This window comes from Embleya sp. NPDC059213, from assembly GCF_042754445.1.
In the GTDB taxonomy this organism is placed as follows: domain Bacteria; phylum Actinomycetota; class Actinomycetes; order Streptomycetales; family Streptomycetaceae; genus Embleya.
The window spans coordinates 1-57,671 of sequence record NZ_JBHZAV010000046.1; the positions used below are offsets into that span (position 1 = coordinate 1).

Sequence of the window (57,671 nt, forward strand, 5' to 3'; positions counted from 1 at the left end):
TGGCTGCTCGGGGCGAAGGCGCCGTATCCGAGGGGGATACCCGGGCCCTGACGGCACGTCACCTACCGTCGGGCCGGTCCGACGGCACCCTTCAGCCCGCGACCAGCGTCTCCAGGAGCGCCAGCAGCCGTTCCGCCTGTTGCTCCGGGTCGCCGTCCGCCGGGGTCAGTCGCAGTTCCGGCTTCTCCGGGGCCTCGTACGGGGCCGAGATGCCGGTGAAGTCGCCGATCTCGCCGCGCCGGGCCTTGGCGTACAGGCCCTTGGGGTCGCGGCGTTCGCACTCCTCGATCGGGGTGTCCACGAACACCTCCAGGAACGGCAGACCGTCCCGGGCGTGCAGGGCGCGGACCCGGTCTCGATCCGCGCGGTACGGGCTGATCACCGGGACGATCGCGATCACGCCCGCGTCGGCGAACAGCCGGGCCACCTCGCCGACCCGACGGATGTTCTCGGTGCGGTCCTCGGCACCGAAGCCCAGGTCGCCGTTCAGCCCGAGCCGCACGTTGTCGCCGTCCAGCCGGTACGCGGTGATCCCGCGCTCGACCAGAAGCCGCTCGGCGATCACCGCGACCGTCGACTTGCCCGAGCCGGACAGGCCGGTGAACCAGATCGTCGCTCCGGGCGCCGGACGCTGCTCGCGCGTCACTCCGCCCTCGTGCCAGACCACGTTGCGCTCGCTCACGACTCTCCATCCACATCGATCCACAGGATTCGTACCGTACGGGGCGCCGTCCCGCGCCCCGGATCCGGGCCGCCGCCCGGCCACGATCGTCGGGTCCCGTGACGGACCTCGTCGACCGTCCGCGCGACGACCTGCGGACAAGTATCTGACGGCTCTTCAGATTTACCTTCACAAAGAGCTAATCTGCGGCGAGGTCGCGCCGACTCGGCGTCCGACCGTGAACCGAGGATGAGGGAGACGCCCAGTCATGCCCTGGACACCACCGCAGCGCGCCGCCTGGACCGAGACCCTCGCCGCCGGCGACATCCCGCCGCTCACCGACGACCTGGATCGGCCGTTCACCGCCGACGTGTTGCTCGGCGAGGCGCGGGCCAGGACCGGCCTGAGCGGACCGGATCAGGACGACCCGGGCTTTCGCGAGGGGCTGGACCGGCTGCTGTACGCGCTGGAGCACGAGGCGAACCTGGACCGGGTCGGCCGCTGGTGGGCCCACACCTGGGTGTCCCGGCTGCTGGAGGTGCGACTGCAGATCGCCCGTTACGTACGGGAGGACCCCGGCGTGCTCGACGAGCCGATCCACCGGCCGATCTTCGTCACCGGCGGCCCGCGTACCGGCACCTCGATCCTGCACGCGCTGCTGGCCCGGGATCCGGCGAACCGGGTGCCGACCACCTGGGAGTTCCTGCGCCCGGTGCCGCCGCCGGAGCCGGCGACCCGGGACACCGACCCGCGGATCGGGCTCGCCGAGCGCGAGATCCGCTTCATCACCGGCGCGGTGCCGGCCATGGACGCGATCCACGAGAAGAGCGGCACGCTGCCCAAGGAGTGCATCAGCGCCCACGCGCTCGCGTTCCGGTCCGAGGACTTCACCGGGCAGTTCGCGATTCCCTCCTACGCCGCGTGGTTGGCCGAGTGCGACATGCGGCCCGCGTACGCCTACCACCGGCTGGTGCTGCAGATCCTCCAGCGGCGCACGCCGGGGCGGACCCGCTGGGTGCTCAAGTCGCCCGCGCACCTGCTCACGCTGGACGCGCTGGTCGACGTCTACCCCGACGCGCGGCTGGCGGTGACCCATCGCGACCCGCTCACCGTGCTCGCGTCGCTGAGCAGCCTGATCGCCACGATTCACCACGCGTACGGCAATCCGTCCGACATCCGCGACGTCGCCCGCACCCAGAGCGACCTGTGGTGCACCGCCTACGACCGACTGACCGCGTTCCGCGATGCGGGCCGCGTCGCGGAGGGCGACTGGCACGACTCGGCCTACGCCGACTTCATGCGCGATCCGCTCGCGGTGGTACGCGAGTTGTACACCACCTTCGGTCTCGACCTCACCGGCGAGGCCGAGGACGCGATGCGTGCGCACCTGGCCGAGCGCCCGCAGGGCAGGCACGGTCGGCACAACTACGCGTTCGAGGACCTCGGATTGCGTCGGGAGGACGTACGATCTCGGCTGACGGACTATCAGAAGCGGTTCCTGGTCCCGACGGAAGAGATCTGACGTGCAGTCGAACGAACTCCGCGTGAACGAACCCGGCCGGTCCGACCCGGCGCACGACGTCGTCGACGGCACCGCGTGGCGTGCCTATTGCGAGCGCATGGCCGCGCTCGGCGATCGCATCCTGGAGGCCGACTTCCCCGGCGCCACCGACGCCGACCGGGCCGAGGGCATCCGGCATCTGGCCAACCAGGTCGCCTGCTGGCTGACCTACCAACTCGCCGCGACCGATCCGCAGAACCCGGCTTTCTTCACCCACAACGACCTGGCGTACCGCTGGGGCGGGCCCAACGTGGACCAGAACGCCCGCCGTGCGCCGATCGCCGGGGACGGCGTGTACCGGCTCACCGTGACCATGAACGCGTGCGAGAAGTTCGTCCTCCAGGTCAAGCCGGGGGACATGCACTCCGGCCGGACCGACATCGTCGCGGAGACCTCCTCGACCGCGCTGGGCGTCGGCCCCGGCGACACCGTCGAGATCATCCTCAGCGCCGTCGAGCAACCCGGGAACTGGGTCCGGCTGACGCCGGAGGCCAGGGTCCTGCACGTACGCGACTACTACTTCGACTGGAAGCCGGAACAACCGGCCATGCTGGCCCTGGAACGCCTGGACACCCAGGGACGACCGGCCGCGCGGGTGACCCCGGAGCGGGTCGCGGGCATGCTGGAGGGCGCCGCGACATCGGTGGAGAACTCGATCGAGGTGTGGAACGACTGGGTGCGCACCACCGGCGACCGGCAGCCGGTGAACACGTTCAGCACCCCGGCCACGGTGGCCGGCGGGGTCAAGGAGGTCGTCTACGGCTTCGCCCGGGTGCGGCTGAGGGACGATCAGGTGCTGATCGTGGAGACCGACCCCCGCGTCTCCGCGCAGTGGGATCTCCAGCTGTACAGCCCCGGTTGGTTCGAGTCGCTCGACTTCGCCAACCGGCAGACCTCGCTCAACCACGTGCAGGCCGAGGCCGACCCGGACGGGCTGATCCGGGTGGTGATCGGCGCGCTGGACCCGGGGGTGCCGAACTGGCTGGACACCGAGGGCCGCACCGAGGTCTTCGCCACGCACCGCTGGCTCGACCCGCGCGAACAGCCCGCCGTGCGGGCGCTGGTGGTCCCGCGCGGCGAGGTCCGCGAGCACCTCGTGCCGAGCACGCGCACGGTGGACGAGCCCGAGCGCCGCGATTCGATGCGGCGGCGCTCCGCCCACGTCTCGTGGCGCTTTCGGGCCTGACCCGGGTACAGCCCGGCCGGTCCGGCCGTGCGTCCACGCGGACGCGCGGACGCGCGGCCGGCCGCCGGCCCACGATCGGCCGGGTCAGACCGTCGCCTTCTCGACGGCCGGCGTCCTGGCGGGAACGATCTCGGTCTTCTTGCGCAGGGTGGACGCGGCGTCCCCGTCGCGGATGGTCAGGGCGGCGATCGCGCCGAGGACCGCCAGGCCCGCGGCGACCAGGAAGGCCACGTGGTACGCGTGCAGGTTCGGGCTCGGCGCGCCGCCGGAGTGCGTCGTCATGGTGCCGATTCCGGCGAGCACACTGGCCAGGAGCGCGACGCCCAGGGCCGAGCCGAGCTGGCGCTGCACGTTGAAGATGGTCGAGGCGCGACCGTTGTCGGCCGGCGCGGTCCGGGCGAACGCCGCCGCCTGCATCGGGATCATCACGTGCGCCATCGACGCACCCGTGCAGAACATCAGCACCACGATCAGCGCGGCCGAGGTGTCGCCGTCGACCAGGGCGAGCAGCGCCGCACACGCGCCGATGCCGAGCAGGCCGCCCGCCATCAGCCGACGCGGTCCGACCACCGGGTACAGCCGGGAGACCCACTGCGTGGCGATCACCACACCGAACGCCTCCGGGAAGGTGAGCAGACCGGTCTCCAGGGCGGACTTGCCGAACGCCTGCTGTTGCATCAGCGGGAAGACGTACAGCACACCCAGGAACGCGGCGGAGTTGACCATCGACACCACGTTGGTGCTGACGAACAGCCGGTCGCGCAGCAGCCGCAGGTGCAACATCGGCTCCTTGACCCGCAGTTCGACGAAGACCATGGTGATGCACAGGATCAGGCCGACGATCCCGGTGGACAGGATGATCGGCGAGCCCCAACCCTTGGTCGCGCCCTCGCTCAGCGCGTACATCAGCAGTGCGAAGCCGGCCCCGGAGAGCACGAAGCCGGGCAGGTCGAAGCGACCGGCCTTGGGGTTTCGGTACTCCTCCAGGAAGGTCAGGCCGAACACGAACGCGGCCACACCCACCGGCAGGTTGATGTAGAAGACCCAGTGCCAGGACGCCCTGTCCACGAGCAGGCCGCCGAGCACCGGACCGAGCGCGGGGGCCAGCGCGGTGGGGACCATCAGGATGCGGGACGCGCGCACCCGCTCCTCGGGCGGGAAGACCCGGAACATCATCGCCATGCCGACCGGGGTCAGCATGCCGCCGCCCGCGCCCTGGAGGATCCGGAACAGCACCAGTTGGTCGATGCTCTGGGCCAGTCCGCACAGTGCGGAGGCGCCGGTGAACAGGGCCAGGGCGATCAGGAAGATCCGCTTGGTGCCGAAGCGGTCGCCCAGCCAGCCGGACGCGGGGATGAACACCGCGAGGCTGACCAGGTAGCCCACCGCGACCGTGGCCAGGCTCGCCTGGGAGGCGCCGAGGTCGCGACCGATCGCGGGGAGCGCGACGTTGATGATGGTGATGTCGAGGATGTTGACGAACATCGCGGCGACGAAGACGGCGCCGACCACGACCTTCTGACTGAGGCGGGATGCGGATATGGGCGGCATACGGCAGACGGCCTTCGTTTTGGGGGAAGCGGGCGGAGCCTGATACTGAGCGAAGCTCACTATATCTTTTTGTACAAGTGCAGCCCGCAGGTTATTTTTCCCGGCCCCCACGCTGCCGCACACACCGGATGCACAACGCCGACGGCCCGGGAGGAAGTCCTCCCGGGCCGTCGGCGTGACGCTTGTTACAAACGATCGGGCCGACCTGTAGGTGGTCGGGCCGGCCGGCGCCTCGGTTCCCCGCGCGTCGGGGCTCGCCGAGACTCGCGGCTCAGTGCTCGCCCTCGCCGCGGGCCGGCAGGCCCAGCGCCTTGCAGGCGTCGTTGTACTGCGTGACGACCTCGATCCGCACGTCCCGCCGTTCGGTGATCGAGCGACTCCACGGCACCCGTACCGCGATCGGCTCGCCGGCCACGATCGCCGAGTAGTACGCCGCGTCGCCGTCCAGGCCGGTCATGGTGGCCGAGGTGGCCTGCGGCTGCCCGCCCAGACCGCGCGAGATCAGCAGGCAGTCCTCGGGGTGGTCGTCGTTCATGTGCTTGCAGACGGCGGTGATCGCGTCCGCTCCGAACGGGTTGACGGTCGCCTCGCTCATGCGGGTCGCCTCCGGCGATAGGGGTGGGATGGCCGAGGTGATCAGGCGCGCGCGTCGTCGCGGCGCCGACGGGACGCGGCGACCGCGCCCACGCCGATCACCAGCATGCCCGCACCCACATACCCGAGCTGCGTGGTCGAGGAGCCGGTCTTCGGCAACTTCGGCTCGCCGGCCTCGGTGGTGGCACCGGTCTGCGGGGTCGCGGCGGCCGGTGCGGCGGCGCCGAAGGCCACCGGGACCCACACGTCCTGGTCGCGGTTGGCGATGTCGGTGTGGTCGTTGAAGGTGGCCACGAAGCACGCGGTGGTGGCGCAGTCGACCTTCTTCTTGTCCTTGCCCTCGAAGCTCTGGGTGGGCTTGATCTTGACCGAGAAGGTGCCGTCCGGGCCGACCTGCGGGACGTAGCCGGCGTTGCCGTACTGGGTCGGCACGCCGCCGGGCTTGGCCACGGTCTGCGCGATGTACACGCCCTTGCCCGGCTTGAAGCCCTTGCCGGTGACGGTGATCTCCTCGCCGCCGGCGGCCAGGCCGGTCGACTTGGACAGGGCGATCGTCGGCGCGTCGGCGGCCGAGGCGGGGGCGGCGGCGAGGGCGGTGAGGCCGAGGCCGGCGATGGCCGTGGCGGCGAGCGCCGCGGCGGTACGGGACTTGTGCATGTGGGGACTCCGGAAGCTGGAAGGAGCTCGGTGGATCGGGGGAGGCCGCGGGTCAGGCGCTCGGGCGGCGGCGCTTGACCAGCACGCCGCCGACGATCACCAGGAGCACCACGACCGCGGCGACCAGCCCGATGATCAGGCCGGTGTTGTCGTCGTCGTCGGTCTTCTCGGCCATTGCGCCGTCGTTGCTCGGCGCGGCGGGCGCGGCGGCCGAGGTCTTCGGCGCCGCGGCGGGCGGCGCGCCGGCGCCGGGCGCGCCGGCCTGCGGTGCGGCGGTGGCCGGCGGCGGGCTCGCGGGCAGACCCGGGGCCTCGCCGGTGAAGCCGATCGGCAGGTAGACCTCCTGCGTCCGGTCCTTGCCGTTGGCCGAGTTGGAGGTGGCGATGGCGCACCGGGTCTTGAGGCAGTCGACCGCGCCGAACTTGGCGGCGACCTTGACGTCCGCGCTGAACGAGCCGGTCGCGTCCGCCTCGGTGGGGCCGGAGAACGAGCCCATGTCGCACGCGCGGCCCGCGCCCTGGGCGGGGTCGCACGGCAGGATGAACAGCCGCACGCCCGGCGCGAAGCCCTTGCCGACCAGCTTGACCACGTCGCCCGCCGGGTCCAGTCCGGTGGTCTTGGCCGCGGTCAGGGTGGCTTGGCCCGCCGCCGGGGTACCGGTCGCGTGCGCGGGACCCGCCGGGCCGGCGAGCGTCCAGGCGAGCAGGAGCGACGCGACGGCGGTGACGCCGAGGCGTCCGGTGCGGGCTGGGCTCACGTTGTTTCCCCTGGGCCGACCGTACGACTGCGTACGGAATGATTGGAGGTGAGGCTATCCTAAGACCGGGGCGAACCGGCGAAGCAGTCGGGGGGTGCCCGAAAGGCGGCCCCGATCGAGCGGTCGGCCCGCTTTGCGAGGCCGGCCGGTGCCGGCCGCCGACGCCGAGTCGGCCGGAGCGTGACCCTGCCGACAACGTGCCGACAAGTTGTCGGTAACTTATTGACGGCACCGCATGGCGCCACACAGACTGCGAGGACCAGCGGAAACGGGCGGCGACCCGAATCGCTGCCGACGCTGCGCCCTGGGCGAAGTGTCGAATCCGCACGGGCGATGCCGCCTGACCCATCACAGTTCGCACCGTCCGCACCATTCGTGCGTGTTCGGTAGATCTTGTCGCACCTAGGGGAAACCTCATGACCACGACCGAGACCGCCGAAACCGCCGGTGCCACCCCGACCTTCGCCGAGTCGCTGCGCAAGCGCTCGTGGGCTTTCCACCAGGAAGCCGAGGGCTCGGGCTTCCTGGAGGCGCTGATGAAGGGCGAACTGACCCGGGACGCGTACACCGCGATGGTGGCCCAGCACTACTGGGCCTACGTCGTGCTCGACGACGCCGCCGACACCATGCGCAACGACCCGATCGGCGCCCCGTTCGCCGACGCGCGACTGGACCGCCGGGCCGTGCTCGAAGCCGACCTGCTCTTCCTGGCGGGCGAGAACTGGAAGCAGGAGTGGCCCGCGAACGAGGCCACCGTGCGCTACGCGGACCGGATGCGGGAGAAGTGCTACGACTGGGCCGGCGGCTTCGTGGCCCACCACTACACCCGCTACCTCGGCGACATGTCCGGCGGCCAGTTCATCGCCAAGCAGATGCGCAAGCACTACGACCTGCCCGGCACCCAGGGCAGCGACTTCTACGTCTTCGACGGGCTCGGCGACCTGACCGTGTGGAAGGACGCCTACCGCGCGGCGATGAACAACGCGCCGTGGGACGCCCAGGAGCAGGAACTGGTGATCCAGGAGGTGCTGTTCGCGTACGACATCAACAGCGCCGTACTGCGTGAGCTGGGCAACGACCTGGAGCGGTTCCGCAAGACCGCCTGATCGGGGGCGGAACAGCGGGTTCCGCCACCGTCGCATGCCCCGGGGGCCCACCGTCCGATGCGCCGTCCGACAATGGATGGCGCATCGGATCGGCGGGAGAGTGATGACGAACTACCTGGTGCGGCGCGTCCTGGGCGTCGTCGTGGTGATGTTTGCCGTCGTGACCGGCCTGTTCCTGCTGCTGCACGCGTCCCCGGTGAGTCCGGTCAACCAGCTCGCGCCGCAGGTCGCGGCCGATCCGGTGGCCCGCGCCGCGGTCGAGCACCGGATGGGCCTGGACCGGCCGCTGGTGACGCAGTACCTCGACTACGTCGGCGACGCGCTGCGTGGCGACTTCGGCACCTCGCTCTACGACGGCACCTCGGTCGCCGAGCAGATCGGCCGAGCGCTGCCGATCTCGCTCGAACTGGGGCTGCTCGCCTTCGTGTTCGCGGTGTTCCCAGCCGTGCTGCTGGGCACCTGGTCGGTGCTGCGCCGAGGTGGCGTGCTCGACCACGGCACCCGGGTGCTCGGCGTGCTGGCGATGTCCCTGCCGGGTTACTGGCTGGCCGTCGTCGCGCTCGTGGTGGTCGGCGACAGCCATCCGGACCTGCTGCCGAACGCGGGCGGCTTCGTCACCTTCACCGAGGACCCGGCGACCAACCTCAAGGTGCTCGTATTGCCCGCGATCGTGCTCGGACTGGCCACCTTCGCGATGCTCACCCGCTCGCTGCGCGGCGGGCTCGCCGACGCGATGGCCTCCGACCACGTGCTGTTCGCCCGGGCGATGGGCGGCTCACGGTTGCTCACGCTGCGCCGGGTGGCGCTGCGCGGCGCGCTCGTGCCGACGCTGACCGTGGCCGGCGTACTGATCGGTGGGCTGCTGTCGGGCACCGTGTTGATCGAGAACGTGTTCCAGATACCGGGGATCGGCCAACTGATGGTCACCGCGTTCCAGCGCCAGGACTACCCGCTCGCGCTCGGCGCCTGTGTGGCGACATCGGCGATCTTCCTGCTGCTGAACCTGGTGGTCGACCTGCTCTACCCACTCGTGGACCCGCGCACCGCGGCCGACGTCACCCGGGACAAGCTCGGACGGGCCGCGTGAGGGCCCGCCCGCGCCCGGGCGTGGCCGGCTGGGTCGGTCTGACCTGCGTCGTGCTCTACCTCTTGGTGGCCACCGTCGGCCGACTGCACGGCGACCCCGTCGCGCTGGTCACCCCCGGCCCGGAGGCGCCCTCGCTCGCGCACCCCTTCGGCACCGACCACCTCGGCCGCGACCTGTTGGCCCGAACCGCCGAGGGCGCCTGGACCTCGCTGTGGATCTGCCTGACCTCGATCGGCTTCGCGGTCGCCATCGGCATGCCGCTGGGTGTGCTCGCCGGATACCGGCACGGCGGTCGCCTCGACGGCGTGCTGATGCGCTCGGTGGAGACCCTGCAGGCGCTGCCGCAGTTCGTCTTCGTGATGTTCCTGATCGGCCTGATGGGCACCGCGGACATGCACTTCGGTCCGGTCACCGTCGGCAACGGGCCGCGCGTCGCGTTCGCCATCGCGCTGGGCTTCGTGCCCTACTTCGCCCGGGTCGCGCGCGGCGCCACGGTGGTGGAGATGCGCGAGGACTACGTCGCCAACCTGCGCGGTCTGGGGGTGCCCACCCGGGAGATCCTCTTTCGCGAGGTGCTCGTCAACGTCTGGCCGCCGGTGCTGGGCCAGGCCCTGCTGGCGATGGCCATCGCGGTCTTCGCCGAGGGGGGCCTGAGCTTCCTCGGCCTGGGCGTCGCGCCCCCGCAGGCCACGCTGGGCAACCTGATCGCCGACGCCGGCGGGCAACTCATCGGCGGCGACTGGTGGTACGCGACGCTGCCCGGCACCGTGCTGGTGCTCGGCATCCTCGGCTTCAACCTGCTCGGCGAGACGGCCGGCGCCGGCCGATCGCGCACCGCCGCGACCGGCTCCGCCGCCGGGCACGCTCGCGGGCACCTTCACCCGCCAACCCCCACTCCCAAGGAGACCCAGTGACCCCGGTGCGCACAGTCGGCCCGAACCGCCGAGGCTTCCTCGGCTTCGCCGCGCTCGCGGCGGCCGGCGGCGTGGGCGTGCTCACCGCGTGTTCGAGCTCCTCCGGGACCAAGCGGGCGGCCGATCGGCACAAGGACGCCGTCCTGCGGATCGGCATCGCGTCCGCGCCGAGCAGCCTGAACCCGCTGGACTCCGGCTCGGAGATCACCCGGTGGATCGCCGAGCCGATCATGGAAAGCCTGTACGGCTACGACGCCGAGCTCGCCTCGGTGCCGCTGCTCGCCGACGGCGAACCGCAGATCAGCGAGGACAAGCTGGCCTGGACGATCCGGCTGCGCAGGGGCGTGCTGTGGCACGACGGCAGCCCGTTCACCGCCGACGACGTGGTGGCCACCCTGGCGCACATGCTCGACCTCGCGGCCGGCAGCGAGTGGATCACCTACATGCTCGGCTACCTCTCCCGGTTCGAGAAGGTCGACGAGCACACCGTGCGGATCGTGTTGAGCAAGCCGTACGGCCTGCTGCGCTCGCATCTGACCAACCTGCCGATCACCCACCGCGACTTCGTGGCCCGCAAGGACACCATGATGGGCACCGGGCCGTACCGGCTGGACAAGTTCGTGGCCGGCCAGAGCTTCACCCTCTCCCGCTTCGACCGCTACCACGGCGGCCAGTACTCCGGCGGCGCCGGCCCCGCGTTCGCCGGCATGCAGTACACCGTGTTCGCCGACGCCAACACGCGCGTGCTGAGCCTGCGGCAGGGCAAGGTCGACCTGATCACCGCGCCGTCCTTCGCCACCTTCGACACGATCCGCAAGGACAAGTCGCTCGCGCTTGTGCTCACCGAGGCGCCGTTGGACGTGCTCAGCTACGTGATGATGAAGAAGGAGCCGTTCGCCGACCCCGACTTCCGCAAGGCGGTCGCGCTGTCGATGGACCGCCAGGGCGTGCTGCAACGGGTCTACGGCGGCGAGGGCACCATCGGCCAGGGCCCGATCGGACCCGCCGAACTCGGTTGGGACGCCGGCCTCAAGCCGTTCGCGCCCACTCCGGACCTGGAGCAGGCCCGCGCGTTGTTGGCCCGGGCCAGGACGACCAAGCGCTCGTTCACCGTGACCATCGGCACCAACCAGGGGATCCGCGACATCGCCCAGGTGCTCGTGGCGGGCTGGAAGCAGATCGGCCTCGACGTCACCATCGAGCAACTCGCGGGCGGGCCGTGGTCGAACAAGTGGCTCTCGCGCGACTACGACATGCTGATGAACACGTTCTCCTCCGGCTTCACCTCGGGCCCGGCGAACTACCTGACGCTCGCGCCCGCCGGCTCCACCAACGTGCTCTCCTGCGGCTACGCCAATCCCGAGGTGGACAAGCTGATCGACACCATCTGGCAGACCTCGGACCAGGCCGAACGGGCGGCCGCGCTCGGCCGGGTGGACCGACTGCTCGCCGAGGACGCGGTGATCACCCCGCCGGTCTACCCCAAGCTCGCGTTGGCCCAGCGCACCGAACTGTCCCCGCTGGACCCGAGGAAGTTGCGGATCAGCCGGCTCGACCCGCAACACCTGCGGTTCGTGTGATGGCGCAGGCGAGCGAGGTGCCGCTGCTGCGGGTGCGCGATCTCGACGTCGACTATCGCGGCCCGGCCGGGCCGGTGCCCGCGGTGCGTGGGGTCTCCTTCGACGTGGCGCCCGGCGAGATCCTGGGCCTGGTCGGCGAATCCGGCAGCGGCAAGAGCAGCGTGTGCACCGCCCTGATGGGTCTGCTGCCGGACGGCGCGACGCGCACGGGCGGCATCGAGTTCCAGGGCGCGAACCTGGCCGCGATGCGCGAACGGGAACTGCGCCGGGTGCGCGGGCGCAGGCTGGCCCTGGTACCGCAGCAGCCGATGACCTCGCTGGCCCCGACCACCCCCGTGCTGCGCCAACTGCGCTGGTACCTGGGCGATCGGCTGGACGACGTCGAGGTGCGCGAGACGCTGACCGGGATCGGCCTGGGCCCGGTGCTGGACCGCCCGCGCGACCTGCCCGGCAGTTTCTCCGGCGGCCAGCTCCAGCGGGTGGTGATCGCGATCGCGGTGCTTGCGCACGAGCCCGCGCTGCTGCTCGCCGACGAGCCGACCACGACCCTGGACGCGACCGTGCAGGCGCAGGTGTTGCGCCTGTTGTTGACCCTGCGGGACAAGCTCGGCCTGGCCGTCGTCTACGTCTCGCACGACCTCGCGGTGGTGTCCACCATCTGTGATCGGGTCGGGGTGATGTACGGCGGACGGCTGGTGGAGACGGCGCCGGTGCGCGAACTCTTCGCCGCGCCGCGGCACCCCTACACCCGGGCGCTGATCGCCGCGATGCCCGCGACCACGCCCGCGGACCGGCCGCTGCGGGCGGTGGAGGGCAGCGCGGACGGCGCGAACCTGTTGCCCGGTTGCCCGTTCGCGCCGCGTTGCCCGCACGTGCTGGAGGTGTGCGGCGAGCGGATGCCCGGTTCGGCCCGGCACGGCGCGAGCGACGTGCGCTGCCACTGGGTGGATCGGGAGGCGGACCGGTGAGCGGGTTGTTGACGGTGGACGGCCTGACCCGTCGGTTCGTGCTGCCCGCCCCGTTCGGCCGGCGCCGGGCCGAGCCGCGCGTGGTGCCCGCCGCCGAGGACGTCTCGTTCACGGTCGCGGCCGGCGAGGTGCTCGCCGTCGTCGGCGAGTCGGGCTCCGGCAAGACCACCGTGGCCCGGGTGCTCGCGGGCCTGGACACCGCGACCTCGGGCACGGTCGCGGTGGCCGGCCGGGTGTTGTCCGCCGACCGCACGCCCGCCGACCGGCGGCTGATCCAACTCGTCACGCAGAACCCGCGCGCCGCGTTCAACCGGCGTCGTACGTTGCGGCACGCGCTGCACCAGCCGCTGCGCGTGCACGGCTTGGGCGCCGACCGGGCCGAGCGGGACGAGCTGGTGCTCGCGATGGTGGCGCGGGTCGGCCTGAGCCCGGATCACCTGGACCGGTTGCCCGGCGAGGTCAGCGGCGGCGAACTGGCCCGCCTGGTGCTGGCCCGGGCCCTGCTGGTGCGCCCGCGGGTGCTGGTCCTGGACGAGCCGACCGCCAGTCTGGACGCGAGCGTCAAGGCGACGGTGGTCAACCTGCTGTTGCGGCTGCGCACCGAACTCGACCTGGCGATCGTGGTGATCACCCACGAGATCGACATCGCCCGACGGCTCGCCGACCGGGCGGCGGTGATGTACCTGGGGCGGATCGTCGAGTCGGGTCCGGCCGAGCGGGTGTTGTCGAGCCCTCGGCACCCCTATCCGGAGCTGCTGCTCGCGAGCGTGCCGGTGCCCGACCCGGAGCGGACCGGCCGGGCGAGCGCGGCGGCGCTGGGCGCGGGCATCGTCGGCGAGGTGCCCTCGGCCTCGGCGCCGCCGCCCGGCTGCGGGTACCACCCGCGCTGCCCGTTCGCGACCGAGGTGTGTGCCGAGCGTCGCCCGGTGCCCGAGCTGCTCGGCGCGGTCGAGGTGGCCTGCCACCACCCTCGGTGAAGCGCGGTGCGGCCCGGGCGGCGGCTCAGACCGGCAGCGGTCGCCCGGTGTCGTGGAGCAGGCGCCCGACGACCACCTCCGGGGTGATTCGGAAGAAGTGTCGCGGCTCGCCCGAGTCCCTCCCCCGGGGCGGCACCCGGGCCGGGCGACCGGCCTCGTCCGGGTCCGGCACGCAGTGCGCCCGGCCGGTGACGGTGACCGTCCAGCCGCTGCGCTCGCGCCGGTCGTAGGCGTCGGCCTCGAACGCGCACACACAGTCGTGCAGCGCCGCGCGCACCCGTTCGTCGCCGACCAGCCGGAAGACGAGCGTGCCGCGGTCGAAGCGGAAGTGCACCGGCACGATCGCGGGCAGCGCGGCCAGGCTGAACACGACCCGACCGATCGGCACCGAGGCCATCAGGGCCAGCGCGTCCGCGGGCGCGAGCTGCTGCGACGCCCGGGCATCTCGGTTCGTGTCGTGCGGCATGCCCCCCAGGGTGCCCGCGCGCGGCCGGCCCGAGCAGGGGCCAAAGTCCCGGATGTGTGGACCGTTAGACGACCGGGGTCGACCGGGCCCGCGCATTCGGGTATCGATTCGGTGTACGGCGGCGTGTCGGCGCGCACCGCTATCCTCCGGGTATTCCGCAAATCCGGAAAGTTGATCAACATTTCGCCGGCCACTCGCTTTATCGACCCCACTTGGTCCATTGCGCACGGATAATCGCCGTACTCCTCATGCGGAAGGCGGAACTCCGTACTACTCCGCAGGGAGGGGATCGGGAGACGAAACCTCCTCAGGTGCCCGGAAACCGCCCGGGCATGCCGGACGTCCTGAGTGGTACGGGGATCGGCGGGGGTCCGCGAGAGGCGCGCGGTGATAACAAAAGTGTTTCGCGAAGGAAAAGTCCGGGTGAGCTATGACACGCGTGTTCTCGGTGCTTGATCGATCCGACTTCGATCGGGCAAGCTGAACCGTCAGACCGACCGGGACGGCACGAATTCCTGGCCAACTGTAATGTTGGGAATGTTTTCGGGGGCCCAGGGAGAGATATGGGGAGTGATTCCCGCGGTCCAGAGCGCACAACCGGCGCCGGCGACGAGGACACGGCGGGCATCGACGCCTCGGTCATCGACCCGGACGTGGTCATGCGCCAGGCCGGCCACGAGAACTTTCCCGTGGCGATGGGGATCCTGCGTCCCGACCACCGGCGCCACCTGCTCGCCGTCTACGGCTTCGCCCGCCTGGTGGACGACATCGGCGACGAGGCGGAGGGGGACCGGGTCGCCCAGCTCGACGCCTTCGAGGGCGACCTGCGCCGCGTGTTCACCGGCACCCCCGAGCTGGAGGTGCTGCGCCGGCTGCAACCGAGCGTGCGCGAACTCGACCTGCCGATCGAACCGTTCCTGGGCCTGATCGAGGCCAACCGGCAGGACCAGGTGGTGCGCCGCTACGCGACGTACGACGAACTCGCCGCCTACTGCGCGCTGTCCGCGAACCCCGTCGGCCGGCTCGTGCTGCACGTCTTCGGGCGCGCCACCGAGGAACGCGTGGCCCGCTCCGACGAGATCTGCACCGCGCTGCAGATCGTCGAGCACCTCCAGGACGTCGCCGAGGATCTCGAACGCGACCGGATCTACCTCCCCAAGGAGGACCTGGACCGGTTCGGCGTCACCGAGGCGGACCTGGCGGCACCGACCGCCACCCCCGCGGTGCGGCGACTGATCGCCTACGAGACACACCGCGCGACGCGGTTGTTGCGCTGCGGCGCACCGCTCGCACGGACACTGCGAGGGCGCGAGCGCCTCGCGATCGCCGGGTTCGTGGCCGGTGGACGAGCGGCCGTGGCCGCGATCAAGGACGCCGGTTTCGACGTCCTGGCCCACCGGGCGAAGCCCCGGAAGGCCACCCTGCTGCGTGAGCTGTCCGGCGTACTGGTACGAAAGAGGTAAAAGGGGAACCATGGACGTCGACGCTTCGTATGCGTACTGCGAGCGCCTGACCCGCAATCAGGCCCGCAACTTCTACTACGGCATCAGGCTGCTGCCCGAGCCCAAGCGCCTCGCGCTCAGCGCCGTGTACGCCTTCGCGCGAGAGATCGACGACATCGGCGACGGCGATCTGCCCGCGGATCGCAAGATCGCCGAGCTGGCCCGGATGCGCAAGCAGCTCAAGGACCTGAGCGCGGATCGGGATCCGGTCGCGGTCGCGCTCGCCGACGCCGCGACCCGATTCCCGATCCCGCTGGCCGCGCTCGACGAGCTGATCGACGGCGTCGAGATGGACGTGCGCGAGACCGAGTACGAGACCTTCGACGAGCTGCGGGTCTACTGTCGCTGCGTCGCCGGCACCGTGGGCCGACTCTCGCTGGGCATCTTCGGCTCGCGCGACGCGCTGCACGCGCCCGACCTCGCGGACACCCTCGGCATCGCGTTGCAGATCACCAACATCCTCCGCGACATCAAGGAGGACAAGGACAACGGCCGGGTCTACCTGCCGCGCGAGGACCTGGCCAAGTTCGGCCTCGAAGAGGCGTGGCACAAGGACGGGCGCTTCACCCAGAGCGCCGCGTTCGAGGATCTGGTCCGCTTCGAGGGCGCCCGCGCCGAGCAACTCTTCGAGCGGGGACTGACCCTGCTCCCGCTGCTCGACCGGCGCAGCGCCGCCAGCACCAGTGCGATGGCGGGCATCTACCGCCGACTGCTGACCAGAATCGTGGAGGAACCCGGCCAGGTGCTGATAGGTCGGCTCTCCCTCCCGAACTGGGAGAAGGCCGAGATCGCCACACGCGCACTCGCCGGCCTGCCGGTCGGTGCGCACTCGCTGCTGGCGCGCAGGCGGTGAACGTCGATCGATGACCGGCCCGGGGCCGGCTCGGCAAGCCGGCCGCAGGGGCCGGTACAGGGATTGATCACGTGGGTACGGAGCAAGGCATGAGCGCACGCATGGTGGTGATCGGTGGCGGTCTGGCGGGTATCACCGCCGCGCTGGCCGCCGCCGACACCGGCGTCGAGGTCACCCTCCTGGAAGGCCGGCCCAGACTGGGCGGCGCGACGTTCTCGCTGCGCCGTGACGACATGTGGCTCGACAACGGGCAACACGTCTTCCTGCGCTGCTGTACCGAGTACATCTCCTTCCTGGAGCGGATCGGCAGCGCCGACAAGGTCTACCTGCAACCTCGGATGGACGTCCCGGTGCGCACCCCCTGGGGCACCCGCACCCGGCTGCGCCGCTCCGCCCTGCCCGCCCCGCTGCACCTGTCCTCCGCGCTGGCCCGCTACCCGCTGTTGACCATGGCCGGCCGGGCCCGGGTGGGCCGCGCCGCGCTCGCCCTGCGCAAGCTGGATCCGGCCGACCCGGCCCTGGACGAGCTCACCTTCGCCGCCTGGCTGGACCGCTTCGGCGTCACCGCCCGCGAGCGCGAGGCGATGTGGGACCTGATCGGCATCGCCACGCTCAACCTGCCCGCGACCGAGGCGTCGCTCGCGATGGCGGTCAAGGTCTTCCGCACCGGCGTGCTCGACCGCAACGACGGCGCCGACATCGGCTGGAGCCTGGTCCCGCTCCAGGAACTGCACGGCGACGCCGCGACTCGCGCGCTGGCGCGCGCGGGCGTGCGCACACACCTGCGCACCCGGGTGGACACGCTCGACATCGGCGCCGGCGGCTTCTCGATAGTGGCGGGCGGCGAACGTTTCGAGGCGGACGCGGTGGTGCTGGCGGTGCCGCACTACGACGCGGCCAGGTTGTTGCCCCCGGGCGCCCTGCTGCTGGGCGACATGCCCGCCGACCCGACGCTGCTCGCCGGGCTGGGCACCTCGCCGATCGTGAACCTGCACGTGGTCTACGACCGGCCGGTGCTGGACGTCCCGCTCGCCGCGGGCATCGGCGGCCCGGTGCAGTGGATGTTCGACCGCAGTGCCGGTCACGGTCTGGCGGCGGGCCGCTACGTGGCGGTGTCGCTGTCCGCGGCGGGTCGGGAAATCGACCTGACGAGTGCGCAACTGCGGGATAGGTTCGTTCCGGAGCTGGCGCGCGTGCTGCCCTCGGCCCGGGATGCCCGGGTCGAGCGGTTCGTGGTGACCAAGGAACGCGCCGCGACCTTTCGTCCCGCCCCAGGTTCGGGCCGGCTTCGTCCCGGCCCCCGGACCGCGCTCCCCGGTCTCGCCCTCGCCGGGGCGTGGACCGCCACCGGATGGCCCGCGACGATGGAGGGTGCCGTGCGCAGCGGCCTTTCCGCCGCCCACGAGGCCCTCCCGTATCTCGGCCGAACCCGTGCCATTCCGGAGAGGACGACGCCGCTATGACGCTCGCCGACGCATCGATCGCCCCCGCCGTGCTCGATCGCGCGCGCGAGGCGAGTCGCCCCGCGCTGCGGGTCGCGACGGCCCGACTCGAACCACCGCTGGCCCGGGTGGCCGCGTACCACATGGGGTGGGCCGACGAGGCCGGTCGCGAGCTGCCCGGCAACAGTGGCAAGGCACTGCGCCCCGCACTCGCGCTGCTCTCCGCCGAGGCGGTCGGCGCGTCCACCCGGGTGGGTGTGCCCGGCGCCGTCGCGGTCGAACTGGTGCACAACTTCTCGCTGATCCACGACGACCTGATGGACGGCGACGAGGAACGCCGGCATCGGCCCACCGCGTGGAAGGTCTTCGGCCCGGGTCTGGCCGTGCTGGCCGGCGACGGCCTGCTCGTGCTGGCCGAACAGGTCCTGATGGACGCCGACGACGCGGACGGCGATCGGGCCGCCCGCCTGCTCACCGAGGCCACCGCCAGGTTGATCGACGGGCAGTCCCAGGACCTGTCCTTCGAGGCCCGACTCGACGTCACCGTCGAGGAGTGCCTGACCATGGCGGGCAACAAGACCGGGGCCCTGCTGGCCTGCTCGTCGGCGATCGGGGCGGCCCTCGCGGGCGCCGACGAGCGCACCGTGCAGGCGCTGTACGGCTTCGGGCATCACCTCGGCGTCGCCTTCCAGGCGGTGGACGACCTGCTGGGCATCTGGGGGCGACCCGAGGTGACCGGCAAACCCGCCTGGAACGACCTGCGCCGGCGCAAGAAGTCCGTCCCGGTCGTCGCCGCCCTCTCCGGCGACACGACCGCCGGACGCGAGCTGGCGCGCATCTACACGGACGAGGGACCGCGCAACGAGGAGGGACTGGCCCTGGCCGCCCGCCTGGTCGAGGAGGCGGGCGGACGTGCCCGTACCGAGACCGAGGCGGCCCGGCACCTGGAGCAGGCGATGGCCTGCCTGGATTCCCTGGACGTCCCGCAAGGTACCTACACGGACCTGACCTCACTCGCGGCCTTCACCACCACTCGGGAGTTGTGAAGAGATGACAGTGCTCGACCAGCCGGGAATCGGCGACGTCCACGACGACAGGCTCCAAGGCGCGCTGGACCGGGCCGTCGCCCACCTGATGGAGCTTCAGGACGATGCGGGCTGGTGGAAGGGGGAGCTGGAGACCAACGTCACGATGGACGCGGAGGATCTGCTCTTCCGGGAGTTCCTGGGCATCCGTACCGAGGAGCAGACCGCGGCCGGCGCCCGGTGGATCCGCGCGAACCAGCGCTCGGACGGCACCTGGGCGACCTTCTTCGGCGGTCCCGCCGACCTCTCGGTGACCGTCGAGGCGTACGTCGCGCTCAAGTTGGCCGGCGACGACCCGGACGCCAAGCACATGGCAGCCGCCGCCGCCTTCATCCGCGACGGGGGCGGCATCGCCAACACCCGGGTGTTCACCCGGTTCTGGCTGGCCTTCTTCGGCTGGTGGTCCTGGGACGACCTGCCGGTGTTGCCGCCGGAGATCATCCACCTGCCCAAGTGGTTTCCGCTCAACGTCTACGACTTCGCCTGCTGGGCCCGGCAGACCATCGTGCCGCTGACCATCGTCAGCTCGATGCGCCCGGTGCGGCCCGCGCCGTTCGACCTGGCCGAGTTGCGCCCGAGCGCCGCGGTGCGGGGCCGGCCCGCCGCCGACGATCCGTGGTCCAAGGTCTTCCGGGCGCTCGACGCGGTGCTGCACCAGTACCACAAGGTGCCGTTCAAGCCGTTCCGGCAGGCGGCCCGGCGCAAGGCCGCGCAGTGGATCGTGCAGCGTCAGGAGGCGGACGGCGGCTGGGGCGGGATCCAGCCGCCGTGGGTCTACTCGCTGATCGCGCTGCGGCTGATGGGCTATCCGCTCAACCACCCGGTGATGGCCCAGGGCATCAAGGGCCTGGACGGGTTCACCATCGTGGACACCGACGAGGACGGCCTGCCGCGCCGCAGGTTCGAGGCGTGCCAGTCGCCGGTGTGGGACACCGGGTTGACCCTGGTCGCCCTGCGGGACGCGGGAGTTCCGGCGTCCGACCCGCGCGTGGTCAAGGCCGCCGGGTGGCTGATGGACGAGGAGATCCGCGAGGTCGGGGACTGGGCGGTGCAGCGTCCGGACCTGGAACCGGGCGGCTGGGCCTTCGAGTTCGCCAACGACTGGTACCCGGACACGGACGACACCGCCGAGATCGTGATGGCCCTGCGCTACACCGACCACCCGGACGGCGCGCGCAAGGACGCGGTGTTGGACCGGGCCGAGCGGTGGACGGCCGGGATGCGCAGCAAGGACGGCGGGTGGGGGGCGTTCGACGCGGACAACGTCAGCATTCTGCCGCTCAAGCTGCCGTTCAGCGATTTCGGCGCGGTCACCGACCCGCCCTCGGCCGACGTCACCGCGCACATCGTGGAGATGCTCGCCGACGGCGGCGCCCGCTACAGCTCGTATGTCGCGGACGGCGTCAAGTGGTTGATGGAGCATCAGGAAAGCGACGGTTCCTGGTTCGGCCGCTGGGGCGCGAACTACGTCTACGGCACCGGCGCGGTGGTGCCGGCGCTGGTGACGGCCGGAGTCGATCCGCGGCATGCCGCGATCCGGCGCGCGGTGCGCTGGCTGGAGCTCCGGCAGAATCCGGACGGCGGCTGGGGCGAGGATCTGCGCAGCTACGATCTGGCCGAGACCTGGTCCGGGCGCGGCGAGTCCACCGCGTCGCAGACCGCGTGGGCGCTGCTGGCGCTGCACGCGGCGGGCGAGTTCGGCGAGGTCGCGCAGCGTGGCATCGACTGGTTGACCGACCATCAGAACGCGCTGGGCGGGTGGGACGAGCCGCAGTTCACCGGCACCGGCTTCCCCGGCGACTTCTACATCAAGTACCACATGTACCGGCTCGTCTTCCCCGTGATGGCGCTCGGTCGGTACGCCAAGACGACGGGCTGAACGATGCCCCTGATGGTGGTCACCCCGCTGCGGATCGAGATGCGCGCGGTCGAGGCGGGGCTGATGGGCGCGTTCGACGTGCGGGTGGTGCGCGCGGGCATGGGGGCGGACAAGGCCCGTGCCCGGGCGCGGGCCCTGTCCGCGCTCCCGGCCCGGGAATACGGCGCGCTCGCGGTCGCCGGATTCGGCGCGGGCGTGGGCGAGGGGGTCGGCGTGGGTGACGTGGTGGTCGCCTCCGAGGTGCGCGGCGCGGACGGCACGGTGGTCGAACTGCCCTCCTCCGAACTGTTGTTGGAGTGGATGCACCGGGTCTCGCCGAAGCTGAGGCTGCATCACGGTCCGATCGAGACGGTGGACCGGGTGGTCAAGGGCCCGGCGCGGCAGGCGTTGCGCGAACGCGGGGTGCTGGCGGCCGACATGGAGTCGGTGTACCTGCTCGCGGCGGCGGGCGATCGGCCGGCCGGGGTGGTCCGGGTGATCACCGACACCCCGGAGCGGGAACTGCTCCGGCCGCGCCTGCTGGTGGACGGGTTCAAGGCGTTCCGCACGTTGCGCCACGCGACCCCGGCCCTGCTTGACTGGGCCAACGACGAGCGAACCAAGTCAGGAGGTACGGCGGGCGATGACGTTCGATCTGGGTGAGACGTACGAGGCGTACGCGGACCGCGGCTTCGAGCTGCACGCGAAGCACCTCAACCCGCAACTCCCGCGCGTGCTGCGGACCATCGGCATGGACCGCGACTACGTCCGGGCCCAGGGGCCGTACCTGTACGACGACAAGGGCGATCGCTACCTGGACTTCCTGTCCGGGTTCGGCACCTACGGGGTGGGCCGGCACCACCCGGTGGTGCGCAAGGCGATGCAGGACGTGATCGCCCTGGATCTGCCGGACATCGTGCACTTCCACACGCCGCCGCTGGCCGCCGCGTTGGCGGACCGGCTGCTGGCCCGGGCGCCCGGCATGGACCGGGTGTACTTCTGCAACAGCGGCACCGAGGCGGTCGAGGCCGCGCTGAAGTTCGCCCGCTTCGCCACCGGGCGGCGCCGGATCGTCTACATCGACCACGCCTTCCACGGGCTGACCACCGGCGCGTTGTCGGTCAACGGCGCGGCCGAGTTCCGCAAGGGCTTCGAACCGCTGCTGCCGGACGTGGGCATCGCGCTGGGCGATCTGGACGCGCTGGCCCGGGAGTTGAAGCGTGGTGACGTCGCGGCGCTGATCATCGAGCCGATCCTGGGCAAGGGTGTGCTCGCGCCGCCGCCCGGCTGGCTGGCCACCGCGCAGAAGTTGTTGCGCGAGCACGGCGCGTTGTTGATCGCCGACGAGGTGCAGACCGGGATGGGCCGCACCGGCCGGTTCTTCGCGTACCAGTGGGAGGACGGCGTCGAGCCGGACATCGTCACGGTCGCCAAGGCGCTGTCGGGTGGCTACGTGCCGATCGGCGCGACGCTGACCCGGGACTGGGTGTTCAAGAAGGTCTATTCGACGATGGACCGCGTGCTCGTGCACGACTGCACGTTCGGCGGCAACAACCAGGCGATGGCGGCGGGCCTGGCCACCCTGGCGGTGCTCGACGACGAGGACCTGATCGGCAACAGCGCGCGGATGGGCGATGCGTTCGTGGCCGGGCTGACCCCGCTGATCGACAAGTACGAGCTGTTCGCCGAGGTGCGCGGACGCGGCTTGATGATCGGCCTGGAGTTCGGCAAGCCGCGCTCGCTCAAGCTGCGCGCCGGGTGGACGGCGTTGCAGGCGGCCCGGCACGGGTTGTTCGCGCAGATGGTGGTGGTGCCGATGTTCCAGCGGCACCGGGTGCTGACCCAGGTCGCGGGCGACCACATGGACGTGATCAAGCTGCTGCCGCCCTATGTGATCGGGCCGGCGGACGTGGAGCACTTCGTCGCGGGCTTCGTGGACGTGATGGACGACGCGCACAAGGGCACCGGGCTGATGTGGGACTTCGGCCGCACCCTGATCAAGCAGGCGATGACCAACCGCTGAGGCGCCACGAATCGGCTCTGGCTGGATCCCCCTGCTGCTGTTAAGTTGATGGAGTCAATCAACTTTGATGGTGCAGGGGGTTTGCCATGTCCGCTGTCGGGTCCGCGGCCGGACCGGGGGCGATCGATTTGATGATCGGCTTCCCGAGCGCACAGGCCAAGAGCCACTACGACTTCCTCAAGCCGCAACTGCGCGACGCGGAGAGCGGCGAGATGGAGTTCCCCGCCGAGTACATGTTCAAGGGCGTGCCGAATCGGCTGGCCGAGGGGGTCGATCCGATCGAGGTGACGCTCGGGCAGATGGACGCGTGCGGCGTCGAGATCGGCCTGGTCGGCCTGAGCGAGACCGCGCTGCGCGCGATCGCCGAGCACCCGAAGCGCTTTCGGCCCACGCTGGAGGTGGACCCGAACGACATCACCACGACCGTTCGCCGGATCCGGCAGGCGTACCTGGAGCACCGCATCGTCGCGGTGACCACCTTCCCGGCGGGCTGCAACCCGCAGGTGCCGGTGAGCGATCGGCGCTACTACCCGGTCTACCAGACCTGCATCGACCTGGACCTGCCGATCGTCGCCAACGCGGGCATCGCCGGACCGCGGGTGCCGTCCGCGTGCCAGGACGTCATGCACTTCGACCAGGTCTGTTACGACTTCCCGGAGTTGCGGATCGTGATGCGGCACGGCGCGGAGCCGTGGGAGGACCTCGCGGTCAAGCTGATGCTCAAGTGGCCCGGGCTGTACTACATGACGTCGGCGTTCGCGCCCAAGTACTACCCCAAGGCGATCGTCGACTACGCGAACACGCGTGGCGCGGACAAGGTGATGTACGCGGGCTACTACCCGATGGGCCTGTCCCTGGAGCGCATCTTCCGCGAGTTGCCGGACGTCCCGTTCAAGCCCGAGGTGCGCGCGAAGTTTCTGCGCGAGAACGCCATGCGGGTGTTCAAGCTGGGAGAGGAGTGACCACCGTGTCCGAACGCCACACGATCATCTCGGCGGACGGCCATGCCGGCGCCGGCATGGACACCTACCGCGAGTTCCTGGATCCGTCCTGGCGCGCGGAGTTCGACGACTGGCGGGAGCGGTATCGCAATCCGTTCCGGGACCTCCAGGGCGATCGGCGCACCCGCAACTGGGACGACGACCGACGGATCGCCGAGTTGGCCGCGGACGGGATCGTCGCGGAGGTGGTGTTCCCCAACACGGTGCCGCCGTTCTTCCCGACCGGGCAACTGCTCGCCCGTCCCCCGTCGAAGGACTCCTACGCCCGCCGGCTGGCCGGGATCCGGGCGCACAACCGCTGGCTGGCGCAGTGGTGCGGCGGGGCGAACGCGGTGCGCCGGGCCGGGTTGGCCCAGGTGTTCCTGAACAACGTCGACGACGCGGTCGCGGAGGCGGTCTGGGCCAAGGAGAACGGCCTCGCGGGCATCCTGATCCCGACCACGCCGCCGGACGTGAGCGGCATCCTGCCGCTGTACGCACCGGAGTGGGACCGGCTCTGGGAGGTGTGCCAGGACCTGGAGTTGGCGGTGGTCAACCACGGTGGATCGGGCAGCCCGGACTACGGCGCCTACCCGGCGTCCACCTTCCTGTGGATCGCCGAGGCGACGTTGTTCTCCCGTCGACCGCTGACCCACATGTTGTTGTCCGGGGCGTTCGCGCGTTTCCCCCGGCTCAAGTTCGCGATCACCGAGCAGGGCGCGGCCTGGATCCCGCCGGTGTTGCGGCAGTTGGACGGCTACCACGCGCAGATGGCGAGCGGTCGCATCGGTGAACTCAAGTACACCGAGGCGGATCGGCTGCCGGAGCCGCCGAGCGCGTACTTCGCCCGGAACTGCTGGGTGGGCGCGAGCTTCCCCTCGCCCGTCGAGGCACAGGCGCGGCACGAACTGGGCATCGACCGCTACATGTGGGGCGCGGACTATCCGCACGACGAGGGCACCTATCCGTACACGCGCGAGGCGCTGCGCCGTTCCTTCCACGACGCCTCGCCGGCCGAACTGCGGGCGATCCTGGCCGGGAACGCGGCGACGCTGTACGGCTTCGACCTGACCGCGCTGGACGCGCTGGCGGCCGAGGTCGGGCCGACCCACGCGGAACTCGCCGAGCCGCTGGCGGAGTTGCCCAAGGAAAGCAACAGCCCTGCATTCACCCGGCCCTGACGGCCCGTCATGGCCGGTTCGCGGTGGGCCTCGCCGCGGTGCGGGCGGGGCCCGCCGGCGGTCAGCGGCCCAACACGTGGCCGCCGTTGACGTTGACGAACTCGCCGGTCATGAAGCCGGATTCGGGGGAGGCCACGAAGGTCACGGCGGCGGCGATGTCCTCGGCCCGACCGACCCGCTTGACCAGGGTGGCCGCCGCGCGCCGTTCGTGCTCGGCGGCGTCCTGGACCATGTCGAAGGCGAATTCGGTGTCGGCGATGTAGCCCGGCACGACCACGTTGGCGGTGATGCCCTCGGGGCCGACCCGGGCCGCCAGGGTGTGGTTCCAGGCGTGCACGGCGGCCTTGGCGGCGCCGTACGCGTTGTTCCCGCGCAGTCCCGCGGTCGACCCGATGGACACGATCCGGCCGCCGGGGCGGGCCAGCCGGGGGAGCAGGGCCTCGGTGAGCAGCACCGTGGGCAACACGATGTGGTCGTACATCCGCCGCCAGTGGTCGGCGACCGCGGCCAGGCCCGGCTCGGTGGGCAACGGCATCCGCTGCCCGGCGTTGTTGACCAGGACGTCCACCCGCGCGGGCAGCAACGCGCAGGCCCGTTCCACCGCCTGAGGGTCCGTCAGGTCGACGACGAGGGCGGTGCCGCCGATTTCCTCGGCGACGGCGGCGATCGGCTCCGGCCGCCGACCCAGCACCGTCACGTGGTCGCCCTGGGCGGCGAATCGACGGGCAACGGCCCGGCCGATCCCGCTGCCCCCACCGCTGACCAGCACACATCGCCTTGTATTCATGGCTGTTGCCGCCCCCCGCGTCCGTTCGCCGCCGATGTGCCGCGATCCTACGAGCGGTGCACCGATCCTGCCCGGCCCGCGACGCTGTGATTACGGGCACGTGTGCGATCCGTCACCGAGTGACACGGTGGCCCGGAGTCGGTCCACGGGGGAGGGCGATCCCCGACGGTGTCGTGCGGCTGATCCCGGTGTTGTGCGTCGGCCGGGCCAGGCCCATCCGCGGGCCGTTTCGTCGGCCGTGACGCGGCCCACGTCCGGATCGGTGGACGGCCATTGATGGTTGGCGAGGGCCGCACTAGAGTCGCGCAACCGAACTGCCGCATGTGCCTTCCCTGGAGTAACGATCATGGTGGAACAAAAGAACGACGAGTTCATCGAGCCCTCGCCCGAGGAGATCGTTCTCTTCACCAAGGAGCACGTTTCGCAGATGGAGCAGTCGGACGGTGACGACGTCTGGCTCCTGGCCGGGATGAACCACGTGCTCGTGCACACGGTCGGCCGCAAGAGCGGCAAGCTGCACAAGGTCGCGCTCCCGTTCTGGGCGGACGAGAACGGTCACCGCGTCGTGGTCGGCTCCTTCGCGGGCGCCGCCAAGCACCCGTCCTGGTTCGTGAACCTGTCCGACCGCACGGCCAACCCGCAACTGCTGGTGCGGGTGCAGCACGCCACGTTCTGGAGCACCGCCGAGATCCTCGACGGCGACGAGTACACCAAGACCTGGGCCGGGCTCACCGCCGACCGTGACTACTACAACAACTACCAGACCCGCACCGAGCGGCGGATTCCGCTGGTGCGCCTGCCGGAGACCAGCCTGATCGCCCGCCGCGACTGAGCCTTCGCCACGCCGGCCGCCGTTCGCGTCGAGCGAGCGGCGGCCCGCCGGCGGTGCCGGCCCGGCTCAGTCCGTCAGCAGCTTCTTCTGCACCTTGCCCATCGCGTTGCGCGGCAGGTCGGCGACGAAGACCACGCGCCTGGGGCGCTTGTGCGCGGACAGCCCGGTCGCGACGTGATCGATGAGCTGACGCTCCGTCACCTCGCCGTCCGGCACCACGAAGGCGACGATCTCCTGTCCCAGGTCGGGGTGCGCCACGCCGATCACCGCCGCCTCGCGCACCGCCGGGTGCGCCAGCAGGGCACCTTCGACCTCGCCCGCGCCGATCCGATAGCCGCCGGACTTGATCAGGTCGGTGCCGGCCCGGCCCACGATCCGGTGCCGGCCGTCGGCGTCGATCACCGCGACGTCGCCGGTGCGGAACCAGCCGTCCCGGGTCAGCGTCTCGGCGGTCGCCTCGGGTCGATTCAGGTAGCCCTGGAACAGCGTGGGCGAATCGATCTGCAACTCGCCCACCGTCTCGCCGTCGTGCGCACACGCCGAGCCGTCCTCGCCGACCAGCCGGGTGCGCACACCCGCGAGCGGCAGCCCGACGAAGCCGGGTCGGCGCTCGCCGTCCGCCCGGGTGCTGACCGTGATCAGCGTCTCGGTCATGCCGTACCGCTCGATCGGCCGGTGACCGGTGAGTTCGGCCAGTCGCCCGAACACCGGGACGGGCAGCGGCGCGCTCCCGGACACCAGCAACCGCGCGCCCGCCAACGCCCGCGCCGACTCCGGGTCCTGCGCGATCCGCGACCACACCGTGGGCACGCCGAAGTACAGGCTGCCGCCCGCCTGCGCGTAGGCGGCCGGCTTGGGGCGGCCGGTGTGCACCACACGCGAGCCGACCCGCAGCGCGCCCAGCACACCCAGGACCAGGCCGTGCACGTGGAACAGCGGCAGGCCGTGCACGAGCACGTCGTCCGGAGTCCACGCCCAGGCGTCGACCAGGCCGTCCAGCCCGGCGGCGATCGCCGCGTGCGGCATCAGCACGCCCTTCGGCGCACCCGTGGTGCCGCTCGTGTACAGGATCAGCGCGGTCGTGTCGGGAGCCGGCTGCGGGTGCGTGCTCGACGAGCGCGCGGCGAGGTCGATCGGCGCGGTGGGCAGCCCGGTGTCCGTCCACGGCCCCGGCGCCAGCAACAGCGCGGCACCCGAGTCGGACAGGATGTGCGCGCGCTCCAGCGGACCCGAGTCCGGCGGGACCGGGACCACCGGCACACCCGCCACCAGGCCGGCCAACGTGGCCACCACGGTGCCCAGGCTCGCGTCCGCGCGCACCGCGACGGCGGGCGCGCCCACGATGCGATCGGCCAACGCCGTCGCCGCACCGAACAACGCCTCGCGCGACATCGCCTCCCCGGCCACGACGACCGCATCGGAGCGATCCGGCACGGCACCGTCGACCGAGACGAGAGCAGACACGACCCAACCTCCAACCACGACGACCCAACCCACCGATGCTATTGCGCCGAACGCCGGTCCGAGCCCACCCACTCGCACCCGCCCGGCCCGATGTGCCCCCGGCTGCCCGCCGCACACCGGATCACCGGTGCGAAGCCGGGGGCACCCGCGGGTCCCCAACCGTCGCGGGTTCCGCCGGGGAACCGAGGGTTTGCCCCGGGACAAGGGGGTGCCGGGCGCATAGCGTGGGGCGGGGAACCGGTTCGTCGGGTGGGCCGTCCCAGGGGCAGGACTTTCGGGTGAGCAAGGAGTGGTTGTGCGTCGAAATCCCGTGCAGGGGAGCAGGATCGCGGCCGTACTGGCGGTGTGCGTCTCGCTCGGTGTGCTGACCGCGTGCGGCAACGGGCAGAGCCCGTTGTCCACCATCGAGAAGCCGTCGTCGACCGCCTCGGGGACCGCGAGCGCGGGATCCGGGCTGGACGAGAACGTCCGCAACGAGGACCTGGACGTCGGCGAACTGGTGCGCCGGGCCAAGCAGTCCGCCGCCCGGATCAAGACCGTGCACGTGGTGGCGGACATCGTCTCCGCCGGCAAGGCGGTCAAGCTCGATCTGCGGGTGGACCGCGGCAGCGAGGACTTCCAGGGCACCATCGAGCAGAACGGCGTCAAGCTGGAGGTGCGCCGGGTCCAGTCGGCGATGTACATCAAGGGCGACGAAGCCGCGTACCGCTCGTTGGTCGGCACCGTGGACGGCGACCTGGCCGCCAAACTGCTCGCCGGGAAGTGGCTCAAGGGCGACGCGAACAGCGAGAAGCTGCGCGGCCTGCGCAACATCACCACCGTCGCCGACCCGGGGGCGGCGCTGAAGAGCTTCCCCGAGGACGGCGTCAAGCTGCCCACCGAGACGATCGACAGCCGCAAGATGATCCCGCTCACCGGCCCGCCCGGGGACGACGAGGGCAAGATCTACATCGAGGCCCAGGGCGGCAAGCCGTACCCGGTCCTGATCGTGTCCAAGGACACCGACAACAGCGGCTCGGTCGGCTACGGCGACTTCGACGTGCCGGTCAAGGTGAGCGCGCCGCCCGCCGCCGAGGTGATCGACATCCCCGATCGCTCCACCACATCCGGCACACCCCGCCCCGGCAGCACCGCCTGAGAAGGGGGCGATCTTTCACGACGGGGCGTCGAAGCCACGCCCTAGGATGCTCTCCATCCACGCGCCGCGTCCGTCGACGCGGCGCGCAATCGGGGAACCACCGCGGAGGGGAGTTGCGATGACGGTCGTTCTCGCACAGGGGGAGCGCGTCACCATCGGCAAGGGCGAGGCCGGTTCGGTCGCCCGGGTACGGATGGGGCTGGGCTGGGACCCGATCAAGCACGAGGGGCTGCGCCCGGGCCTGCAGGCGCTCACCGGCGTCGACCTGGACGCGTCGTGTCTGTTGTTCGACGCCGACCACCACCTCGTGGACACCGTGTGGCCGCGGCAGTTGGTGTCCAAGGACGGCGCGGTCACGCACACCGGCGACAACACCACCGGTGCCGGCGAGGGTGACGACGAGTCGATCATCGTCGACCTGGCCGCGTTGCCGCTGCGCATAACGGCGCTGGTCTTCACGGTCAGCGCGTTCTCCAGCGACGACTTCTCCCGGGTCGCCAACGCGTTCTGCCGCGTGGTGGACGAGAGCGACGAGAGCGAACTCGTGCGCTACGAACTCTCCACCGCCGACTCGCACGACAACGCGCAGATCATGGTCAAGCTGACCCGCGGCGGTGACGGCTGGACGCTCACCGCGATCGGTCGGTCGGCCAAGGGCAACACGGTCAACGACCTGCTGCCCGCGGTCCTGAAGTACCTGTAGCCATCCGCCGTCGCGCCCGGACACCACCCACACCGCTCCGGGCGCGGCGGCGCGCCGGGCCGACCCGGGCTCACGCCGCGGCGACGAGCCCGCGTTCCGACGCGTAGTCCGCCAACGCCTCGCGCAGCCGCCGCCGGCCCCGGTGCAGCCGCGACATCACCGTGCCGAGCGGGACGTCCATGAACGCGGCGATCTCCTTGTACGGATAGCCCTCCACGTCCGCGAGATACACCGCGATCCGAAACTCCTCGGGCAACGCGCGCAACGCGGCCACCACCTGCGAGTCGGGCAGGTGATCCAGCGCCTCGGTCTCCGCCGACCGCAGCCCGGTCGATTCGTGCGACCCGGCCCGGTAGAGCTGCCAGTCCTCGATCTCCTGCCCGCCCGACGCCACCGGCTGCCGCTGCTTCCTGCGGTAGGAGGTGATGAAGGTGTTGGTGAGAATTCGGTACAGCCACGCCTTCAGATTCGTTCCGTCCCGGAACTGGTGGAAGGACGCGTACGCCTTCGTGAACGTTTCCTGGACCAGATCCTCCGCGTCCGAGGCGTTGTGGGTCATCCGCAGCGCGGCCGGGTAGAGCGGGTCAAGAAACGGCACGGCGTCGCGCTCGAAGCGGTCCTGCCGCAGCCTCGGGGTGGTCAGGAGATCACTCAATTCGTCGCTCCCGCTACGCAAGGTACGGACCCGTCGGCGCCTGTTCGTCCCCACCGCGCCGAGGGTGTGAAACTCCCCTGCCCATCATGTGCCCGCCGATGCGCGAAACAGCCGGGCCATTGGTCCTTCGTTGTCGCAACCGGCGATCCGCGGGCACGATCGACACCGCCGCCGGGCGTCTTGTGCCGGGCGTCGGTGACGGAGCGTCAAATTTTGTTCACGCTATGCCGATCGTCGCTGTTCCCGGACTCGGCCCGGCGTCCTATTCTCGGGCCATGGGCGGGTCACAGCTTCGCCACCGCCAGGGTGGCCAGCGCGACGAGTTGCTCCTTGCTCGGCGGCGGATCGCCGCCGCCCGCGTTGAGCGAGAACACCGCCGTCTCCTCGCCTCGACGGGCCGCGACCACCAGGACGCCGCCGATCGTGTCCGGTTGCACGTAGACCGCGGCGTCGCCCAGATTCGGCACCTTCTCGGTACGGGTGTCGCCCAGTGTGCCCAGGTAGGCGTCGATCGCCTTGTCCACCCCGCCCGAACTCTTCGACCGGGTCGCGATCGTGCTGACCACCGGGGCTCCGTCGGCCGCCGCGTAGTCACAACCCAGCGGATTCTGCGCGGCCCGCAGCCCCGGCATCGACAACGCCTTCGAAACCTGCTCGGCGGTGAGCATCGCGCACGCGTCGACCGGGCGCAGCTCGCCGTTCGCCCCGGCCCCCGCGCCGCCCGCGGTCGGGCTCGGACTCCCGTCGCCGCCCGCCTTGGTGCCCCCGTCGCCGTCGTCGCATCCCGCCAGCGGCAGTACGACGGCCGCGACCGCGACCACCACGCCCATTCGAACCCTCACGGTCGTCCCCATTTCCCGGTTCCGCTCCGGGGCGTTCCCCGGTCCCCGGCATGATCCGACATTTCCCGGTCCGCGGTGCGGACCCGACCGGATCGTCGCGGTTCGCAACCCCCGCGACAATGCCGCCGCGTCTCGCGATGCGGGCTGCGATCAAGCTCACATCGCCCCTGGTGGACCCGGAATTCGCAGGTGAGACCCACTTGTCGGGCCGGCCCGATGTGCCCGGCATGTGGACCGGGCCTGCGGGGCACCTGCACACGTGTCCTAAAGTCACGCAGGTTCGACCCCGATGCCGCCGCCCCACCACGGGCACGGCACTCTGTCGTCCCGAGGCACCCGTCCGATTTCCCCCGCACCCGGACACCCCGGGCAAGGAGGTACGTAGCTCGTGATCCGTAAGCTGTTGGTGGCCAACCGAGGCGAAATCGCCGTGCGCGCCCTGCGCGCCGCCACCGAGCTGGACATCACCACGGTCGCTGTTTACGCGTACGAGGACCGACACTCCCTGCATCGCCAGAAAGCGGACGAGAGCTACGAGATCGGCGAACGGGGTCACCCGCTGCGCGCCTACCTCGACGTGGACACGATCGTCGGCGCGGCGATCTCGTGTGGCGCCGACGCGATCTACCCCGGTTACGGCTTTCTCTCCGAGAACCCGCTGCTCGCCGAGGCGTGCGAGGCCAACGGGATCACCTTCGTCGGCCCCTCGGCCGACGTGCTCTCGCTCGCGGGCAACAAGGTACGGGCGCTGGAGGCCGCGAAGGGCGCCGGACTGCCCACGTTGCAGACCGCGCCGCCGCAGGACGACGTGGACGCGCTGGTGGCCGCCGCGGACGCGATCGGCTTCCCGATCTTCGTCAAGGCCGCCGCCGGCGGTGGCGGCCGAGGGCTGCGCAAGGTGGACCGCCGCGAGGACCTGCGTTCCTCGATCGAGACCGCGATGCGCGAGGCGCAGACCGCCTTCGGCGACCCCACGGTCTTCCTGGAGGAGGCGGTGATCCGCCCGCGCCACATCGAGGTGCAGATCCTCGCCGGCGCCGACGGCGGCGTGGTGCACCTGTACGAGCGGGACTGCTCGATGCAGCGGCGCCACCAGAAGGTCGTCGAGATCGCCCCCGCGCCCAACCTCGACCCCGAACTGCGGGACCGGATCTGCGCCGACGCGGTGCGTTTCGCGCAGGCGGTGGGCTACCGCAACGCGGGCACCGTGGAGTTCCTGCTCGACGAGCGCGGCCGGTACGTGTTCATCGAGATGAACCCGCGCATCCAGGTCGAGCACACGGTCACCGAGGAGATCACCGGAGTCGACCTGGTCCAGGCCCAGTTGCGGGTCGCCGCCGGTGCGACCCTGACCGATCTGGGCCTGGTGCAGAGCGAGATCCGGATCCAGGGCGCGGCCCTGCAGTGCCGGATCACCACCGAGGACCCCTCGGCCGACTTCCGCCCCGACACCGGCACCGTGTCCGCCTACCGCTCGCCGGGCGGCGCGGGTGTGCGGCTGGACGGCGGCACCTACACCGGTGCCGAGGTGTTGCCCTACTTCGACTCGATGCTGGTCAAGCTGACCTGCCGGGGCCGCACCTTCGGCGACGCGGTCAACCGGGCCCGGCGCGCGGTGGCCGAGTTCCGCATCCGCGGCGTCGCGACCAACATCCCCTTCCTGCAGGCCGTGCTCGACGACCCGGCCTTCCGCGACGGCCGGATCACCACGTCGTTCATCGACGAGCACCCCGAGTTGGTCCGCTCCCGCCCGGGTGCCGACCGAGGCACCCGCCTGCTGGCCTACCTGGCCGACGTCACGGTCAACCGCCCGTACGGCCCCACCCCGGGCATCGCGGTGCCGCGCACCAAGCTGCCAGAGCTGCCCGCCGGCGACCTGCCCGCGGGCAGCCGGGACCGGCTCCTGGAACTGGGCCCGGCCGGCTTCGCCCGCGCGCTGCGCGAGCAGAGCGCGCTGGCGGTCACCGACACCACGTTCCGCGACGCGCACCAGTCCCTGCTGGCGACCCGGGTACGCACCTACGACCTCGCCGCCGCGGCTCCCTACGTCGCGCGGATGACGCCCGAACTGCTCAGCGTCGAGGCCTGGGGCGGGGCGACCTACGACGTCGCGCTGCGCTTCCTCAAGGAGGACCCGTGGCACCGCCTGGCGGCGCTGCGCGAGGGCATGCCGAACCTCAACATCCAGATGTTGCTGCGCGGGCGCAACACCGTCGGGTACACGCCCTACCCGGACAAGGTGTGCGTGAAGTTCGTCGAGGAGGCCGCCCGCACCGGCATCGACGTGTTCCGGATCTTCGACGCGCTCAACGACATCGAGGCGATGCGTCCGGCGATCGAGGCCACCCTGGGCACGCACGCGATCGCCGAGGGCACGCTGTGCTACACCGGCGACCTGTCCGACCCGGCCGAGCAGTTGTACACGCTGGACTACTACCTGCGGCTCGCCGAGCAACTGGTCGAGGCCGGCGTGCACGTGTTGTGCGTCAAGGACATGGCCGGGCTGCTCCGGGCGCCCGCCGCCCGCACGCTGGTCGGCGCGCTGCGCGAGCGCTTCGACCTCCCGGTGCACCTGCACACGCACGACACCGCGGGTGGTCAGCTCGCCACCTACCTCGCCGCCATCGAGGCCGGCGTCGACGCGATCGACGGTGCCTCGGCCGCGTTGGCGGGCACCACGAGCCAGCCGCCGCTGTCCGCGATCGTGGCCGCGACCGACTACACCGAGCGCGCCACCGGGCTGTCCCTGGACGCGCTGTGCGCCCTGGAGCCCTACTGGGCGGCGGTGCGCGAGGCGTACGCGCCGTTCGAGTCCGGCCTGCCCGCGCCCACCGGCCGGGTCTACCGGCACGAGATCCCCGGCGGTCAGCTCTCCAACCTGCGCCAGCAGGCGATCGCGCTGGGCCTGGGCCACAAGTTCGAGGACATCGAGGACGCCTACGCGGCCTCGAACCGGATCCTGGGCAACATCGTCAAGGTCACCCCCTCCAGCAAGGTGGTCGGCGACCTGGCCCTGCACCTGAGCGCGGTGGGTGCCGACCCGGCCAAGTTCGAGGCCGACCCGGGCGCGTTCGACGTGCCGGACTCGGTGATCGGCTTCCTCCAGGGTGAGCTGGGCACCCCGCCCGGCGGCTGGCCCGAGCCGTTCCGTACCCGGGCGCTGGCGGGTCGCACCGCGAGCTCGACCCGCACAGTGGCACTGACCCCGGAGCAGGACGCCGCGCTGGACGGCGACGAACTGCGAGACACGCTCAACCGGTTGCTCTTCCCGGGCCCGGCCAAGGACTACGACGAGGCCGAGCGGTTGTACGGCGACGTCTCCGCGGTGCCGACCGTGCCGTTCCTGTACGGCCTGGTCCAGGGCGAGGAACTGGCCATCACGTTGTCCACGGGCGTCTCGCTCTACCTCGCGGTCGAGGCGGTCGGCGACGCGGACGAGCGCGGCTTCCGCACCGTGTACTGCCGGATGAACGGTCAGCCCCGGGTGCTCTCGGTGCGCGACCGCTCGGTCAAGCCGGCCCGGCCGGAGAGTGAGCGGGCCAACCCGGACAACCCGAAGCACGTGGCCGCGCCGTTCAGCGGTGTGGTCACCCTCCAGGTGGCCGTGGGCGACGAGGTCGAGGCCGGCGGCACGGTGGCGACCATCGAGGCGATGAAGATGGAGGCGTCGATCACGGCGCAGAGCGCGGGCACCGTGGCCCGGCTGGCGATCGGCGCGGTGTCCTCGGTCGAGGCCGGCGACCTGCTGCTCGAACTGGGCTGATCGCTCCGATTCGACTCGACCCGGGTCGAAGTCGGTCGAACCTCGCACCAACTCGATCGTTTCTCACTCGGTCGCAGCACACGAACCACCGTCCGAAGAAATTCGGGCGGTGGTTCGTGGCGTTTTCCGGACACGTTTGGCAGACGTTTGATTACTCGATGCCCGGTTTCGTTGCGCCGTATGGGCTGCTTTCGTTCGTTTTTTCCGTTTCGTCGGTCCGTCGTTTCCCGAGGTGGGGCCGCATGTCGCGATCCTGACGTCAGGACGTACCCCCGGAGGGCTCTTGATCTTCCTGTGCTTCAGGTCACAGACTCGATAGTCACTCGGGGTTATCGGTGTCCATCCATCCGGATTGGGAGACCCTGCATGGCCGTGCGCCTGAGCACCCTCGACACGACCGCGGAACCCCGCGCCGTCGCCCCACCGTCGCCGCCGCCGACCGTCGACCTGGACGAACTGCTGGCGCATCCGCACCTGGTCACCCGGCTGCCCACGCCGATGGCCCGTGCGGCGGGCGATCTGATGCTCGCCCGGCTCGCCACCCTCGAACCGGGCACCGTGGACCACTCGTACCTGCGCGGGTTGCTGGTCGAGTTGAACCTGCCGATGGTCCGGCACGCCGCCGGGCGCTACCGGCGCCGCGGTGAACCGGTCGAGGACATCGTCCAGGTCGGCACGATCGGCCTGATCAAGGCGATCGACCGCTACGAGGCCGATCGCGGCAGCAGCTTCATGGCGTACGCCATGCCGACCATCATCGGCGAGATCAAGCGCTTCTTCCGGGACACCTCGTGGTCCGTGCGGGTACCGCGCCGGCTGCGCGAACTGCGCACCGAACTGCTGCGTGCCACCGACGAACTGACCGCGCTGCACGGCCGCACACCCACCCCGCGCGAGTTGGCCGAGCGGCTGTGCATCACCGAGGAGGAGGTGCTCGAAGGGCTGGACGCCTGCACCGTCTACACCGCGACCTCGCTGGACGAGACCGCCTACGGCGACGCGGACGGCCAGGAGACGGTCGGCGACCGGCTCGGCTCCGAGGACCACGCGCTCGACCTGGTCGAGTACCGCGAGGCGCTGCGCCCGCTGCTGGCCGAACTGCCGCAGCGCGAGCGCGCGATCCTGGTCATGCGGTTCTACGGAAATCTGACCCAGGCGCAGATCGGCGAGCGGATCGGCATCTCGCAGATGCACGTGTCCCGCCTTCTCGCCCGCACCCTGGCATCGCTGCGCGAACGGCTGATGATCCCGGGCTGAGCAGCCCGCGCACGCCGCCGCTGCGACCGTGCGCGTTCCCCTCCGCCGATTCCGCCGCGCGGTCCGGCGGTTGCCGAAGGCGCGTCCGCGGGCCGGCCGAGGCCGCCGGGCGGATGCCCGAATCGGGACGGGGAACGCGCATCGGCGTCGCCGCGAGGTGCACCGTCGATTCAGCGGAAGAGCACCTCGAAGGGGCGGCGGAAGTACGCCAGTTTCTCCGGCGGGAGCGGCACCCGGTCGTCGCGGCCCGGCACCAGCGGGGCTATCTGGGACGCCAGGCAGGACAGCGCCCGCTCCTTGCGGGCCTGTTGCACCTCGGTCAGGTCGACCCGCAGCGCCCGGCTCCACGGCACCCGACTGTCGTCCGGCTCCGCCCACTGCCACATGCGCAGCGGGAACTCCAGCAGACCCACGCCGGTCTCCCGGCATGCCACGTCGGCTGCCCGACCGGTGCTCTCGTGGTCGGCGAAGCCGTCCCCGCGCCAGTTGGTCACACACAGCGCGAAGCCCGAGACGAGCGGGATCAGCCGGTCCACCAGCTCCCGTTCGTGGGTGCTCACCGTGCGGTCCGGGATGCGCAGTCGGATCACCTCGACCGGGGCCACCCCACCGGGATTGCCGACGATCGTGGCGAAGGCCCGGTCCGACTCGCGCACCCGCCGGGCGGCCAGCACCGAACCCGGTAACCGGCTGCCCGGGTGCGACGCGTCGCCGTCGGTGACGCTGACCACCCGCACCGGCGAGCCGTCGGCCACCGCTCGCGAGATCAGCCCGCCCACCCCCAGCAGCGCGTCCTCCGGGTGCGCGGCGACCACCACGAGACCACCCGCCAGGACCGGCCACTCCTGCGGCAGCGGGACCGGCAGCGCCTGTCGCTGCCAGTCGACCTCGGTGGTCCAGGCTCGTCCGGGGGTCGGATCGGGTGCGGGTGAACGCGATCCGCGGAAGGTGGGAAGGCTCATGGTGTCTCCCTGTCGAGAGCGAACTGGGGGTGGCGATCTCCCAATCGTGTGGTCGGCGCCGGGGTAAGAGTTACGAGCATCGGCTACCCGGGTCGGTTTTGGCCATGTGCGACACGGGAATTGATGTGCCGTCAGGTGGCCGTTCGGACCGCTGCGGGGTCCTGCTTTCGGTTCACTGCCGGGATCTGCGCGGCTTCGACCGGTTTGCGCCCGGGGATGAACAGCGCGACCAGCAGGCCCAGGACGGCGGCTCCGCAGCCGAGCCACAGCGCGGTCACGAAGGCGTCGTGCGAGGGAAACTCGCGGCCGCCCGTGCGCATCGTCATGTTCGCGAGCACGACGCCGATCACCGCACTGGAGGTCGACGTGCCGATCGAGCGCATCAGCGTGTTCAGGCCGGTCGCCGATCCGGTCTCGCCGATCGGTACGGCCTGCATGATCAGCGACGGCATCGCCGCGTACGCCAGCGCGACGCCGACCGCCGAGAGCACCGCCATCGCGACGATCTTCCAGATCGCGTCGAGCATGAACACCGAGAGCGCGTAGCCGATCGCGATCACCGCGGTGCCCACGAGCAGCGAGACCTTGGGGCCGCGGGCGGCGGACAGGCGCGCGGACAGCGGCGAGATCAGCATCATCACGATGCCCGACGGCGCCATGCACAGGCCCGCGACGACCATGCTCTTGCCCAGGCCGTAGCCGGTGTTCTCCGGGTTCATCAGCACCTGCGGGAACACCAGCGACTGGGCGAACATCGCGAAACCGACCACGACCGAGGCGAGGTTGGTGAACAACACCTGCGGCTTCGCCGCGATGCGCAGGTCCACGAGCGGCTGTGCGGTGCGCAGTTCGAGCCATCCCCAGCCGAGCAGTACGACGGCCGCGACGGCGAGCAGGACGAGCGTGGTGGTGCTGCCCCAACCCCAGTCCGCGCCCTTGGTGATCACCAGCAGCAGGGCCACCAACCCGACGGACAGCCCGCCCGCGCCGGCGAAGTCGAAGCGTCCCGGCAGCCGGACCGGCGACTCGGGCACCAGGAACAGCACGAGCAGGACGTCGAGCGCGCCGATCGCGCCGGCCGCCCAGAACATCATGTGCCAGTCGGCGTTCTGGGCGATCAGCGCGGCCACCGGCAGCCCGATCGCGCCGCCGATGCCCAGCGTCGCGCTCATCAGCGCGATCGAGGAACCCAGCTTCGCGGGCGGGAGTTCGTCGCGCATGATGCTGATGCCCAGCGGGATCACGCCGAACGACGCGCCCTGGAGGAAGCGGCCGATCACCATCGGGAGCAGCGTGTCGGACAGTGCGCACAACACCGAGCCCGCGACCATCAGACCGAGGCTGACGATCAGGATCCGGCGTTTGCCGAACATGTCGCCGAGTCGCCCCATCACGGGAGTGCAGACCGCGCCGGAGAGCAGCGTGGCGGTGACCACCCAGGACGCGTTGGCGGGCGAGGTGTCGAGCAGGTTGGGCAGGTTGGGCAGCAGCGGTACGACCAGGGTCTGCATGAGCGCCACGACCACGCCGCAGAACGCCAGTACGGCCACCACCGGCCCGGCCCGGTCCACCGATCCGGGCGGATGGGCCCCGGCATCCGCCGGGCTCGGCTCGGGTATGCCGCTCGGAGCGGTCACGGACTGCCTCCACAGAATCGCCGGATGATTGCCAGGGTCAACAAATGTGCACGATACACATGATGTGTATCGTGCACATTGCCCGGGTGCGGCGCTAGGGTTCCCGGCAGGCGCATTGGTGTGAAGGCGGGAGTGGGCACGTGTTGGAAGGGATCGAGCGAGAGCTGATGCTGATCGCTCGCCACCACGTCATGGGCAAGCGGAACGGCGACGGTCTGGAGCGGTCGGCCTACCTGCTGTTGACCCGACTGGAGGTCGAGGGGCCGATGTCGATCGGGCAACTCGCAGAAGCGTTTCGGCTCGATACCTCGACGGTGAACCGCCAGGTGGCCGCGCTGTTGCGGGCCGGCGACGCGGAACGCATCGCGGACCCGGACGGCGGTCTCGCCCGCAAGCTGCGGATCACCGCGGTCGGTGCGGAACGGCTCGCGCACGAGCTGGCGATCCACTGCCGGGGCCTGGAACGAGTGCTGGAGTCCTGGGACGAGGGCGAACGACGCGAACTCTTCGAGGTGTTGACCCGGTTCAACCGCTCGGTCGAGGCCGTCGAGGGTCGCGAATGGCCCAGGAACGAACTTGCGGCCGAACCCACGGGGCGTGGCGCGCACGGGTGATGCGGCGGGCCGGGGGCGCGGTCCGGCGGGGTGACGGGGCGTCAGGCGCCTTTGGGCGGGCGGGAGTCGGCGTCGGGCTCGGGCTCGGGTTCGGAGTCGGGCCTGGGCCCGGACTCGGGCTTGGCCTCGGACTCGACTGCCGCAGCCGGCTCGGTCGTCGACTCGGCGTCGGAGGGTGACGCGGGGGCGGAGGGGGCTTCGGCGGGTTCGGGCTCGGAGCCGGCCTCGGTCGTGGGGGTCTCCTCGGGTGCCGATTCGGCCTCGGCCTCGGGCTTCGCAGCCCGGGCGGGCTCGCGCGCCGAGTCGGGCGTGGAATCGGCGTCCGACACGTCGGCGGGAGCCGAATCCGCACTCGCCGACGCCCCGGCCGGGGCCGTCGGTCGGATCGCCGATTGCGGCTTCGCCGCGGGCTGTTCGTCCGCCGGCCGACTCGGCGCGGGCGTCGGCACGGCTGCGGCGGCCGGCCGCGCGGTCGACACCTCGGCGACCTCGGCCGGGGCCTCGTCGTACCCGTCGTCCGCGTCGTCCGCGTCGTCCGCGAACCGCCGCCGGCCCGCGAGCGCGAGCAGGGCGCCGGCGGCGAGCAGGATCAGGCCCGCGACGAAGATCGTGGGCTCGTTCCCGCTGGCGCCCGCGATGTCCGCCATGATCGGCGCCGTACCTTCGAGCGTGCTCAACGGTGTGATCCGATCGATCGGCGAACAGGTCCGGTCGTCTTATTAGCAGACTCCTCGAACCCAGGGAAACCGGCCTCGACCTGAGAGTTTTCCTGGTCGAAACACGAAGGCGCAAGGATCGCCCCGCGAACAAGGGGGCCGCGATGACTGTCATGGCGACACGTACGGGGCTGGGCTGGGAGCACGGGATCGACGATGTGCCGTCCGCCGTCGCGTTGTCGGGCGGATTGTGCGTGGTCGCGGGAGCCGCCGGCGGGGTTCGGCTGCTGGACGCGGCGACCGGGCAACTGCAGGCCCGGATCGTGTTGCCGGGCGGGGTGCGCCGCGCCGGCTTCTCGCCCGACGGCACCGTGGTGGCGCTCGCGGGCCCCACGGGGTACGCGCTGTGGCGGGTCACCGACGGCGCGCTGTTGATGCGTACGCCGGGCCTGCCCGCCCGGTTCGCGTGGTCCGCGGGCAGCCGGTGCGCGGTGTCCTTCGGCGGCGCCGTGCGGGTCTACGCGGGCGACAGCGGTACCGAGTCGTGGCGGGCCGTGGACGGACCGGTCCGGGTGGACGACGTGGTGTGGGTCGATTCGGTCGGCGGGCTCGCGGTCGCGCTCGGCGGCGAGGTGCACGTGTACGGGTCGCGCGGGCGGACGAACGTGTGGACCTACCCGTTCCCGGTGCGGGTGCTCGCGGGCACCCCGGACGGCGCGTGGTTGTGCGCGGCGGGCGACGTGCCGGGCGTGCACGTGCGCGGCGCCGGCGGTACGCACGAGGACCTCGGCGCGGCCGGCAACGAGCCGGTCGCCGGGCTCGCGCTGGACTCGGGCGGACGTTGGCTGGCCGCGGAGGACCGGACCGGGGTGACCGTGTGGGATCTCGCCGCGCGCGGCGGCCGGGTCCGCCCCCGGCCACGCCGGCTGCCCGCGCAACCACAGGCGTGCACGCCGAGTTGGCGACCGGGCGGCGGCGCCCTGATGGCCACGGCCGGCGGCGACGGCATGCTCGTGGTGTGGGACGTGCGCGCCGGGTCGGCCCGTCGGGCGCCGACCCCGCTGGCCCGCCGCCACGTCTCCGCGCCGGTGACCACGCTCGCCTGGCACGGCCGGGACGCGTTGTTGTACGCCGACCGCGCCGGCCGGGTCGGCGCCCGGTGGTTCCCCGAGGTCGGCACACGCTGACCGGCGGGCCGCATCCGACCCCGCGGCCGGTCCGGCCCCGCCGAGCCGACCGAGGTGCCGGCGATCGGGTCGATTAGGTTAGCCTCGCCTTACATACGCTGTCGCTGTGTACGGCCGGGAGGGTCCGCCCATGGAACTGCTCGTGGAAGATCTGCACGCCGGATATCCGGGGCATCGTGCCGTCTCCGGCGTGGACCTGTCCGTGGCCGCCGGCAGCGTGGTCGCGATCGTCGGGCCCAACGGGTGCGGCAAGTCCACCTTGTTGCGCTCGATCGCGCGCCTGCACAAGCCGGACTCGGGTCGGGTCCGCGTCGGCGGCGACGACATCTGGCGACTGAAGCCGCGTCAGGCCGCGCACCGGGTAGGGCTGTTGCCGCAGAATCCGACCGCGCCGGAGGCGGTCACCGCGGCCGGGCTGGTCCGCTACGGCCGGCATCCGCACCAGGGGTTGTTCCGCCAGTGGTCGCGCGCGGACGAGCGGGTCTGCCGGGACGCGTTGACCGCGACCGGTGTGCTGGACCTGGCCGATCGGCGTCTGGATCGACTCTCCGGCGGGCAACGGCAGCGCTGCTGGGTCGCGATGGTGATCGCCCAGGAGGCGCCGGTGCTGCTGCTCGACGAGCCGACCTCGGCGCTGGACCTCGGGCACGCGGTCGAGGTGCTGGGCCTGGTCCGGCGGGTTGCCGCCGGTGGGCGCACGGTGGTGATGGTGCTGCACGACCTGGCGTCGGCGGCTCGCTACGCGGATGTCCTGGTCGCGATGCGGGCGGGCGAGGTGATCGCGTCCGGGCCGCCGAAGGAGGTCGTGGACGCGGAGCTGGTGCGGGCGCTGTACGACGTGGACGCGGACATCCTCCGGGCGCCGGGGGACGACACCCCGGTGGTGGTGCCCAGGATGCTCGGAGCCGGTGCGCGGGCGGGGGTCGACGGTGCCTCGCTCGTGGGCGCCGATCGTGCCGACCGGGCCGGGATCGGCTCGTCGGGGTCCTGAAAGCGCCGGTCGCGGGCCGCCCGGTCCTTGCCCGAGCCGGGTGTTCGGGTAGGTTGCCCACAGAAATGTGACGATGCGTCAGTTGATGAGGTGGGCAATGTTCGGCAAGAAGAAGGCCGCGGCGGCGGCCGAAGGCCGCGATGTGGCGGCGCTCGTACTGCGCGCGACGCTCGGTCCGATGCTCTTCGCGCACGGTTACAACAAGGTCGCCGGCCCCGGCGGCCTCGCGGGCACCACCGGCTGGTTCGAGTCGCTCGGCCTCAAGCCCGCCGACGTGCACGCGCGCCTGGCGGCCGGCACCGAGATGGCGGCCGGCGTCGGCATCGCGCTCGGCGTGGCCAACCCGCTGCCCGCGGCGGCGACGGTGGGCCTGATGAGCGTCGCGGCGGCGACCGACCACAAGGGCAAGGGCTTCTTCGTCTTCAAGGGCGGCTGGGAGTACACCGCCGTGGTCGGCGGCGCCGCCGTCGCGCTCGCCGCGCTCGGCAACGGCAAGTATTCGGTGGACGCGCTGATCGGTCGCCGCAAGTCGGGCCTGCGCCCGGCGCTGTTCGCGGCCGGCGTCGGCGTCGCGAACGCCGCGCTGCTGATGAAGCTCTGCTACAAGCCGGACCCGAAGCCGGACGAGAAGCCGGACGCGTAGGCTCGGCGTACCGCTTCGGCCCCACCTCGGTCCGCACCGATCCGCTCGGTGCGGACCGAGGTGTCCGGGCGAGCGACTACGTTGGATCCCACGTTGATCCATGGGCGTTGCGCCCTCGTGTGGAGGTTCTTGCTGTGCAGACGTTGCCCGAGTCCTGGCAGCCCGTGCTCGCGGAGGAGTTGGCGAAGCCCTACTACGCCGAGCTGACCGCGTACGTGGACGCGGAACGCAAGGAACACCAGATCTTCCCGCCGGACGACGAGGTGTTCGCGGCCCTGGAGGCGACGCCGTACGACGACGTCCGGGTGTTCATCGTCGGGCAGGACCCGTACCACGACGACAACCAGGCGCACGGCATGTGCTTCTCGGTGCGGCCCGAGGTCAGGATCCCGCCGTCGCTGCGCAACATCTACAAGGAGATGAACGCGGACATCGGTCTGCCCATCCCCGACAACGGCTATCTGATGCCGTGGGCGCAGCAGGGTGTGCTGCTGATGAACACCGTGCTCACCGTGCGTGCGCACGAGGCCGCGTCGCACAAGGGCCGGGGCTGGGAGAAGTTCACCGACGCGGTGATCAAGGCGGTGAGCGACCGGGACGAGCCGGTGGTCTTCGTGTTGTGGGGCGGCCACGCGAAGAAGAAGGCGGCGCTGATCGACACCGCCAAGCACACCATCGTGCAGGGCGCGCACCCCTCGCCGCTGTCCGCGAAGCTCTTCCACGGCAGCAAGCCGTTCTCGCAGATAGACGCCGCGCTGGCGGCCATGGGGCACAAGGCGATCGACTGGACGATCCCCAACCTCAAGAAGTAACGGAGCCGCGACGCTCGGCGCGCACGCAAGAAAAACGACAACCGGCGTTCCGGTTCGGTATCGGCTCGGCCGGTATCGGACCGGAAACCGGCGTCGATCGGGAATGGCCGGAAATCTCCTTGCATCGATGCGGAATCAAGGACGCCTGCCCTTACGGTATGAGGCTCCCTCTTTCCATGCCCCCGAGGCGGCCCCCGTGTCGACGACCACCGTTCCACCCGTAAGTCCCACCCCCGCGCCCACCGCACCCACCCGCACGCTCGACCTCACTCCCGGCTATGTCGCGCATCGAGGTCTGCGCGAGGAACTGGCCCGACTGACCGAGGTGACCCGACACCTCGACCCGGTCGACATCCTGCGCGTGCGCGCGGTCGAGGAGCATCTCGCGCTGGTGCTGCGCTTTTTGCGCGCGCATCATCGCGAGGAACACACCGTCCTGTATCCGTGGGTGCGCGCCGGTTCGCCGCGTGCCGCCCGCACCGTGACCGCGTTCCAGGTGGAGCACTCGGCCCTGGAGGACGCGATGCTTCGCGCGGCCGACCGGAATGTGCCGCTGCGCGATCGTTCGCCCGCGATCGGGCGGTTGTACGACCTGGTGGCCCGGCACAGTCTGGCCGAGGAGCACCAGCTGTTCCCGCTGATGCGCCGGCACGTGCGCGGCACGTCGGACGGGCGCATGCCAAGTCGCACCGTGCGGGTGTGGGGCCGCGACCTGCCCGCGTTGGTCGCCTTCCACCTGCACCATGCCACCGAGGCCGAACGACGGCGGGTGTTGCGCTGGATTCCGCCCGGCACCGCGTTGTTGTGGCGGGCCGGGTGGCGGCGCGCCTACGAGCGGCGTCGGCGGGCCGCGTACGGGAGTTGACGCCGGCTCGGCGCGCGGCCCGGCTCAGGACATCCGGTCGGCCGCGTCGGTCGGGGTGGTCAACTCGGCCAGCAGCGCCCGCACCCGATCGATCTCCGCCCCGGTCGGCTGCACGTCGCCCAGCGCGCGCACCAGTGCGTCCAGGGCGCGGGCCGGCTCCGGCTCGGTGAGCGTGGACAGGTCGTGGATCAGCCGCAGCAGCATGATCCGCGGCGCGGCGATCTGCTCGCGCGGCAGGGGCCGTTCGAAATAGCCCTCGGCCAGATCCAGCCACAGGTTCCACAGGTCGGTCCGGGCGATCCGGGGCACCGCCAGGATCGCGTCGGTCAACTCCCGGGTGCGCCCGGGCGTGATGGTGCGGCGCAGTACGGGCGGGACCGGCAGCGCGGTCGGCGGCTCGGCCTCGGGTGCGGGCTCGGGTGCGGGCGCGGCCGGGTCGGTCCCGCCCGCGCGCGGACCCGGGAACGCCGGCGGATCGGTGGGCCGGGACGGTCCGCGGACGGCCGCCATCAGCTCGGCGTGCGCGTCCTCCTCGGACTTGCCGTAGAGCGTCTTGCGCAGCAACGGCCTTAGCACGGATGGGATTTCGTCGCGGTTCAACTCGTGCACCACGAGCGGGATCAGTCGCCGGTCGCCGCCGCGCAGGGCGTCCGACATCGCGGTCCACTCGACCGTTGTCCAGCGTTCCGGTACGAAGTAGGCGGGCGAGAACAGCGCGATCATGTGCCCCGCGCCGTCCAGCGCACGGCTGACCTTGGTGGTCAGGTTCTCGCCCGTCGCCCAGTCCCACGCGTCGAGTTCGACCTCCAGGCCGGCCTGGAGGAGTCGGTCGGCGACCCACTCCGCCCAGGCGGTGTCCGAACCGGCGTGGCTGATGAAATAGCGCACCGTGTCGCCCCCGTGCTCCCCGTCGTTCGCCATGCGTACCAGCATCGCGCACCGGCCGGCCGGAATCGGCCCCTTCATCCGATACCGAAGCGGAACCACCCGTTCAGCCGGGCAGGTTGTCGATCGCCCGGCACACCTCCTCGACGCCCTGGGCGGTGGGCAGCACGTCGTGCAGCGCGCGGCACAGACACTGCAACGAGTGGATCGGGTCGGGGCCGTTGACCAGGGTCCGGATCATGTGCAGCAACATCGATCGAGCGTCGGTCATGTGCCGGTGCAACAACTGGTGTTCGAGGTAGTCCTCGGACAGGTCCAGCCAGATCGACCAGGTGTCCGGCGCCCGCAATCCGCGTACGGCCAGGAACAGGTCGGCGAGGTAGACGACCTGGTTCTGCGGGATGGCCCGGGACAGCTTGGCCATGTTCCCGAAGCGCAGCAGTTCGAGCGTGACGTCGGGGGTCACCAGACCGGACGCGAAGAGGTCGGCGATTCGGGCGATCGCCGAGGGCCGGTCGCCCACGAACGCGGCGATCGCCTCGGCCGTGACCATCTCCAGTTCGAATTCGCGGTGCGCGTCGAGGAGCATCAGCACCGACGAAACCCGGTCCAGCGGCGGCAGGGCGACCGTGCTGCCCAGGTGACGGGCGAGCGGATCGGTGCTGGTGATCAGCACATGGCCGGGGCCGGTCGGAATCATCTCGCCGACCAGGCCCGGTCGATCGACCTCGTCGAAGATCAGCAACCAGCCCTCGCGGGACCGTAGTTCGTGCTGCGGGCCGACCTCCTGGTCGACCCGCCGGCCGAGTTCGGCCAGTTGTTCGAGCATGCGATGCAGGAAGGCGACGCCCCGCTCGGTGGGCCGGGCCGCGCAGTCGAACCACCACACCGTGTCGTACAGATGCCGGTGCCGGTAGGCGTATTCGCGGGCCAGGTGGGTGGTGCCCAGGCCGGGCAGGTCGTCCTGCGGGCGCAGCACGACCCGGTGCTCGACCTGAACCAGCGCGCGCACATCGGCAAGCGTGCCGTCCCGCCCGTAGAAGCGCCCCCTGGCGCCCGGCACGTGCCACACCGGCGGATCCTCCGCGGGCGAGCGCGCCGAGAGCGGAGGCGGCATCCTGGGCGGTCCGGGCGGCCTGCGTGGGCGCGGCGGCGGTGGTGGTATCGGATCCGACACGGTCAGGCGAACCCCGGATTCCGCGCGGGCAACGGCGCGAACCGGTGCACCGCGTCGACGAGCAGGTCGCGCTGGTCGGCCGCGTCCGCCTCGGTCAGGTCGACCGGCCGGACGCCGCGGAACATCGACGGCACCTGGGTGTGGCCGACCACGATCGGCAACAACCGGCCCCCGGAGTCCCCGTCGCCCAGGGCCTCCTCCCATTCGTCCATGGCCAGTCGCCTGGCCTCGAAGTAGTGCTCGGAGAACAGCGCGAGCACGTGTTCGCCCAACCCGCGAGCCTGGGCCATCGCCTTGCCGAAGCTCACCCCCGCGCTCCAGTCCCAGCGGCTCAGCGAGACCCGGTAGTCCTCGAAGGTGAGCACCTCGCTGACCCAGTCCGCCCAGGCGAGGTCGTTGCCCACGTAGCTGATCACCAGGTCGGTGCGGGCCGGTGGGACCGGTTCCAGGATGGGCAGCCGGCGCGGCGCCTCGGGCAGCGTGCGGGGGCCGCCCTCGTTGCTGCCGAACAACGGCTCGACCTCGGCCGCCTCGCCCGCGCTCAGCGGCGCGAGCCGATGGTGCAGCGCCGCGGCCACCCGATCGGCGACCGTGCGCACCGCGCGTACGTAGCCCAGATCGCGGATGCCGCCCAGCCGCAGCATGTCGAACACGCTCGGCCCGGCGATCCCGGCGGCCCACTCGATCGCGCCCAGGGCGGCCGGGATCGGTTGTTCCATCGTGGTCCAGGGCACCGCGATCAGATTCGGCGGCGACACGCCCACGATCGACTCGTGTCGACGCAACCGGTCGGTGAACACCGCCCAATCGCGCCCGCAGTCCAGATCCTCGAAGTAGTCGTCCGAGCACAGCGCGACCATCGCGCGGGCCCGCGCGGGCGGATCGCCGTCCGGGATCTGGATCGGCCCGAAGGTGGGTTGCAGCCGGATCGCCGCCCGCACCGGATCGCCCCCGCGCCGCAGTTCCGCCTCGATGTCGTCGTGGAAGCGGGCCGCCCACTTGGGATCGCGGTCGGCGACGTGACTCGTGAAGAAGTCGTAGTCCACCAAGCGACCCCCGGATCGAGCACCGTACAAGGACGGCGGAGCGACACCCACACGCCGAAACGGCGGGTCTGGCAACTGCCGCCCCCGTGCCGGCCGTTCGTGTGTACGACTCTGCCCACACAGAGCATCGCGCAGGCCGACCCGGCCCGGCTAGTATAGGAAGGCTTGTGTAATCGTGGCGATACGTTCCGCACTCGAATGTACGGGTTTCACTCGGACGGCACGCGCGAGCGGCACACGCCGGTCGTCCGACGCGGACCCGAACGTCCGGGCGACGCGGGAGAACGGGGGACCTGCGGATGCAAGGGGAGCGCGGTGACGTGGAGTCGGCCCTGCCGGACCTCGACGGGCTCTGTCTCGACGATCTGGACGACCTGCCGGACTCCGTGCTCGGCTCCGCGCTGCGCCGGTTGATCCGCGAGTCCGAAGAGCCCTCGGAGGCGGTGGTCGCCGCCTTCGACAGCGCGGTCGAACCCGCCTTCGCCCGGATCTGGGTGCCGGCCGAGGCCGACGACGGTGTCGAGGAATCCCGGTCCGATGGGAGTCCCGGCACACGGAACTGACGTGGGAGGGCCGATGAACGAGGCGCTACCGTTTCGGCAATTCGTCGTCAAGACAGCGGCACGCTGCAACCTGGCGTGCGATTACTGCTATGTGTACGAACTCCGGGACCAGGGCTGGCGGAACCGCCCGCGGCTGATCGCCGACGAGACGGTGACCGCGCTGGGGCGATGGCTGCGCGCGCACGCCGAACAGGCCGGCCTGCGGACCCTGGACATCGTGCTGCACGGCGGCGAGCCGCTGCTCGTGGGCCCCGCCCGCCTCGACGCCATCGCCACCGACCTGCGGGCCGCGCTGGCGGGTGTGGCCGAGCCGCGCTTCACGCTGCAGACCAACGGGGTGCTCCTGGACGAGCGTTGCGCGGAGGTGTTGCTCGCGCACCGGATCCGGGTCGGCGTCTCGCTCGACGGCGACGAGGTCGCCCACGACCGGCACCGGCGCGGGCCGGACGGAGGCGGCAGTCACGCGGCGACGGTGCGCGGCATCGAACTGTTGCGCCGGCCCCGCTATCGGCCCCTGTACGGCGGGCTGCTCGCCACGATCGACCTGGCGAACGATCCCGTCGCCACCTACGAGGAACTGCTCGCGCACGCACCGCCGATGATCGACCTGCTGTTGCCGCACGCCACGTGGGAGTATCCGCCGCCGGGCGCGAGGACCGGCGAAACCGCGCACGCGGACTGGCTGATCGCCGTCTTCGACCGCTGGTACGGCGCACCCGTGCGGGAGACCCGGGTACGCCTCCTGGAGGACCTGGTCGATCTGACCCTGGGTCGGGCCGTGCGCAGCGAGACGCTCGGGCTGAGCCCGGTCGGCTCGGTGGTGATCGAGACGGACGGCACCTTCGAGCGGCAGGACGCGCTCAAGGCGGCCTACGACGGGGCGGCGGCCACCGGGTTCGACGTCTTCCGGCACGACCCGGCGACCGTGCTCGCCGCGAGCGGGTTCGGCGGCCTCGGCGCCGATGCCGGCGAACCCGCCGAGCCGAGCCCGACCTGCCGGCGCTGCCCCGTGCTGCGCACCTGCGGCGGCGGCCTGCGGGCGCATCGCTACCACCCGGCGAACGGATTCGACAATCCCTCGGTGTACTGCGCCGACCTGCGGGCACTGATCGACCACGTGAGGACCCGGGTGCACGCCGATCTGCGGGCACTGGTCGGCCCGGAGCGTCGGCGATGATCCGCACCCATCGCCTCGACGCCGCCGTCTTCGCCGAACTCGCCGCGGGCTACGGCGGATCCGAGGCCGTGGCCGCACTGGTCCGGGCCCAGGAGAGCCGCCGGCTGCTCCAGGTCTACGCGGTGGTCGCCACCGCCCGCGAGCGCCTGCCGAGCACCCGTACCGCGCACCTGGTCGACGCGCTGGACCTGCTCGCCCAGATCCAGCGCACCGACCCGCGGGCGGCCCGGACGGTGCTGATGCATCCGTACACCGGCGCGTGGGCGATGCGTTGCCTGTGGTGGCTGCGTCGACCCGAGACCGGCCCGGCGGCACCCGACGCGGATCGACTGCTCGACCACCTCGGCTCGATCGCCACCGCCGCCGCGCTGCGCGCCGACCCCGAGCACGAGGCGGGGGAGCGGATCCGGCTTCGCGCGGTCGACGGCTGGGTCTACCTGCCCACCCTGGGCCGGGTGCGGCCGGCCGAGGAGTCGGGTCGGACCGCGCCGATCGGGCGGCACTGGCGCGGCGCCGGTCCGCTCGCGCGACGCGAGGCGAATCGGGTATGTTCCGCGACGGCCGCCGGCCTGTCCGCCACCGTGGCGATAGAGGACGTGGACCCCTATCGCGACGTGCACGGCTGGGAGCCGACGGCCCGCTTGACCGAGCACCAAGTATCGTTGCTGCAAAGGAATTTCGGGAAGGCGTGGAGCCGACTGGCGGTCGCCCACCGGGCCCACGCGGCCGGCCTGGGCCAGGCGCTGTCCACGCTGGTCCCGGTGCTCGCGGAACCGGGGGCCAGCCTCAGCTCGTCGTCTCGATACGCGTTCGGAAGCATCGCGTTGACGCCGGCGATGGGACCGATCACGCTGGCCGTGACGCTGATCCACGAGTTCCAGCACAACAAGCTCGGCGCGGTACAGGACATCACGAATCTCTCGGAACGCTCGATGCTTCGGTATCGGGCGCCCTGGCGGTTGGACCCCCGACCGGTGGGCGCACTCCTCCAGGGTGCCTACGCGCACCTGGGGATCGCGGACTTCTGGCGGATCCGACGGCAGACGACCGACGGGGAGGAGCAGGATCGGGCGCAGGCCGAGTTCGCCGTGCATCGGGCGCACGTCGCGGAGGCGATCGCGACACTGCGCGCGTGCGGCGAACTGACGCCGGACGGCGAGCGGGTCGTGGCCGGCATGGCGGACACCGTCGAGCCCTGGTGGGGCGAGGAGGTGCCCGTCCGGGCGGCGCGCCGCGCCGCCGAACGGGTGCGATCGGGCCGGCGCACCTGGGCGGAGCGAAACGCTGCCCGGGCCGGGGCGGACCCGGGAGGGCGGGTGGTGGGGATGGGCAAAACGCTACGAAACGAGAGAGAACATGAGATTACCTGATGTCACGAGGAGTAACTTCGAGTGATGGACTCGGGTAGCCTGGGAACAACGAGTGACGGACGGGGAGGGCAATCCCGCGCGCGTCGAAACGAAGCACCGACAGCAGGGGTCGAGATGACACCAGTCTTCTTCACGAGTCGGTCGTGCGGCGATGAGCGTGTCTACGTCGAACGCTTCCACGCCGATCTCGAACAAGCCGTATCCGCCCGAGTGCCGGGCCGGGACGGCGCACGGGGCCTGCTGTCGCCGTGCGCGGATCACGACGCGGGCGATCCGCCCGAAACGTACGCCGCCTGCTCGGTCCCCGCCGCGGTGGTGCTGGCCTCGCCCGACTACCTCGCCGATCCGGACGCCATGCGCGAATGGGCGGTGATGGCCGAACGCGTACGCGGCCACCGCGTGCGTACCGGCGAACAACTCGACGCGATGGTCACCGTGCGCTGGCGCGCCACCGACGCCCGCCCCGGCGAGCAGCCCACCCCGGATGTGGGCGCCGACGGCGACTTCGGCCCGATCTACGCCCGCCAGGGCCTGTTCGACCTGATGCGCCTGGAGGGCCACTCCGCCGACTACCGACGGCTGATCGCCGAACTGGCCCGCGTGGTGGTCGAGGTCAACCGCGTCCCGCTGCGCCCGCTGCCGCCGGCCGAGGCGCGCGAACTCCTTGGTGCCCGCACCGCGCCGAGCCTCCCCACCCCCGCCCGCATGCCGTACGCGGGCTCCGCGCCGGTCGTCACCGCTGCCCGGGTCCTGCCCATGCACGCGCGCACCGGCCCGGACCTGCCCACCCGACCCCGCTGGATCACGGCCCGACACAATCCCCGCCGCCCGTTGCTGTGGGGACCCGGTGGCGATGTTGAGGAGCACTGAAACGATGAGCGACAACCCACCGGGCACCGTCGTCACGTTCTACTCGTACAAGGGCGGCACCGGACGCACGATGGCCCTGGCCAACGTCGCCTGGATCCTGGCCTCCCGGGGCAAGCGCGTGCTCGTCGTGGACTGGGACCTCGAATCGCCGGGCCTGCACCGCTACTTCCACCCGTACCTGATCGACAAGCGGCTGGAGGACACGCGCGGCGTGCTCGACATGATCCGCGCGTTCGCCAAGGTGGTCGGCTCCCCGGCCAGCACGGACGCGATGATCGAGGCGAGCCGGGACGCGGAGAGCCGGGTGGACGGCTGCGCGGTCAAGGTCGACCGGGACTTCGCCGACGGCGGCCTGATCCGCTTCCTCGGCCCGGGCCGACAGAACCACGAGTACGCGGCCACGCTGGCCGGCTTCAACTGGGCCGACTTCTGCGAGAGCCCGCACGGCATCGGCTTCCTGGACGCGCTGCGCGAGGACATGCGCGCCTCCTACGACTACGCGCTGATCGACAGCCGCACCGGCCTCAACGACATCGCCGGCATCTGCACCACACTGCTGCCGGACATCGTGGTGGACGGCTTCACGCTCAACGAACAGGCCATCGACGGCGGCGTCAACGTGGCCCGTTCGATCGCCCGCCAGGCCGACCGTCCGCTGCGCATCCTGCCCGTGCCGATGCGCGTGGAGGACGACGAGAAGGACAAGCTCGAAGCCGGCCGCGATCACGCCCGCGAGCGCTTCGCCGAGTTCCTCGCGGACCGCACCGAGGCCGAGCGCACCAAGTACTGGGGCGAAGTCGAGGTCCCGTACAAGGCGTTCTACGCCTACGAGGAGACGCTCGCCACGCTCGGCGACCGCCCGCTCCAGGAGGGCAGCCTGCTCAGCGCGTACGAGCGGCTGACCGGCGTGCTCACCGACGGCGCGATCTCCCGGCTGGACCCGATCGACGAGGTGGACCGTCGACGCGAGCTGCGCCGCTTCGAGCGCATCCGCTACACCGCCCCGGTCACGATGCGCATCCTCTACAGCGCCCGCGACCGCATGTGGGTGGACTGGGTGCGGGCCCAACTGACCGCCTCGGGCGCCCAGGTGGTCGGCACCGGTGGTTGCGACACCTCGCTGGAGGACCTGCAGAACGTCGACAGCGTCGTGGTCGTCTCCTCCTCCCACTCGCTGCCCAGCCGATCCTGGACCGCGATGCGCACCACGCTGCGCCGACTCGCCGCGGTCGACCAGGCGAGCGTGGTGACCCTGCGGGTGGACGACCTGATCGACAGCGACCCGGGGGTGGGCGAAACGGTCACCTTGACCGCGCTGTCCGAGGAGCAGTGCCGCACGGTGCTCCTGACCGCGTTCGGCCGCACGCCCACCACGACCCCGCCCGCGGACGGTCCCAGGTTCCCCGGGACCAAGCCCAGGGTCTCCCAACTGCTGCCGCGCCACCCGGCGTTCACCGGACGCGACGACATCCTGGAGCGGCTGCGCGACCAACTCGCCAAGGGCGCCACCGCCGTGCTGCCCCAGGCCCTGCACGGCCTCGGCGGCGTCGGCAAGACCCAGGTCGCGCTCGAATACGCGCACCGCTTCGCCGCCGACTACGACGTCATCTGGTGGGTGTCGGCGGAGCAGGCGCAGGGTGTCGCCGCCCAACTCGCCCGGCTCGGCGACCGGCTCGACCTGCCGACGGGCGAGAACGTCTCGGACGCGGCGGCCTCGGTGTTGCAGACCCTGCAGCAGGGCGAGCCCTACGACCGCTGGCTGGTGATCTACGACAACGCGGACGAACCCGCGTCGGTGGCCCACCTGATGCCCCAGGGCAGCGTCAACGGCCACGTGCTGGTCACCTCGCGCAACGACCTGTGGGCGCGCAGCGCGCGTCCGCTGGAGGTTCCGGTGTTCCGCCGCGACGAGAGCGTCGCGCTGCTCCAGCGCCGGGTGCCCTCGCTGACCGAGGCGGACGCGCAGAAGGTGGCCACCGCGCTGGGTGATCTGCCGCTGGCGGTCGAGCAGGCCGGTGCCTGGCTCGCCGAGTCGGCGATGCAGGTCGAGGAATACCTGGAGCGGGTCAACACGCGCGTCAGCGCGATCCTGGACGAGGGCCAGCCGCCGGACTACCCGACCACCGCAGCCGCGACCTGGACCGTCTCGCTCGACGAGCTCAAGGAGCGGCAGCCGGCCGCGGTGCGACTGCTGGAACTGTGCGCGTATCTGTCGCCCGACTCGATCTCGATGCGGCTGCTGCGCTCGCGCGAGGTGCTCCAGGAACTGGTGCGGGTGGACAGCTCCCTGGGCGACACGCTCCTGTTGTCCCGGATCTTCCAGCAGCTCGGCCGGTACGCGCTGGCCCGGGTGGATCGCGGCGAGGACACCATCCAGGTGCACCGGCTGGTCCAGGCCGTGCTGCGCGACCAGATGCCGCCCGAGGAGAACGCCGCCCGGCGTGCCCGGGTGCTGGAGATCCTGGCCTCCAACGCCCCCGGCGACGTGGACGACCCGGCCAACCAGGAGACGTACGAAGAGCTCTACAAGCACCTGGTGCCCTCCCGTGCGCTGGAGAGCGACTCGGAGTCGGTGCGCCGCTGGATCGTCGAACAGGTGCGTTTCGCCTGGCGCTTCAACGACTGGGAGTTCGGCCAGTACATCGCCGAGATCGCGCTGGAGCGCTGGCGGGCCCGGTTCCACCGGCACGACGCGCTGACCCTGCGGATGTGCACCCAACTGGCGAACGTCTACCGCTCCCAGGGCAGGTACCGCAAGGCCTACGACCTGGACCGGGCGACGTTGGAGGCACAGCGCGAATCGCTGGGCCCGGACCACCCGCACACCCTGATCACCGGGCGCGGCTACGGCGGCGACCTGCGCTCGCTCGGCCGCTTCCACACCGCGCTCGAATCCGACCGGGACAACTACACGCGCTTCAGCGAGGTCTTCGGCGAGGACGCCAACGACACCCTGCTCGCGGCCAACAACCTCGGTGTCTCGCTGCGCCTGATGGGCCGGCTGGAGGAGGCGCGCGAGGTGCACCAGGAGGCGTTCGACCGACGCCGGCGGATGCAGGGCGAAGACCACCCCAGGACCTGCTTCCTGGCCAACGAGGTCGGCCACGACCTGCGCGAGCTGGGTGACTACGCGGGCTCGCGGGCGGTGCTCCAGCAGACGTTGGCGCGCGAGGAGGCGCTGGGCCGCACCCGGGACGCGCTGCGTACCGCCAAGAGCCTGGCGGTGACGATCCGGCAGACGGGGGACGCCCGTTACGCCCGTTCGCTGGACAGCGACACCCTGGACAAGTACCGGGCCTACCTCGGTCCCACCCATCCCGTGCTGCTGGCCTGCACGGTCAACCTCGCCGCCGACAACCACGCGATGGGCAACGACGAGGCGGCGCTCGACCTCGCCCAGGAGGCATATCAGGGATACCGCGAGCAGTTCGGCGCCCAGCACCCGTTCACCTACGGATGTGCGAGCAACCTGTCGATCTACCTGCGGGCGGCCGGTCGGGACGAGGAGGCGATGGCGCTGGGGCTGCGCGGCCTGGAGGGTCTGCGCGAGCTGCTGGGCGAGGATCACCCGTACACCCTGGCGGCCGCGCTCAACCACGCGAACAACCTGTACAAGGCGGGCCAGGCCAACGAGTGTGCCGACCTGGACCGGGTGACCTACGACCGGTACGAGGCGCTGCTCGGCGCGGACCACCCGCACACCCTGGTCGCGGCCTGCAACCGGGTGCAGAGCCTGGGCGACATCGGTCGCCGGGACGAGTCCCGCGAATGGTTCACCCGCACCGAGCGGGCGTGTCGGCGCAAGCTGGGCGACGAGCATCCGATCACCCAGGGACTGCGGGCGCGCCGCCGCCTGGAGACCGACATCGAGGTGCCGGCCACCTGACGGCGGGCACCCGAGTGTGCCGCGGCCGGCCCGAGCGTCCTCGGGCCGGCCGCGGTCGGTTCAGGCCCGGTGCATCCGGACCGGCATGTCCTTGATGCCGTTCAGGAAGTTGGACCGCATTCGCCGGGCCGGGCCCAGCGGTTCGACCCGCGCCACCTGTTCGGCCAGGGTGCGGAAGATGATCTCCAGTTCGAGCTTGGCCAGGTGCCGGCCGAGGCAGAAGTGCGGGCCACCGCCGCCGAAGCCGAGCATCGGGTTGGGGTCGCGCCCGATGTCGAGCCGATAGGGGTCCACGAACACCTCCTCGTCGTGGTTGGCGGAGGCGTAGTAGACGACCACCTTGTCGCCGGCGGCGATCGGCCGGCCGCTCAGCTCGGTGTCCCGGACCGCGGTGCGCTTGAAGGCGTTGACCGGGCTGACCCAGCGCACGATCTCGTCGGCCGCGGTGCCGGCCAGCCCGGCCGGGTCGGCGCGCAGTCGCTCCCACTGTTCGGGGTGTTCGATCAGCGCGAGCATGCCGCCGGAGATCGCGTTGCGGGTGGTCTCGTTGCCGGCCACCGCCAACAGCATGAAGAACAGGTCGAACTCGAGCGCGGTCAACTCCTGCCCGTCGCGGTCGGGGCAGACCAGCTTGGACACGATGTCGTCCACGGGACACTCGCGCCGGGCCGCGCCGAGCGCGTCCGCGTAGCCGAACATCTCCATCTGCACCTGCTCCGCCTCGCCCTCCTCCGGGCGCAGGTCCGGGTCCGCGTCGCCGACCAGCTTGTTCGACCACTCGAACAGCCGGTGTCGGTCGACCTGCGGCACGCCCATCAGGTCGGCGATGACCACCAGTGGCAACTCGGCCGCGCACATCGCCACGAAGTCGCCCTCGCCCTGGTCGACCGCCTTCGCCACGATCCGTTCGCACGCCTCGCGGACCTTGTCCTCCAGGGTCAGCGTGGTGCGCGGGGTGAAGCCCTTGTTGACGATGTTGCGCAGCCGCGAATGCTCCGGCGGGTCCATGTTGAGCATCATCAGCCGCTGGGTGGCGAGCACGTCCTCCTCGGGTTCGACGAGCAGCGACAGCCGCTCGCGTGAGGAGAAGATCTCCGGGTTGCGGGACACCCGGATCACGTCGGCATGGCGGGTGACGGCCCAGAAGCCGTCCGGCCGTTCCGGGTCGGCGTGGCGGTAGACGGGAGCGGTGCGGCGCATGCGGGCGAACGTCGCGTGCGGGATGCCCGCCGCGTAGCTGTCGGGACTGTAGACGTCGAAGGTGGTGGCGTCCGGGGCGGCACTGTCGATCGTTTCGGGCACGGCGGACCTTCCGGCAGGGTGCTGGCGGGGCGCGGGCGCGGCCAGAATTCCACGGCTCGGGTGGGTCGGGAAGGGCGATCGACGGCCGGCTGCGGGCGAATTCGGGCCGGTGGCGCGCCGACACGCCGAGACACGCCGTGACGGTGTGCGACTCGATGAGCGGAATCATGACATTTTGCTACTTTATAGATACTTTCTGTTAGTTTTTGTGCCGGTGACACAGGTACAAACACCCACGCTCCGCCGTCCCACCGGCATCAGGCTCTCTTCGCGCTGTCCCGAAATCGGCGCGGTCGTTCCGTCCCCTGCGCTCCCCAGCGCGCCTCCCGAGGAGTCACCCCCATGGCCTTGTCCATTTCCACCGTCGTTCTGCTGGGCGTCATCGTGTTCATCTTCATCCGCAAGGGCGGCATGCGAATCCCGCACGCGATCGTGTGCGCGCTGCTCGGGTTCTACCTCGCCAGTACCTCGATCGCGCCGAGCATCCACAGCAGCGGGAAGAGCGTCGCGAACCTGCTGAGCAATCTGAACTTCTGAGCGCGGCGGTCACCCGAACCGGCCCGGCGGCAGGTCCGCCGGGCCGGTCTTCGCCGTTGGG

The 57,671-nt window shown here is 71.3% G+C and carries 51 protein-coding genes; 34 read left to right on the forward strand and 17 right to left on the reverse strand.

Annotated elements, in window-relative coordinates:
- Positions 1-91 precede the first annotated feature (91 nt).
- Positions 92-682 carry an adenylyl-sulfate kinase gene (cysC, locus tag ACFXMF_RS18970; RefSeq protein WP_020555338.1) on the reverse strand — a complete coding sequence of 197 codons (591 nt, stop codon included), beginning with the start codon at positions 680-682 and terminating at the stop codon, positions 92-94.
- 247 nt (positions 683-929) lie between these two features.
- On the opposite strand from cysC, the gene ACFXMF_RS18975 reads away from it, so the two are divergent.
- Both ACFXMF_RS18975 and ACFXMF_RS18980 read left to right on the forward strand, forming a co-directional pair.
- Positions 930-2,183, forward strand: coding sequence for a sulfotransferase (locus ACFXMF_RS18975; protein ID WP_360314369.1), 1,254 nt, complete (start codon positions 930-932; stop codon positions 2,181-2,183).
- Between the two features lie 22 nt (positions 2,184-2,205).
- Complete coding sequence (locus ACFXMF_RS18980; RefSeq protein ID WP_360314371.1) at positions 2,206-3,408, forward strand: DUF1214 domain-containing protein; 1,203 nt, start codon at positions 2,206-2,208, stop codon at positions 3,406-3,408.
- Between the two features lie 84 nt (positions 3,409-3,492).
- On the opposite strand, the gene ACFXMF_RS18985 is transcribed toward ACFXMF_RS18980, so the two are convergent.
- From ACFXMF_RS18985 to ACFXMF_RS19000, 4 genes are all read right to left on the reverse strand, one after another.
- A complete protein-coding gene (locus ACFXMF_RS18985; RefSeq protein WP_379992889.1) occupies positions 3,493-4,959 on the reverse strand; it encodes an MDR family MFS transporter in 1,467 nt (488 codons plus the stop codon).
- A gap of 271 nt (positions 4,960-5,230) precedes the next feature.
- Positions 5,231-5,554, reverse strand: a complete 324-nt coding sequence (locus tag ACFXMF_RS18990; protein ID WP_360314375.1) for a DUF2470 domain-containing protein — start codon at positions 5,552-5,554, stop codon at positions 5,231-5,233.
- Between the two features lie 41 nt (positions 5,555-5,595).
- Complete coding sequence (locus ACFXMF_RS18995) at positions 5,596-6,210, reverse strand: neocarzinostatin apoprotein domain-containing protein (RefSeq protein WP_360314377.1); 615 nt, start codon at positions 6,208-6,210, stop codon at positions 5,596-5,598.
- Positions 6,211-6,262: 52 nt separating this feature from the next.
- Complete coding sequence (locus tag ACFXMF_RS19000; protein ID WP_360314379.1) at positions 6,263-6,967, reverse strand: neocarzinostatin apoprotein domain-containing protein; 705 nt, start codon at positions 6,965-6,967, stop codon at positions 6,263-6,265.
- A gap of 416 nt (positions 6,968-7,383) precedes the next feature.
- Here ACFXMF_RS19000 and ACFXMF_RS19005 point away from each other — a divergent pair, with 416 nt between their 5' ends.
- The 6 genes from ACFXMF_RS19005 (at position 7,384) to ACFXMF_RS19030 (ending at position 13,599) form a co-directional block, all read left to right on the forward strand.
- Positions 7,384-8,073, forward strand: a complete 690-nt coding sequence (locus ACFXMF_RS19005) for a biliverdin-producing heme oxygenase (RefSeq protein ID WP_360314381.1) — start codon at positions 7,384-7,386, stop codon at positions 8,071-8,073.
- A 103-nt stretch (positions 8,074-8,176) separates the two neighbouring features.
- Positions 8,177-9,160 (forward strand): ABC transporter permease, encoded by a 984-nt coding sequence (locus ACFXMF_RS19010; protein WP_379990513.1) that lies wholly within the window; start codon positions 8,177-8,179, stop codon positions 9,158-9,160.
- Positions 9,157-10,074, forward strand: coding sequence for an ABC transporter permease (locus tag ACFXMF_RS19015; RefSeq protein ID WP_379990512.1), 918 nt, complete (start codon positions 9,157-9,159; stop codon positions 10,072-10,074). Before ACFXMF_RS19010 ends, ACFXMF_RS19015 begins: the two co-directional genes overlap by 4 nt.
- Entirely contained in the window at positions 10,071-11,654 is a 1,584-nt protein-coding gene (locus ACFXMF_RS19020; protein ID WP_379990511.1) for an ABC transporter substrate-binding protein, read from the forward strand. Before ACFXMF_RS19015 ends, ACFXMF_RS19020 begins: the two co-directional genes overlap by 4 nt.
- Positions 11,654-12,622: an ABC transporter ATP-binding protein gene (locus ACFXMF_RS19025; protein ID WP_379990510.1), complete on the forward strand. Its 969-nt coding sequence runs from the start codon at positions 11,654-11,656 to the stop codon at positions 12,620-12,622. The genes ACFXMF_RS19020 and ACFXMF_RS19025 overlap by 1 nt, the downstream gene beginning before the upstream one ends.
- Positions 12,619-13,599 (forward strand): oligopeptide/dipeptide ABC transporter ATP-binding protein, encoded by a 981-nt coding sequence (locus ACFXMF_RS19030; RefSeq protein WP_379990509.1) that lies wholly within the window; start codon positions 12,619-12,621, stop codon positions 13,597-13,599. The genes ACFXMF_RS19025 and ACFXMF_RS19030 overlap by 4 nt, the downstream gene beginning before the upstream one ends.
- Before the next feature lie 25 nt (positions 13,600-13,624).
- Here the strand turns inward: ACFXMF_RS19030 and ACFXMF_RS19035 are convergent, their stop codons facing one another.
- Positions 13,625-14,065, reverse strand: coding sequence for a pyridoxamine 5'-phosphate oxidase family protein (locus tag ACFXMF_RS19035; RefSeq protein WP_379990508.1), 441 nt, complete (start codon positions 14,063-14,065; stop codon positions 13,625-13,627).
- 563 nt (positions 14,066-14,628) lie between these two features.
- On the opposite strand from ACFXMF_RS19035, the gene hpnC reads away from it, so the two are divergent.
- The 9 genes from hpnC to ACFXMF_RS19080 all read left to right on the forward strand — a co-directional run bounded on the left by hpnC (position 14,629) and on the right by ACFXMF_RS19080 (position 24,989).
- Positions 14,629-15,528 (forward strand): squalene synthase HpnC, encoded by a 900-nt coding sequence (gene hpnC, locus ACFXMF_RS19040; protein WP_379990507.1) that lies wholly within the window; start codon positions 14,629-14,631, stop codon positions 15,526-15,528.
- Positions 15,529-15,538: 10 nt separating this feature from the next.
- Positions 15,539-16,420 carry a presqualene diphosphate synthase HpnD gene (hpnD, locus tag ACFXMF_RS19045; RefSeq protein WP_379990506.1) on the forward strand — a complete coding sequence of 294 codons (882 nt, stop codon included), beginning with the start codon at positions 15,539-15,541 and terminating at the stop codon, positions 16,418-16,420.
- A gap of 89 nt (positions 16,421-16,509) precedes the next feature.
- Positions 16,510-17,883 carry a hydroxysqualene dehydroxylase HpnE gene (gene hpnE / locus ACFXMF_RS19050; RefSeq protein ID WP_379990505.1) on the forward strand — a complete coding sequence of 458 codons (1,374 nt, stop codon included), beginning with the start codon at positions 16,510-16,512 and terminating at the stop codon, positions 17,881-17,883.
- Complete coding sequence (locus tag ACFXMF_RS19055) at positions 17,880-18,908, forward strand: polyprenyl synthetase family protein (RefSeq protein ID WP_360314398.1); 1,029 nt, start codon at positions 17,880-17,882, stop codon at positions 18,906-18,908. Before hpnE ends, ACFXMF_RS19055 begins: the two co-directional genes overlap by 4 nt.
- A 4-nt stretch (positions 18,909-18,912) precedes the next feature.
- The gene (gene shc / locus ACFXMF_RS19060; protein ID WP_360314400.1) at positions 18,913-20,826 is read left to right on the forward strand and encodes a squalene--hopene cyclase; all 1,914 of its coding nucleotides are present in this window, start codon (positions 18,913-18,915) and stop codon (positions 20,824-20,826) included.
- Positions 20,827-20,838: 12 nt separating this feature from the next.
- The gene (locus ACFXMF_RS19065) at positions 20,839-21,468 is read left to right on the forward strand and encodes a 1-hydroxy-2-methyl-2-butenyl 4-diphosphate reductase (protein ID WP_360314402.1); all 630 of its coding nucleotides are present in this window, start codon (positions 20,839-20,841) and stop codon (positions 21,466-21,468) included.
- Positions 21,449-22,828: an aspartate aminotransferase family protein gene (locus ACFXMF_RS19070; RefSeq protein WP_360314404.1), complete on the forward strand. Its 1,380-nt coding sequence runs from the start codon at positions 21,449-21,451 to the stop codon at positions 22,826-22,828. Before ACFXMF_RS19065 ends, ACFXMF_RS19070 begins: the two co-directional genes overlap by 20 nt.
- 86 nt (positions 22,829-22,914) lie before the next feature.
- On the forward strand, positions 22,915-23,790 hold the full coding sequence (locus tag ACFXMF_RS19075) for an amidohydrolase family protein (protein ID WP_360314406.1): 876 nt from the start codon (positions 22,915-22,917) through the stop codon (positions 23,788-23,790).
- A 5-nt stretch (positions 23,791-23,795) separates the two neighbouring features.
- A complete protein-coding gene (locus ACFXMF_RS19080) occupies positions 23,796-24,989 on the forward strand; it encodes an amidohydrolase family protein (RefSeq protein ID WP_360314408.1) in 1,194 nt (397 codons plus the stop codon).
- A gap of 61 nt (positions 24,990-25,050) precedes the next feature.
- Here the strand turns inward: ACFXMF_RS19080 and ACFXMF_RS19085 are convergent, their stop codons facing one another.
- Entirely contained in the window at positions 25,051-25,776 is a 726-nt protein-coding gene (locus ACFXMF_RS19085) for an SDR family oxidoreductase (protein ID WP_360314410.1), read from the reverse strand.
- Positions 25,777-26,122: 346 nt separating this feature from the next.
- Here ACFXMF_RS19085 and ACFXMF_RS19090 point away from each other — a divergent pair, with 346 nt between their 5' ends.
- Positions 26,123-26,608, forward strand: coding sequence for a nitroreductase/quinone reductase family protein (locus tag ACFXMF_RS19090; RefSeq protein WP_360314412.1), 486 nt, complete (start codon positions 26,123-26,125; stop codon positions 26,606-26,608).
- Positions 26,609-26,674: 66 nt separating this feature from the next.
- Here ACFXMF_RS19090 and ACFXMF_RS19095 read toward each other — a convergent pair whose 3' ends face one another.
- Complete coding sequence (locus ACFXMF_RS19095; RefSeq protein ID WP_379991107.1) at positions 26,675-28,072, reverse strand: acyl-CoA synthetase; 1,398 nt, start codon at positions 28,070-28,072, stop codon at positions 26,675-26,677.
- A 295-nt stretch (positions 28,073-28,367) separates the two neighbouring features.
- On the opposite strand from ACFXMF_RS19095, the gene ACFXMF_RS19100 reads away from it, so the two are divergent.
- The gene (locus tag ACFXMF_RS19100; RefSeq protein ID WP_360314416.1) at positions 28,368-29,210 is read left to right on the forward strand and encodes a hypothetical protein; all 843 of its coding nucleotides are present in this window, start codon (positions 28,368-28,370) and stop codon (positions 29,208-29,210) included.
- A 118-nt stretch (positions 29,211-29,328) separates the two neighbouring features.
- Positions 29,329-29,913 (forward strand): TerD family protein, encoded by a 585-nt coding sequence (locus ACFXMF_RS19105; RefSeq protein ID WP_360314418.1) that lies wholly within the window; start codon positions 29,329-29,331, stop codon positions 29,911-29,913.
- A 70-nt stretch (positions 29,914-29,983) separates the two neighbouring features.
- Here ACFXMF_RS19105 and ACFXMF_RS19110 read toward each other — a convergent pair whose 3' ends face one another.
- Complete coding sequence (locus tag ACFXMF_RS19110) at positions 29,984-30,568, reverse strand: sigma-70 family RNA polymerase sigma factor (RefSeq protein ID WP_360314420.1); 585 nt, start codon at positions 30,566-30,568, stop codon at positions 29,984-29,986.
- A 284-nt stretch (positions 30,569-30,852) separates the two neighbouring features.
- On the reverse strand, positions 30,853-31,410 hold the full coding sequence (locus ACFXMF_RS19115) for a DUF3558 family protein (protein WP_360314422.1): 558 nt from the start codon (positions 31,408-31,410) through the stop codon (positions 30,853-30,855).
- 388 nt (positions 31,411-31,798) lie between these two features.
- Here ACFXMF_RS19115 and ACFXMF_RS19120 point away from each other — a divergent pair, with 388 nt between their 5' ends.
- Both ACFXMF_RS19120 and ACFXMF_RS19125 read left to right on the forward strand, forming a co-directional pair.
- Positions 31,799-35,173 carry a pyruvate carboxylase gene (locus ACFXMF_RS19120; protein WP_360314424.1) on the forward strand — a complete coding sequence of 1,125 codons (3,375 nt, stop codon included), beginning with the start codon at positions 31,799-31,801 and terminating at the stop codon, positions 35,171-35,173.
- Positions 35,174-35,539: 366 nt separating this feature from the next.
- Positions 35,540-36,430, forward strand: a complete 891-nt coding sequence (locus ACFXMF_RS19125; RefSeq protein ID WP_360314426.1) for an RNA polymerase sigma factor SigF — start codon at positions 35,540-35,542, stop codon at positions 36,428-36,430.
- Between the two features lie 170 nt (positions 36,431-36,600).
- Here ACFXMF_RS19125 and ACFXMF_RS19130 read toward each other — a convergent pair whose 3' ends face one another.
- Positions 36,601-37,392: a PIG-L family deacetylase gene (locus ACFXMF_RS19130; RefSeq protein WP_360314428.1), complete on the reverse strand. Its 792-nt coding sequence runs from the start codon at positions 37,390-37,392 to the stop codon at positions 36,601-36,603.
- Between the two features lie 131 nt (positions 37,393-37,523).
- A complete protein-coding gene (locus ACFXMF_RS19135) occupies positions 37,524-38,903 on the reverse strand; it encodes an MFS transporter (RefSeq protein ID WP_379991111.1) in 1,380 nt (459 codons plus the stop codon).
- 293 nt (positions 38,904-39,196) lie between these two features.
- On the opposite strand from ACFXMF_RS19135, the gene ACFXMF_RS19140 reads away from it, so the two are divergent.
- The gene (locus ACFXMF_RS19140; RefSeq protein ID WP_360314509.1) at positions 39,197-39,643 is read left to right on the forward strand and encodes a MarR family transcriptional regulator; all 447 of its coding nucleotides are present in this window, start codon (positions 39,197-39,199) and stop codon (positions 39,641-39,643) included.
- A gap of 41 nt (positions 39,644-39,684) precedes the next feature.
- Here the strand turns inward: ACFXMF_RS19140 and ACFXMF_RS19145 are convergent, their stop codons facing one another.
- Positions 39,685-40,320, reverse strand: a complete 636-nt coding sequence (locus tag ACFXMF_RS19145) for a hypothetical protein (protein ID WP_379991109.1) — start codon at positions 40,318-40,320, stop codon at positions 39,685-39,687.
- Positions 40,321-40,472: 152 nt separating this feature from the next.
- On the opposite strand from ACFXMF_RS19145, the gene ACFXMF_RS19150 reads away from it, so the two are divergent.
- From ACFXMF_RS19150 to ACFXMF_RS19170, 5 genes are all read left to right on the forward strand, one after another.
- Entirely contained in the window at positions 40,473-41,486 is a 1,014-nt protein-coding gene (locus ACFXMF_RS19150) for a hypothetical protein (RefSeq protein WP_360314434.1), read from the forward strand.
- Positions 41,487-41,616: 130 nt separating this feature from the next.
- A complete protein-coding gene (locus ACFXMF_RS19155) occupies positions 41,617-42,477 on the forward strand; it encodes an ABC transporter ATP-binding protein (protein ID WP_379991110.1) in 861 nt (286 codons plus the stop codon).
- A gap of 85 nt (positions 42,478-42,562) precedes the next feature.
- Positions 42,563-43,120, forward strand: coding sequence for a DoxX family protein (locus ACFXMF_RS19160; protein ID WP_360314511.1), 558 nt, complete (start codon positions 42,563-42,565; stop codon positions 43,118-43,120).
- Positions 43,121-43,254: 134 nt separating this feature from the next.
- Entirely contained in the window at positions 43,255-43,932 is a 678-nt protein-coding gene (locus tag ACFXMF_RS19165; RefSeq protein ID WP_360314438.1) for a uracil-DNA glycosylase, read from the forward strand.
- 196 nt (positions 43,933-44,128) lie between these two features.
- Positions 44,129-44,797, forward strand: coding sequence for a hemerythrin domain-containing protein (locus tag ACFXMF_RS19170; RefSeq protein WP_360314440.1), 669 nt, complete (start codon positions 44,129-44,131; stop codon positions 44,795-44,797).
- Between the two features lie 24 nt (positions 44,798-44,821).
- Here ACFXMF_RS19170 and ACFXMF_RS19175 read toward each other — a convergent pair whose 3' ends face one another.
- The 3 genes from ACFXMF_RS19175 to ACFXMF_RS19185 all read right to left on the reverse strand — a co-directional run bounded on the left by ACFXMF_RS19175 (position 44,822) and on the right by ACFXMF_RS19185 (position 47,905).
- Positions 44,822-45,718 carry a TIR domain-containing protein gene (locus ACFXMF_RS19175; protein WP_360314442.1) on the reverse strand — a complete coding sequence of 299 codons (897 nt, stop codon included), beginning with the start codon at positions 45,716-45,718 and terminating at the stop codon, positions 44,822-44,824.
- 70 nt (positions 45,719-45,788) lie between these two features.
- Positions 45,789-46,754: a hypothetical protein gene (locus ACFXMF_RS19180; RefSeq protein ID WP_360314444.1), complete on the reverse strand. Its 966-nt coding sequence runs from the start codon at positions 46,752-46,754 to the stop codon at positions 45,789-45,791.
- A 107-nt stretch (positions 46,755-46,861) separates the two neighbouring features.
- Positions 46,862-47,905 (reverse strand): toll/interleukin-1 receptor domain-containing protein, encoded by a 1,044-nt coding sequence (locus ACFXMF_RS19185; RefSeq protein WP_360314446.1) that lies wholly within the window; start codon positions 47,903-47,905, stop codon positions 46,862-46,864.
- A gap of 299 nt (positions 47,906-48,204) precedes the next feature.
- Between ACFXMF_RS19185 and fxsA the strand changes: the two genes are divergently transcribed.
- From fxsA to fxsT, 5 genes are all read left to right on the forward strand, one after another.
- Positions 48,205-48,468 (forward strand): FxSxx-COOH cyclophane-containing RiPP peptide, encoded by a 264-nt coding sequence (gene fxsA, locus ACFXMF_RS19190; RefSeq protein ID WP_360314448.1) that lies wholly within the window; start codon positions 48,205-48,207, stop codon positions 48,466-48,468.
- A gap of 13 nt (positions 48,469-48,481) precedes the next feature.
- Positions 48,482-49,645, forward strand: coding sequence for an FxsB family cyclophane-forming radical SAM/SPASM peptide maturase (locus tag ACFXMF_RS19195; protein WP_379991624.1), 1,164 nt, complete (start codon positions 48,482-48,484; stop codon positions 49,643-49,645).
- Entirely contained in the window at positions 49,642-51,015 is a 1,374-nt protein-coding gene (locus tag ACFXMF_RS19200; RefSeq protein WP_379991625.1) for an HEXXH motif domain-containing protein, read from the forward strand. Before ACFXMF_RS19195 ends, ACFXMF_RS19200 begins: the two co-directional genes overlap by 4 nt.
- A gap of 114 nt (positions 51,016-51,129) precedes the next feature.
- The gene (locus tag ACFXMF_RS19205) at positions 51,130-51,885 is read left to right on the forward strand and encodes a hypothetical protein (protein WP_360314454.1); all 756 of its coding nucleotides are present in this window, start codon (positions 51,130-51,132) and stop codon (positions 51,883-51,885) included.
- Between the two features lie 4 nt (positions 51,886-51,889).
- On the forward strand, positions 51,890-55,771 hold the full coding sequence (fxsT, locus tag ACFXMF_RS19210) for an FxSxx-COOH system tetratricopeptide repeat protein (RefSeq protein ID WP_360314456.1): 3,882 nt from the start codon (positions 51,890-51,892) through the stop codon (positions 55,769-55,771).
- A gap of 60 nt (positions 55,772-55,831) precedes the next feature.
- Here fxsT and ACFXMF_RS19215 read toward each other — a convergent pair whose 3' ends face one another.
- A complete protein-coding gene (locus tag ACFXMF_RS19215) occupies positions 55,832-57,073 on the reverse strand; it encodes a cytochrome P450 (protein ID WP_360314458.1) in 1,242 nt (413 codons plus the stop codon).
- Between the two features lie 342 nt (positions 57,074-57,415).
- Here ACFXMF_RS19215 and ACFXMF_RS19220 point away from each other — a divergent pair, with 342 nt between their 5' ends.
- Positions 57,416-57,610 carry a DUF2304 domain-containing protein gene (locus tag ACFXMF_RS19220; RefSeq protein ID WP_126639508.1) on the forward strand — a complete coding sequence of 65 codons (195 nt, stop codon included), beginning with the start codon at positions 57,416-57,418 and terminating at the stop codon, positions 57,608-57,610.
- The last annotated feature ends 61 nt before the right edge of the window (positions 57,611-57,671 follow it).

Coding starts and splice junctions, on each gene's coding strand:
- ACFXMF_RS18975 (WP_360314369.1), top strand. CDS start 930: ATGCCCTGGACACCACCGCAGCGCGCCGCCTGGACCGAGACCCTCGCC.
- ACFXMF_RS18985 (WP_379992889.1), bottom strand. CDS start 4,959: ATGCCGCCCATATCCGCATCCCGCCTCAGTCAGAAGGTCGTGGTCGGC.
- ACFXMF_RS18990 (WP_360314375.1), bottom strand. CDS start 5,554: ATGAGCGAGGCGACCGTCAACCCGTTCGGAGCGGACGCGATCACCGCC.
- ACFXMF_RS18995 (WP_360314377.1), bottom strand. CDS start 6,210: ATGCACAAGTCCCGTACCGCCGCGGCGCTCGCCGCCACGGCCATCGCC.
- ACFXMF_RS19005 (WP_360314381.1), top strand. CDS start 7,384: ATGACCACGACCGAGACCGCCGAAACCGCCGGTGCCACCCCGACCTTC.
- ACFXMF_RS19010 (WP_379990513.1), top strand. CDS start 8,177: ATGACGAACTACCTGGTGCGGCGCGTCCTGGGCGTCGTCGTGGTGATG.
- ACFXMF_RS19025 (WP_379990510.1), top strand. CDS start 11,654: ATGGCGCAGGCGAGCGAGGTGCCGCTGCTGCGGGTGCGCGATCTCGAC.
- ACFXMF_RS19035 (WP_379990508.1), bottom strand. CDS start 14,065: ATGCCGCACGACACGAACCGAGATGCCCGGGCGTCGCAGCAGCTCGCG.
- hpnC (WP_379990507.1), top strand. CDS start 14,629: ATGGGGAGTGATTCCCGCGGTCCAGAGCGCACAACCGGCGCCGGCGAC.
- hpnD (WP_379990506.1), top strand. CDS start 15,539: ATGGACGTCGACGCTTCGTATGCGTACTGCGAGCGCCTGACCCGCAAT.
- hpnE (WP_379990505.1), top strand. CDS start 16,510: ATGAGCGCACGCATGGTGGTGATCGGTGGCGGTCTGGCGGGTATCACC.
- ACFXMF_RS19055 (WP_360314398.1), top strand. CDS start 17,880: ATGACGCTCGCCGACGCATCGATCGCCCCCGCCGTGCTCGATCGCGCG.
- shc (WP_360314400.1), top strand. CDS start 18,913: ATGACAGTGCTCGACCAGCCGGGAATCGGCGACGTCCACGACGACAGG.
- ACFXMF_RS19065 (WP_360314402.1), top strand. CDS start 20,839: ATGGTGGTCACCCCGCTGCGGATCGAGATGCGCGCGGTCGAGGCGGGG.
- ACFXMF_RS19070 (WP_360314404.1), top strand. CDS start 21,449: ATGACGTTCGATCTGGGTGAGACGTACGAGGCGTACGCGGACCGCGGC.
- ACFXMF_RS19075 (WP_360314406.1), top strand. CDS start 22,915: ATGTCCGCTGTCGGGTCCGCGGCCGGACCGGGGGCGATCGATTTGATG.
- ACFXMF_RS19085 (WP_360314410.1), bottom strand. CDS start 25,776: ATGAATACAAGGCGATGTGTGCTGGTCAGCGGTGGGGGCAGCGGGATC.
- ACFXMF_RS19090 (WP_360314412.1), top strand. CDS start 26,123: ATGGTGGAACAAAAGAACGACGAGTTCATCGAGCCCTCGCCCGAGGAG.
- ACFXMF_RS19105 (WP_360314418.1), top strand. CDS start 29,329: ATGACGGTCGTTCTCGCACAGGGGGAGCGCGTCACCATCGGCAAGGGC.
- ACFXMF_RS19125 (WP_360314426.1), top strand. CDS start 35,540: ATGGCCGTGCGCCTGAGCACCCTCGACACGACCGCGGAACCCCGCGCC.
- ACFXMF_RS19130 (WP_360314428.1), bottom strand. CDS start 37,392: ATGAGCCTTCCCACCTTCCGCGGATCGCGTTCACCCGCACCCGATCCG.
- ACFXMF_RS19135 (WP_379991111.1), bottom strand. CDS start 38,903: ATGCAGACCCTGGTCGTACCGCTGCTGCCCAACCTGCCCAACCTGCTC.
- ACFXMF_RS19140 (WP_360314509.1), top strand. CDS start 39,197: ATGCTGATCGCTCGCCACCACGTCATGGGCAAGCGGAACGGCGACGGT.
- ACFXMF_RS19150 (WP_360314434.1), top strand. CDS start 40,473: ATGGCGACACGTACGGGGCTGGGCTGGGAGCACGGGATCGACGATGTG.
- ACFXMF_RS19155 (WP_379991110.1), top strand. CDS start 41,617: ATGGAACTGCTCGTGGAAGATCTGCACGCCGGATATCCGGGGCATCGT.
- ACFXMF_RS19160 (WP_360314511.1), top strand. CDS start 42,563: ATGAGGTGGGCAATGTTCGGCAAGAAGAAGGCCGCGGCGGCGGCCGAA.
- ACFXMF_RS19175 (WP_360314442.1), bottom strand. CDS start 45,718: ATGGCGAACGACGGGGAGCACGGGGGCGACACGGTGCGCTATTTCATC.
- fxsA (WP_360314448.1), top strand. CDS start 48,205: ATGCAAGGGGAGCGCGGTGACGTGGAGTCGGCCCTGCCGGACCTCGAC.
- ACFXMF_RS19195 (WP_379991624.1), top strand. CDS start 48,482: ATGAACGAGGCGCTACCGTTTCGGCAATTCGTCGTCAAGACAGCGGCA.
- ACFXMF_RS19200 (WP_379991625.1), top strand. CDS start 49,642: ATGATCCGCACCCATCGCCTCGACGCCGCCGTCTTCGCCGAACTCGCC.
- ACFXMF_RS19205 (WP_360314454.1), top strand. CDS start 51,130: ATGACACCAGTCTTCTTCACGAGTCGGTCGTGCGGCGATGAGCGTGTC.
- fxsT (WP_360314456.1), top strand. CDS start 51,890: ATGAGCGACAACCCACCGGGCACCGTCGTCACGTTCTACTCGTACAAG.
- ACFXMF_RS19220 (WP_126639508.1), top strand. CDS start 57,416: ATGGCCTTGTCCATTTCCACCGTCGTTCTGCTGGGCGTCATCGTGTTC.